The 55467-nt window shown below is 63.4% G+C and carries 55 protein-coding genes, 1 tRNA gene and 2 riboswitches (1 of these 58 only partly in view); of the genes, 37 read left to right on the top strand and 19 right to left on the bottom strand.

The features are described 5' to 3' along the window. Positions 1–46 carry the 3' portion of a cobalt-precorrin-6A reductase gene (locus NKJ57_RS25525; protein WP_032903654.1) on the top strand. 713 nt of this gene lie to the left of the window's left edge, so only the last 46 of its 759 coding nucleotides appear in the window; its start codon lies beyond the left edge, outside the window; its stop codon occupies positions 44–46. On the opposite strand, the gene NKJ57_RS25520 is transcribed toward NKJ57_RS25525, so the two are convergent. The 8 genes from NKJ57_RS25520 to NKJ57_RS25485 all read right to left on the bottom strand — a co-directional run bounded on the left by NKJ57_RS25520 (position 10) and on the right by NKJ57_RS25485 (position 10308). Next, positions 10–774 (bottom strand): precorrin-3B C(17)-methyltransferase, encoded by a 765-nt coding sequence (locus NKJ57_RS25520; RefSeq protein WP_023700382.1) that lies wholly within the window; start codon positions 772–774, stop codon positions 10–12. The genes NKJ57_RS25525 and NKJ57_RS25520 overlap by 37 nt on opposite strands. Next, on the bottom strand, positions 771–1544 hold the full coding sequence (locus NKJ57_RS25515) for a precorrin-2 C(20)-methyltransferase (RefSeq protein ID WP_352513043.1): 774 nt from the start codon (positions 1542–1544) through the stop codon (positions 771–773). The genes NKJ57_RS25520 and NKJ57_RS25515 overlap by 4 nt, the downstream gene beginning before the upstream one ends. Then, positions 1541–2173, bottom strand: coding sequence for a precorrin-8X methylmutase (locus tag NKJ57_RS25510; RefSeq protein ID WP_352513045.1), 633 nt, complete (start codon positions 2171–2173; stop codon positions 1541–1543). The genes NKJ57_RS25515 and NKJ57_RS25510 overlap by 4 nt, the downstream gene beginning before the upstream one ends. Positions 2174–2175: 2 nt before the next feature. After that, positions 2176–3654 (bottom strand): precorrin-3B synthase, encoded by a 1479-nt coding sequence (gene cobG / locus NKJ57_RS25505; RefSeq protein ID WP_352513047.1) that lies wholly within the window; start codon positions 3652–3654, stop codon positions 2176–2178. Continuing rightward, positions 3651–7331: a cobaltochelatase subunit CobN gene (cobN, locus tag NKJ57_RS25500; RefSeq protein WP_352513049.1), complete on the bottom strand. Its 3681-nt coding sequence runs from the start codon at positions 7329–7331 to the stop codon at positions 3651–3653. The genes cobG and cobN overlap by 4 nt, the downstream gene beginning before the upstream one ends. A gap of 18 nt (positions 7332–7349) precedes the next feature. After that, positions 7350–8402 carry a cobalamin biosynthesis protein CobW gene (cobW, locus tag NKJ57_RS25495; RefSeq protein ID WP_352513050.1) on the bottom strand — a complete coding sequence of 351 codons (1053 nt, stop codon included), beginning with the start codon at positions 8400–8402 and terminating at the stop codon, positions 7350–7352. Between the two features lie 2 nt (positions 8403–8404). Then, positions 8405–8833 carry a DUF1636 family protein gene (locus NKJ57_RS25490; protein ID WP_352513052.1) on the bottom strand — a complete coding sequence of 143 codons (429 nt, stop codon included), beginning with the start codon at positions 8831–8833 and terminating at the stop codon, positions 8405–8407. A 38-nt stretch (positions 8834–8871) separates the two neighbouring features. Beyond that, positions 8872–9076, bottom strand: a riboswitch (cobalamin riboswitch). Positions 9077–9105: 29 nt separating this feature from the next. Then, positions 9106–10308, bottom strand: coding sequence for a winged helix-turn-helix domain-containing protein (locus NKJ57_RS25485; protein ID WP_352513054.1), 1203 nt, complete (start codon positions 10306–10308; stop codon positions 9106–9108). Positions 10309–10635: 327 nt separating this feature from the next. On the opposite strand from NKJ57_RS25485, the gene NKJ57_RS25480 reads away from it, so the two are divergent. The 28 genes from NKJ57_RS25480 (at position 10636) to NKJ57_RS25345 (ending at position 37241) form a co-directional block, all read left to right on the top strand. Next, a complete protein-coding gene (locus NKJ57_RS25480) occupies positions 10636–11001 on the top strand; it encodes an NADH-quinone oxidoreductase subunit A (protein ID WP_023670825.1) in 366 nt (121 codons plus the stop codon). Further along, complete coding sequence (locus NKJ57_RS25475) at positions 10992–11573, top strand: NuoB/complex I 20 kDa subunit family protein (protein ID WP_023670824.1); 582 nt, start codon at positions 10992–10994, stop codon at positions 11571–11573. The genes NKJ57_RS25480 and NKJ57_RS25475 overlap by 10 nt, the downstream gene beginning before the upstream one ends. 4 nt (positions 11574–11577) lie before the next feature. Beyond that, positions 11578–12180: an NADH-quinone oxidoreductase subunit C gene (locus NKJ57_RS25470; protein ID WP_023670823.1), complete on the top strand. Its 603-nt coding sequence runs from the start codon at positions 11578–11580 to the stop codon at positions 12178–12180. 33 nt (positions 12181–12213) lie between these two features. Continuing rightward, entirely contained in the window at positions 12214–12591 is a 378-nt protein-coding gene (locus tag NKJ57_RS25465) for a four helix bundle protein (RefSeq protein ID WP_031193090.1), read from the top strand. Between the two features lie 66 nt (positions 12592–12657). After that, positions 12658–13848: an NADH-quinone oxidoreductase subunit D gene (locus NKJ57_RS25460; protein WP_352513056.1), complete on the top strand. Its 1191-nt coding sequence runs from the start codon at positions 12658–12660 to the stop codon at positions 13846–13848. Beyond that, a complete protein-coding gene (locus NKJ57_RS25455) occupies positions 13848–14360 on the top strand; it encodes a DUF7674 family protein (RefSeq protein ID WP_352513058.1) in 513 nt (170 codons plus the stop codon). The genes NKJ57_RS25460 and NKJ57_RS25455 overlap by 1 nt, the downstream gene beginning before the upstream one ends. Beyond that, complete coding sequence (locus tag NKJ57_RS25450; protein ID WP_352513060.1) at positions 14361–15692, top strand: NADH-quinone oxidoreductase subunit E; 1332 nt, start codon at positions 14361–14363, stop codon at positions 15690–15692. Next, positions 15692–15895: a hypothetical protein gene (locus tag NKJ57_RS25445; RefSeq protein WP_023822168.1), complete on the top strand. Its 204-nt coding sequence runs from the start codon at positions 15692–15694 to the stop codon at positions 15893–15895. The genes NKJ57_RS25450 and NKJ57_RS25445 overlap by 1 nt, the downstream gene beginning before the upstream one ends. A 3-nt stretch (positions 15896–15898) precedes the next feature. Beyond that, positions 15899–17203 carry an NADH-quinone oxidoreductase subunit NuoF gene (gene nuoF, locus NKJ57_RS25440; protein WP_023670819.1) on the top strand — a complete coding sequence of 435 codons (1305 nt, stop codon included), beginning with the start codon at positions 15899–15901 and terminating at the stop codon, positions 17201–17203. A 74-nt stretch (positions 17204–17277) separates the two neighbouring features. Then, entirely contained in the window at positions 17278–17970 is a 693-nt protein-coding gene (locus tag NKJ57_RS25435; protein WP_352513062.1) for a helix-hairpin-helix domain-containing protein, read from the top strand. A gap of 11 nt (positions 17971–17981) precedes the next feature. Then, positions 17982–18263 carry a pentapeptide repeat-containing protein gene (locus NKJ57_RS25430; protein WP_352513064.1) on the top strand — a complete coding sequence of 94 codons (282 nt, stop codon included), beginning with the start codon at positions 17982–17984 and terminating at the stop codon, positions 18261–18263. Next, positions 18263–20344, top strand: a complete 2082-nt coding sequence (nuoG, locus tag NKJ57_RS25425; RefSeq protein ID WP_352513065.1) for an NADH-quinone oxidoreductase subunit NuoG — start codon at positions 18263–18265, stop codon at positions 20342–20344. Before NKJ57_RS25430 ends, nuoG begins: the two co-directional genes overlap by 1 nt. 2 nt (positions 20345–20346) lie before the next feature. Further along, positions 20347–21390 carry an NADH-quinone oxidoreductase subunit NuoH gene (gene nuoH, locus NKJ57_RS25420; RefSeq protein WP_352513067.1) on the top strand — a complete coding sequence of 348 codons (1044 nt, stop codon included), beginning with the start codon at positions 20347–20349 and terminating at the stop codon, positions 21388–21390. Further along, positions 21390–21647 carry a hypothetical protein gene (locus tag NKJ57_RS25415; protein ID WP_023670814.1) on the top strand — a complete coding sequence of 86 codons (258 nt, stop codon included), beginning with the start codon at positions 21390–21392 and terminating at the stop codon, positions 21645–21647. Before nuoH ends, NKJ57_RS25415 begins: the two co-directional genes overlap by 1 nt. Beyond that, a complete protein-coding gene (gene nuoI / locus NKJ57_RS25410) occupies positions 21644–22135 on the top strand; it encodes an NADH-quinone oxidoreductase subunit NuoI (protein ID WP_023670813.1) in 492 nt (163 codons plus the stop codon). The genes NKJ57_RS25415 and nuoI overlap by 4 nt, the downstream gene beginning before the upstream one ends. Positions 22136–22258: 123 nt before the next feature. Continuing rightward, complete coding sequence (locus NKJ57_RS25405; protein ID WP_023690957.1) at positions 22259–22879, top strand: NADH-quinone oxidoreductase subunit J; 621 nt, start codon at positions 22259–22261, stop codon at positions 22877–22879. 1 nt (position 22880) lies between these two features. Beyond that, on the top strand, positions 22881–23189 hold the full coding sequence (nuoK, locus tag NKJ57_RS25400) for an NADH-quinone oxidoreductase subunit NuoK (protein WP_023670810.1): 309 nt from the start codon (positions 22881–22883) through the stop codon (positions 23187–23189). Positions 23190–23199: 10 nt separating this feature from the next. Further along, positions 23200–25173, top strand: coding sequence for an NADH-quinone oxidoreductase subunit L (gene nuoL / locus NKJ57_RS25395; RefSeq protein WP_352513070.1), 1974 nt, complete (start codon positions 23200–23202; stop codon positions 25171–25173). Then, positions 25173–26678 carry an NADH-quinone oxidoreductase subunit M gene (locus NKJ57_RS25390; RefSeq protein ID WP_352513071.1) on the top strand — a complete coding sequence of 502 codons (1506 nt, stop codon included), beginning with the start codon at positions 25173–25175 and terminating at the stop codon, positions 26676–26678. The genes nuoL and NKJ57_RS25390 overlap by 1 nt, the downstream gene beginning before the upstream one ends. An 18-nt stretch (positions 26679–26696) precedes the next feature. After that, positions 26697–28133, top strand: coding sequence for an NADH-quinone oxidoreductase subunit NuoN (gene nuoN / locus NKJ57_RS25385; protein WP_023830508.1), 1437 nt, complete (start codon positions 26697–26699; stop codon positions 28131–28133). Positions 28134–28137: 4 nt separating this feature from the next. Continuing rightward, the gene (locus NKJ57_RS25380) at positions 28138–28959 is read left to right on the top strand and encodes a biotin--[acetyl-CoA-carboxylase] ligase (protein ID WP_023709242.1); all 822 of its coding nucleotides are present in this window, start codon (positions 28138–28140) and stop codon (positions 28957–28959) included. Between the two features lie 33 nt (positions 28960–28992). Continuing rightward, the gene (locus NKJ57_RS25375) at positions 28993–30666 is read left to right on the top strand and encodes a ribonuclease J (protein ID WP_023690300.1); all 1674 of its coding nucleotides are present in this window, start codon (positions 28993–28995) and stop codon (positions 30664–30666) included. Between the two features lie 97 nt (positions 30667–30763). Beyond that, positions 30764–31168 (top strand): methylmalonyl-CoA epimerase, encoded by a 405-nt coding sequence (gene mce / locus NKJ57_RS25370; RefSeq protein ID WP_023698333.1) that lies wholly within the window; start codon positions 30764–30766, stop codon positions 31166–31168. After that, positions 31165–31449, top strand: a complete 285-nt coding sequence (locus NKJ57_RS25365) for a DUF1467 family protein (RefSeq protein ID WP_023670803.1) — start codon at positions 31165–31167, stop codon at positions 31447–31449. The genes mce and NKJ57_RS25365 overlap by 4 nt, the downstream gene beginning before the upstream one ends. A gap of 729 nt (positions 31450–32178) precedes the next feature. Then, positions 32179–33507, top strand: coding sequence for a proline--tRNA ligase (proS, locus tag NKJ57_RS25360; protein WP_352513073.1), 1329 nt, complete (start codon positions 32179–32181; stop codon positions 33505–33507). A 104-nt stretch (positions 33508–33611) separates the two neighbouring features. Beyond that, complete coding sequence (locus tag NKJ57_RS25355) at positions 33612–34850, top strand: lipoprotein-releasing ABC transporter permease subunit (protein WP_031194713.1); 1239 nt, start codon at positions 33612–33614, stop codon at positions 34848–34850. After that, entirely contained in the window at positions 34847–35530 is a 684-nt protein-coding gene (locus tag NKJ57_RS25350) for an ABC transporter ATP-binding protein (RefSeq protein WP_023685211.1), read from the top strand. The genes NKJ57_RS25355 and NKJ57_RS25350 overlap by 4 nt, the downstream gene beginning before the upstream one ends. 460 nt (positions 35531–35990) lie before the next feature. Continuing rightward, the gene (locus NKJ57_RS25345) at positions 35991–37241 is read left to right on the top strand and encodes a site-2 protease family protein (RefSeq protein ID WP_352513075.1); all 1251 of its coding nucleotides are present in this window, start codon (positions 35991–35993) and stop codon (positions 37239–37241) included. Positions 37242–37260: 19 nt separating this feature from the next. Here NKJ57_RS25345 and lipB read toward each other — a convergent pair whose 3' ends face one another. Next, positions 37261–38004: a lipoyl(octanoyl) transferase LipB gene (gene lipB, locus NKJ57_RS25340; RefSeq protein ID WP_023727687.1), complete on the bottom strand. Its 744-nt coding sequence runs from the start codon at positions 38002–38004 to the stop codon at positions 37261–37263. Positions 38005–38258: 254 nt separating this feature from the next. On the opposite strand from lipB, the gene NKJ57_RS25335 reads away from it, so the two are divergent. Then, a tRNA-Leu gene (locus NKJ57_RS25335) sits at positions 38259–38343 on the top strand. A 185-nt stretch (positions 38344–38528) separates the two neighbouring features. On the opposite strand, the gene NKJ57_RS25330 is transcribed toward NKJ57_RS25335, so the two are convergent. Further along, a complete protein-coding gene (locus NKJ57_RS25330; RefSeq protein WP_081726058.1) occupies positions 38529–38762 on the bottom strand; it encodes a GcrA family cell cycle regulator in 234 nt (77 codons plus the stop codon). Between the two features lie 235 nt (positions 38763–38997). After that, positions 38998–40077, bottom strand: a complete 1080-nt coding sequence (locus NKJ57_RS25325; protein ID WP_023685214.1) for a sensor histidine kinase — start codon at positions 40075–40077, stop codon at positions 38998–39000. A 399-nt stretch (positions 40078–40476) separates the two neighbouring features. On the opposite strand from NKJ57_RS25325, the gene NKJ57_RS25320 reads away from it, so the two are divergent. Next, complete coding sequence (locus NKJ57_RS25320) at positions 40477–41409, top strand: TauD/TfdA dioxygenase family protein (protein WP_023685215.1); 933 nt, start codon at positions 40477–40479, stop codon at positions 41407–41409. Positions 41410–41436: 27 nt separating this feature from the next. On the opposite strand, the gene sucD is transcribed toward NKJ57_RS25320, so the two are convergent. The 5 genes from sucD to NKJ57_RS25295 all read right to left on the bottom strand — a co-directional run bounded on the left by sucD (position 41437) and on the right by NKJ57_RS25295 (position 46655). Further along, positions 41437–42336 (bottom strand): succinate--CoA ligase subunit alpha, encoded by a 900-nt coding sequence (gene sucD, locus NKJ57_RS25315; RefSeq protein WP_023670795.1) that lies wholly within the window; start codon positions 42334–42336, stop codon positions 41437–41439. Positions 42337–42464: 128 nt separating this feature from the next. Beyond that, positions 42465–43649 (bottom strand): malate--CoA ligase subunit beta, encoded by a 1185-nt coding sequence (locus NKJ57_RS25310; protein ID WP_023712720.1) that lies wholly within the window; start codon positions 43647–43649, stop codon positions 42465–42467. A gap of 18 nt (positions 43650–43667) precedes the next feature. Continuing rightward, positions 43668–44642, bottom strand: coding sequence for an HpcH/HpaI aldolase/citrate lyase family protein (locus NKJ57_RS25305; RefSeq protein ID WP_023670793.1), 975 nt, complete (start codon positions 44640–44642; stop codon positions 43668–43670). A 10-nt stretch (positions 44643–44652) separates the two neighbouring features. Continuing rightward, positions 44653–45843, bottom strand: a complete 1191-nt coding sequence (locus tag NKJ57_RS25300; RefSeq protein ID WP_023731220.1) for an aminotransferase class V-fold PLP-dependent enzyme — start codon at positions 45841–45843, stop codon at positions 44653–44655. Between the two features lie 146 nt (positions 45844–45989). Then, the gene (locus NKJ57_RS25295; protein WP_023670791.1) at positions 45990–46655 is read right to left on the bottom strand and encodes a response regulator transcription factor; all 666 of its coding nucleotides are present in this window, start codon (positions 46653–46655) and stop codon (positions 45990–45992) included. A 266-nt stretch (positions 46656–46921) separates the two neighbouring features. Here NKJ57_RS25295 and mgtE point away from each other — a divergent pair, with 266 nt between their 5' ends. Both mgtE and NKJ57_RS25285 read left to right on the top strand, forming a co-directional pair. Further along, positions 46922–48340 carry a magnesium transporter gene (mgtE, locus tag NKJ57_RS25290; RefSeq protein WP_352513077.1) on the top strand — a complete coding sequence of 473 codons (1419 nt, stop codon included), beginning with the start codon at positions 46922–46924 and terminating at the stop codon, positions 48338–48340. A 159-nt stretch (positions 48341–48499) separates the two neighbouring features. After that, positions 48500–48886 carry a MerR family transcriptional regulator gene (locus NKJ57_RS25285; protein WP_023685221.1) on the top strand — a complete coding sequence of 129 codons (387 nt, stop codon included), beginning with the start codon at positions 48500–48502 and terminating at the stop codon, positions 48884–48886. Between the two features lie 173 nt (positions 48887–49059). Here the strand turns inward: NKJ57_RS25285 and NKJ57_RS25280 are convergent, their stop codons facing one another. Then, on the bottom strand, positions 49060–49566 hold the full coding sequence (locus NKJ57_RS25280; protein WP_352513079.1) for a methyltransferase family protein: 507 nt from the start codon (positions 49564–49566) through the stop codon (positions 49060–49062). Beyond that, positions 49563–50573, bottom strand: coding sequence for an acetyltransferase domain-containing protein (locus NKJ57_RS25275; RefSeq protein ID WP_352513080.1), 1011 nt, complete (start codon positions 50571–50573; stop codon positions 49563–49565). Before NKJ57_RS25275 ends, NKJ57_RS25280 begins: the two co-directional genes overlap by 4 nt. 233 nt (positions 50574–50806) lie before the next feature. On the opposite strand from NKJ57_RS25275, the gene NKJ57_RS25270 reads away from it, so the two are divergent. Continuing rightward, complete coding sequence (locus tag NKJ57_RS25270; protein WP_352513082.1) at positions 50807–52006, top strand: MFS transporter; 1200 nt, start codon at positions 50807–50809, stop codon at positions 52004–52006. A 7-nt stretch (positions 52007–52013) separates the two neighbouring features. On the opposite strand, the gene NKJ57_RS25265 is transcribed toward NKJ57_RS25270, so the two are convergent. Then, a complete protein-coding gene (locus NKJ57_RS25265; protein ID WP_352513083.1) occupies positions 52014–53189 on the bottom strand; it encodes an aromatic ring-hydroxylating oxygenase subunit alpha in 1176 nt (391 codons plus the stop codon). Positions 53190–53323: 134 nt separating this feature from the next. Between NKJ57_RS25265 and NKJ57_RS25260 the strand changes: the two genes are divergently transcribed. From NKJ57_RS25260 to NKJ57_RS25250, 3 genes are all read left to right on the top strand, one after another. Next, the gene (locus NKJ57_RS25260; RefSeq protein ID WP_352513084.1) at positions 53324–54016 is read left to right on the top strand and encodes a gamma-glutamylcyclotransferase; all 693 of its coding nucleotides are present in this window, start codon (positions 53324–53326) and stop codon (positions 54014–54016) included. Between the two features lie 67 nt (positions 54017–54083). Beyond that, a riboswitch (cobalamin riboswitch) is annotated at positions 54084–54279 on the top strand. A gap of 36 nt (positions 54280–54315) precedes the next feature. Beyond that, positions 54316–54495 carry a CbtB domain-containing protein gene (locus NKJ57_RS25255; protein ID WP_023670784.1) on the top strand — a complete coding sequence of 60 codons (180 nt, stop codon included), beginning with the start codon at positions 54316–54318 and terminating at the stop codon, positions 54493–54495. 15 nt (positions 54496–54510) lie between these two features. Beyond that, the gene (locus NKJ57_RS25250) at positions 54511–55314 is read left to right on the top strand and encodes a CbtA family protein (protein WP_352513086.1); all 804 of its coding nucleotides are present in this window, start codon (positions 54511–54513) and stop codon (positions 55312–55314) included. Positions 55315–55467 lie beyond the last annotated feature (153 nt).

Raw genomic sequence — 55467 nt, 5'->3', positions numbered from 1 at the left:
GATGATCGATCATGGTCTCGACCCCGTCGCGGAGCGCGGCGTGTAGACCAGCGCCGGTTTGTCGCCGCGCTTGATGATCCGTGTTTCCGGCGAACCGATGATGATGCAGGTCGCCATGTCGGCTTTTTGCGCGTCGACATCGGCCAACAAAAAGACCTCGATGCGCTCGTCCGGGCGGCCGGCGGCGCGGCCGAAGATGACCGGCGTGGTGCCGGGCAGGATGGCGGCCAGGCATTCGAAGGCACGGCCGAGCTGCCAAGGGCGCGCCTTGCTGATCGGGTTGTAGAGCGCGATGACGAAGCCGGCGCCGGCCGCCGCCAGGAGGCGCAGTTCGATCAAGTCCCACGGCTTCAGATTGTCGGACAGCGAGATGGCGCAGAAATCATGGCCGAGCGGCGCGCCGATGCGGGCGGCAACCGCCAGCATGGCGGTGACGCCGGGCACGACAGTGACATCGACGGTGCGCCATTCGGCCGGACCGGCCTCGATCGCCTCGCAGACGGCGGCCGCCATGGCGAACACGCCGGGATCGCCGCCGGAGACGACGGCGACGTCATGGCCGTCCGCCGCCTTTACCAGCGCGTCCTTGGAGCGGGCGAGTTCCTCGCGATTATCCGAGGCGACGCGGGTTTGATCCGGGCGAAGATCAAGCCGGTCGAGATACGGCTTGTAGCCATAGAAGAACTTTGCCTCGGCGACGGCGCGGCTGGCTTGCGGCGTCACCTGGTCGGCATTGCCGGGCCCAAGGCCGATGACGGTGAGCCGGCCGCTCACGGCGTGCCTCCCATAACGCCAGGCCGGCCGGACCAGCCGGCGACCAGCACGATGGCGAAATAGGGGGCCTTGTCGTCCGGCTTGTCGGCGAGCTTCAACGAAACGCTGCCGGCCATGGTGCCGCGCTCGACATAGACGGCGCGGGTCAGTTTGCCGGTGGCTTCCAGCGCCCGCCTGATCTTGGGCAGGTTGCGGCCGACCTTCATGATGACGGCGGCATCGGTGTCGGCGAGACGGCGTGTCAGTTCGAATTCGCTCATCGTGCCGGGCAAAACCGTCAGCACATCGTCGCCCTGGACGATAGGCACGCCGGTCTGCGACCAGCAGCCCGACATGGCGGTGACGCCGGGGATGACTTCGGTCGGGAAGCAGTGTGCCAGCCGGACATGCAGGTGCATGTAGGAGCCGTAGAACAGCGGGTCGCCTTCGGAGAGCACGGCGACCATGCGGCCGGCTTCGAGGTGTTCGGCGACCTTCTCGGCCGACTCCTCGTAGAAATCGGTGATCTGCGAACGGTAGTCGTCGTGATCCTTGTCGATCTCGGTGGTGACGGGATAGAGAAGCGGCAGTTCCAGCATGTCCGGCCGGAAACGCGCCTCGACGATGGCGCGCGCGTTGCTGTTGTTGCCGCGCTTGGCGAAATAGGCAACGACATCGGCCGCGGCCAGGACGCGCGCGGCTTTCAGCGTCAAGAGTTCGGGATCGCCGGGACCGGTGCCGACGCCGACGAGGCGGCCTTTTGCCAGATCTTCTTTGACAGCTGCGTTCACAGGCCGGGCCTCGCCAGCGAATTGAGGGCGGCTGCAGTCATGGCGCTGCCGCCAAGCCTGCCGCGCACGATGGCGTAGGGCACGCCATAGGAATTCTGCACCAGCGCATCCTTGGATTCGGCGGCCCCGACGAAGCCGACCGGCATGCCGATGATCGCCGCCGGCTTCGGCGCGCCGTCGCGCAATTTTTCCAGGAGATAGAACAGTGCCGTCGGCGCATTGCCTATGGCGACCACCGAACCGGCCATACGCTCGCCCCACAGATCGATCGCCGCCGCCGAGCGGGTGTTGCCGATCTCCTTGGCAATGTCGTGCGTGCGCGGGTCGCGCAAGGTGCAGATCACCTCATTGCCGGCCGGCAGCCTGGCGCGGGTGACGCCATGCGAGACCATTTCGGCATCGCAGAAGATCGGCGCGCCGGCCGCCAAGGCGCTGCGGGAGGCGGCGACGAAATCGCTGGAGAAAACAAAATGACTTGATGCTTCTACCTGGCCGCAGGCATGGATCATGCGGATGGCAACGTCCGCCTCGGCCTCGGAAAAGCGGGACAAATCGGCCTCGGCGCGGATGATGGCAAAAGAGCGCTCATAGATGGCGTTGCCGTCATGGATGTAGTCGTAGGCGGCCATGCTTATTCCTGTCGGTAGCTTTCGGCGATTGCCGCCGGCCCGAGCCTTGTCAGGCAGGCGGCGGCGGTTTCGCCCTGAAATCGTGCGCTGCGGACCATCGCCGCGACGCGACTGACGCAGCGTGCGGCGTCATAGCCCGGCCTGTAGCCCGCAGGAAGGGCCTTTGCCGTCGCGTTCACGACAAGTCCGGCTCCGATTTCGCCGCCGACGATTGTTAGCGCGGCAGAGCCGGGGTGAGCGCAGCCCTTGGCGCAGCCGGAAATGTGCAGTGTGAAGTCGAGGATATCAGCGTTTTCGGCGGCGATTGTCTCGGCGATGTCGCGCGTGGCGATGCGGCCGGAGGCACACGCAGGGGTGCCGGGGCAGGCGGCGATGCGGGTGCGCGGGTCGGCGGCGGTGGTGACGAAGCCGAGCGCGGTGGCGGTGGCTTGCAGGAGGTGGTTTGCGGACGATGGTTGGCCGAGGAAAAGCAAGGCGCGGCCGGGGGCGAGGCGGATTTCGGCGACGCCGAGGGACAGGGCGCTTTGGGCGAGGGCGATGAGTTTTTCGGCCGGCACGCTGCCATAGGGGAGGGCTATGCCGAGAGCGGTGGTGTCGTTGGATAAGGGGAAAAGACCGATAGGCCGGCGATCCTGCACACCCCCCTCCGTCCTGCCGGACATCTCCCCCTCAAGGGGGGAGATCGGCAGCTTCGACGCCGGCTTTTCCTTAACAACACCGGAGATTAGTGAAATCATCGGTGAAAGCGTAATCTCCCCCCTTGAGGGGGAGATGTCCGGCAGGACAGAGGGGGGCGCCTCGCGCAAACTTGTCAAACATAGCCAATCGGCAAGAGATGCCAATTGCCTCTCAGACAAATCCTTTGCATGGGCGTCGCGGCCCTTCTCTGCAACCATTCGAAGAGCAGCGACAGTGATATCGCGCGCTGCATCGTCCCCAACCGTCGCAAGCAGTCTCGCGCTTTGGCCGTCAACAGCGACAGATACAGTCCACAGAACGCTAGCGCCGTCCCGCACCGCCTTCAGCCTGACATCGGCCGTCACCCCATCCATCGTCAACTGCCCGCCGCCATCGACAACCACCGAAACCTTCGGCCCTAGCCTTGGCGTCAGCCCAGCTTCCTCGACCGCAGCCCTGACCCGCTCAGCCAAAGCTCGCGGATCGGCAATCTCCCGCGGATCGATGCCGGCCAGCGGCCCGGTCTCGACCGGCACGCCGGTGCGCACGGCGATGCCCAGCGCATCCACCTCCGCCGCCAGCAGCCCAGCACTTTCCGCTGTCAGGCCGCGTATCTGCAGGCTGCCTCGTGCGGTCACTTCCATGATGCCGTTGCCGTGCCGCAGGGCGGATTCGGCGAGTCGGATCAAAAGCTTGGGCGAAAGACCTCCAGCTACAGGATTAAGCCGCACCAGCAGGCCATCGCCGGTCTGCATCGGCGCCGAGAGAGCCGGACAGGCGCCGCGGCGCGAGAAGGCGTTCATACCGCGACCCCGAGCGCCTCGGCCTCGGCGATCAACGCCGCGAGATCGTCGTCGATCGAGTTGCGCAAGGGATGCCACAGCCCACGCCGGCGCGCCGACAGGAAGCGTTCGGCGATGACTTTGGCTGCGGCCGGGTTTTCGCGCAGGATGAAGGCGCGGACATCGGGAGCACCGACATAGGCATCATGCACGGCCTCGATCAGCGCGCCTGAAATGGCGTGCGTGGTTTCGGCAAAGCCGATGAGGCGATCGACCGTCTCGGCGAATTCCGATGCGCCGCGCGGGCCGTGCCGCATCTGGCCGGCGATGAAACGCGCATTGACGGCTCGCGCCCGCACAACCCGCGACACAGCCTCGCCGACCGAGCGCGGCTTCGGCTTTTGCGGGTCGGTGGTGTCGAGCACGATGACGTCGGCATTTCGGCCCAATGCCGCAAGGGCGGCCGAAAAGCCGCCGATGAAGGCGACATCGGCGGAGCCCTCGAGAATATCGCGGCCGGGATCGTCGCCGGTGTGGACGAGCAGATCGGCCTCGGCGATGCGGGTCTCGAAAGCGCCGGGGGAGGCAATGCCTTCGCCCTCGGCGCCGCCATAGGCATGCGATGTCGCATCGAGATAGGCGCGGCCGATTTCTTCGCGCGCGGCCCAGTCGCCACTCGACAACAGGTCCTCGACGCCGGCGCCATAGGTGCCGGGCGAGGTGCCGAAGATGCGCGGGCCGATCTTGCCATCGGCACGGGTTCTGGCGGCGAGCGGGTTTTCCGAATCGTCCTCGTCGCGCGCGGCAACGGCGTTGGCAGCGGCGTCGATCAGCGCGATCTGGGTCGGGAACATGTCGCGGAACAGGCCGGAAATCCGCCAGGTGACATCGATGCGCGGACGGCCGAGCGTGGCCGGCGGCAGCACCTCGATGCCGGTGATGCGGCCGGTGGCACTGTCCCATTGCGGCCGGCAGCCCATCAGCGCCAGGCCTTGCGCGATCTCCTCGCCCCCGGTGCGCAGCGAGGCCGAGCCCCAGAGGTCGATGACCAGAGAACGCGGCCAGTCGCCATGTGACTGCATATAGCCGCGCACGACCTCTTCCGCCGCCGATCGGCCCAGATCATAGGCGGTCGGCGTCGGCATGGTGCGCGGATCGGAGGTGAAGAGATTGCGGCCGGTGGGCAGCACGTCGGAGCGGCCACGCGCAGGCGCCCCGGCCGGGCCGGCCTTGACGTGGCGGCCGTCGAGCGCCGCCAGCAGCGCGGCCTTCTCGGCTTCGGCGCTTTGCCGGCGCATGGCGTCGGGTTCGTCGTCTGGCGCGCGGCCGTAAATATGCAGGCCGTCCTTGATGGCGAAATCCTTGAGGTCGCAGAGCCAGGCGTCGATGCGGCGCAGCGCCTCGTCGGGCGCATCGGTTCCGGCGACGCCGGCTTCGGAGGCGAAGCCGGTCTTTTGCGCCGTGTCGACGATCAGCTTGGCCAGACGATCGCGGCGGCGGCGGTCGAGGCCGTCGGCCTGGGCATATTCGTCGACGAGGCGTTCGAGCTTGTGCTGCCCTTCGTCTAGGCCGGCACCGGTCAGCGGCGGCGGCAGATGGCCAAGCGTGACGGCGGCGATACGCCGCTTCGCCTGCGCCGCTTCGCCGGGATTGGAGACGATGAAGGGGTAAATGACGGGCAACGAGCCGGTGACGATCTCGGGGAAGCAGTTTTGTGAGAGCGCTACCGTCTTGCCGGGCAGCCATTCCAGCGTGCCATGAGCGCCGACATGGATGAGAGCATGGATGCGGAGCGATTTGCGCAGCCACAGGCCGAAGGCGATGAGGTCGTGGCGGGGAGGGAGCGTCGGGTCGTGGTAATCGGCGCGGCGGTCGGCCGAGCGGCCACGGTCGGGGGCGAGAGCGACAGTGATGTTGCCGAAGGTGGCGGCGCGGAAGGGGAAGCCGCTCTTACCCTCCCCCTTGTGGGGAGGGTGGCCCGCAGGGCCGGGTGGGGGTGGTGCACCGCTACCCCCACCCCGTTTCGCGCCATCCGCTTCGCGAATGTCGCGAACCGACCCTCCCCACAAGGGGGAGGGTGAAGGGGCGCCCCATGCCGCCTCGACTGCAGCCAGTGCGTCAGCCGGCAAATCCTTTGAGAAGTCCAGATACTCCTCCAACCCCAGCCCATCGCCTCTCCGCTCCAACGCGTCCAGCAACTCACGCGGCGTTTGCGGAATCCCTTCAACCCGATAGCCCTGCTCCTTCAGGTCATGCAGCATGGCCAGCACGCTGGACGGCACATCCAGGCCCACTGCATAGCCAGTGCGGCCGGGCGCGCTCGGATAGTCCGGAATGAGGATCGCCAACTTACGCGTCGCGCGGGGCGTCTGCTGCAGCTTGATGAACGCCGCGACACGCTCCGCCACTTGCGCAACGCGATCCGGTTCCGGGCGGTTCGCTAAGGCGCGGTGGCCGAGCGCCGGGTCGGTCTCGCTCTCGCCCTTGAAGGAAATCGCGCCGGCCAGGATGCGGCCGTCGAGTTCGGGCAGCACGACATGCATGGCAAGGTCGGCCGGCGCCAGGCCGCGCTGGTTGTTGTCCCAGACGTCGCGGCGGGTGGTGGCGACGATGACCTGGAAGACCGGCACGCAGGCCCGGTCGAACAGGGTTTGGACGCCGGGTTCGGCGCCGGATGCGAAGGCGGTTGAAGTGATGATGGCGGCGGGGTTGAGCGAGGCGAGCGCGGTCTCGACGAAGGCCAGCGACGTCGGGTCCTTCAGGCTGGAGACGAAGATCGGGACCGGTCTCATGCCGCGCTGGCGGAGTGCATCAAAGAGGGCATCGATTGGCGCGACATCGGCGGCCAGCAGCATCGAGCGGTAGAAGAGGATGGGGATGATGGGAGAGTTGATGTTGTCTGCGCCGAGTTCCCGCCCACCCCCCTCTGTCCTGCCGGACATCTCCCCCGCAAGGGGGGAGATTGATCTGTCGTCAACGGTTTCGCCAATCTTAGATGACCCAGACAGCTTCCTGTTCAACGGGGCCGAAGAGGAGCCGGCTTTGGTGACGGCTGATCTCCCCCCTTGCGGGGGAGATGTCCGGCAGGACAGAGGGGGGTGTGAAGGAACGCCGACATTGGCCAAATCCAACTTGCCCACCACGCCGCGACCTGGCTCGTAGTAACCAGCTTTCGGCACGCTAACCGGGTCAGCCGAAGCCGCATCCCGTCCCGCCAGCCCCGCCAATCTTTGCATCAGCGCTGTCATATTCTCCGGCCCGCCCTCGCGGAAATAGCCCAGCAGGCCGTCCAGCTCCGCGCGGGGCAGCGTCGAGGCTTCGATCAGCCTGAGGTCCTCGTCATGGCTTTCACCAGGCAGCAGCGCCAGCTTGATGCCACGTTCGCGAGCAGTCACCGCGAGTTGGTCGCAGCCATAGCGCCACCAGTCATAGCCGCCGAGGATGCGCACCAAGATCACCTTGGCCTGGCGGGCGACGCTGTCGATCCAGAGGTCCACGGACATGGGATGGCGCAGGTCGCGCAGCGCCGCCAGCCGCATCCACGGCAGGCGGGCGGCATCGGCCTTCCACGCCGCCGCGAGGCCGGCGAGGTCGCTGTCGGTGAAGGACAGCGCCACGATATCCGCCGGCGTCTGCCCGAGATCGACGGGCTCGGCGAGATCGTCGAGCGAGGCGGATGTGGTGGTGAGTATATGCATTTCGGCTCGTGGTTTGGATCAGCCGGCGAGTATACGCTCGATCGCCGGGCGGTTCAGTCCTTTCAGGCCAATGACGACAAGACGCGAGCGGCGGTCGTCCTCAGCCGCCCAGGCGCGGTCATAGTAATGATTGACGCGCGGGCCGACGGCCTGCAGCAAAAGCCGCATCGGCTTGCCGCCGACATCGACGAAGCCTTTCACACGCAGCACATTCTGTTCCTCGGCAACCGTGGCGACGCGCTTGGCCAGTTCGTCCGGGTTGGTGATCGAGGGGATGTCGACGATGAAGGTGTCGAAATCGTCATGCTCGTGGTCGAAGGCGCCGTCATGGTGCGATTTGCGGTTCTCGATGTCGTCCTCGACGGCGAGGCCGAGGCCGAGCAGCACCGAGGGATCGAGCTTGCCATGTGCGGTCGGCACGATCTTCACGGCGCGGGCGGAATGTTCATTGATGATGGCGTTGGCGCGGGCCGAACCGGGGGCGTCCATTAGATCGCTCTTCGACAGGATGATCAAATCGGCGCAGGCGATCTGGTCCTCGAAGACTTCTTCGACCGGATCGTCGTGGTCGAGCGTCTCGTCCTGAGCGCGCTGTGCCTGCAAAGCGTCCATGTCGTTGGCGACGCGGCCTTCGGCCAGCGCCGGGCCGTCTACCACGGCGATGACACCGTCGACGGTTACCCGGCTCTTCACGCTCGGCCACTGGAACGCCTGGACCAGCGGCTTGGGCAGAGCCAGGCCCGAGGTCTCGATCAGGATGTGGTCAACCTTCGGCGTCAGCGCGAGAATCTTGTCGAGGGCGGGCACGAAATCGTCGGCGACTGTACAGCAGATGCAGCCATTGGCGAGTTCGACGATGTTTTCCTCGGGGCAGGTGTCGATGCCGCAGCCTTTCAGGATTTCGCCGTCGATGCCGATGTCGCCGAACTCGTTGACGATGATGGCGATGCGCTTGCCCCCGGCGTTTTCCAGGAGATGGCGGACCAGCGTCGTCTTGCCGGCGCCGAGAAAGCCGGTGACGACGGTGCAGGGAACACGGGAGAGATTGCCGGCCGGGTTTGAAGCGTTCATCGTCAGTCCTTCAGCGTATCGAGGGGTGGGATGCGGGCAACGAGGCCGCGCTTGAGGCTATCGGGCCGGCCGCGCCACGGGATGAGGCCGTCGGCCGAAGTCGCGAAGAGCTTTGCGCCGGTGACGAGGTCGGCGCCGCTGGTTGCGGTCAGATCGCCGAAGACATAGCTCCAGCAGCCGTCACGCAGGATGGCAGCGCTCAGCCGGCGCTTGCAATTGCCGAGACATTCGGCGGTGCGGACGCGGATGTTGTCATCGGCAGCCGCGAGGCGCGTGTCGTCGGCCAGCAGTTCGCCGGCGCGGGGGTGAGCGTCTGAGCCGGTTTCATCGCGGCATGAGGCGCAGACGATGACGGTCACGCCAGCCAACGCGTCGCTATCGGCAGACGAAACATCCGCTGTGCCAGCCGAAAAACTGCTGTTCTGGTCCAAAAACCGTGCTCCTTGCCCGGAAACCCGCCAGGCGATCGGATACTTTGTCTCAGACGGCAGGTCTCCTGGCTCGCGGGTCATCGCCTTGGTTAGCCGCCTTCCCGGTGTTACCCAGTGGCTTTCGGCCTTGGCTCTTCGCTTACAGTTGCGGGGACAGCCGCGGATTTGGGATTTTCGTCCCGTACCGCATTCCCTCTTGGCCCTTGCCGTTGCGGGCAGGGGACCGTCTGGAACGGATTTAGGCTGTTGCGGGGAGTTGTGTCAACGCACGGCTACGACATGGCGATGTCGGCCAAAGGCTTCCCCAAATTGCCGGCCGGCGTCACTTCGACGCGCTCAAGGCCAAGCCAGCCCTGCATCTGCTTCAATTCCTCGAACAACTCTGCAGCTGTCTCCGGCGGCGCGCCGGGTTCGGCGTAGGCGGCGTGGACGCGCAGCACGCCGGCGGGACGGTCGGCCTTGAGGTCGACGCGGGCGACGATCTTGTCGCCGAGCAGGAAAGGCAGCACGTAATAGCCATATTGCCGCTTGTCGGCCGGGGTGTAGATCTCGATGCGGTAGCGGAAATCGAAGAGACGCTCGGTGCGCGCGCGCTCGAAGACCACCGGATCGAAGGGGGCCAGCAAGGCGCGGGCCTCGATCTTTCGCGGCAGGCGGGCGTCCCTATAGAGGTAAGCCGGCTTGTCCCAGCCTTCGACGTTTACCGGCAGCAGTTCGCCCATCTCGACCAGTTCCTCCAGCCGGCCCTTCATGTCGGCCGGCGACAAGCGGAAATAATCGCGCAGGTCACCCGACGTCGCGATGCCGTGGGCGCGGGCGGAAATGCGCAGCAATTCGCGGTGCGCGTCCTCGGCCGCCGGCACCGGCAGGTCGAGGATCGCCTGCGGCAGCACGCGCTCGGGCAGGTCGTAGAAACGCTCGAAGCCACGGCGGTGCGCCGTGGTGATGCGTCCGGCCCAGAAGAGCCATTCGAAGGCGTGCTTGGCGTGGCTCCAGCCCCACCAGCCGCCCGAACCTTTCTGGCCCTCCAGTGCCGAAGCGGCAATCGGGCCGCGCTCGGCGACCGCGCGGTAGATCTCTTCGATATAGGCGGCGTGCTCGCGGCCCCATTTGGCGAGGCCCAGATACATTTCGTCGCCGCTTTCAGCGCGCTGCATGCGCCAGCGCATCAGCGGGTAGGTCTCGACCGGCAGGAACGAGGCCTCATGCGCCCAGTATTCGAACACCGTGCGTTTGCGGGTGATGGCCGCATTGTCGAGCAAAGCCAGCGGGTAGGGGCCAAGCCGCGAATAGAGCGGGATATAGTGGGCGCGCACCACCGCGCTGACGGAATCGATCTGCAGCAAGCCGGTGCGCGACAGCACGCGGGCGAGGTGGCGGCGATCGGGCGTGCCGCCCGGGCGCGGATCGAGAAATCCTTGCGCGGCGAGCGCGATGCGCCTGGCCGTCGGGAGTGAGATTTTGTCCTTCGTCAAAGTGTCTTGCCTCGAACCATTTTCCCGACTTTAGCCGGCGATTCCGGTGATGCTAGCAGGCAAATGGCGGGAGATGTGTCAGGAGACAAAACTGGAGTGAAAGATGAAGGAAATCAAACAGGAGGAGATCGGACCAGTTTTTCCCGGCCTGCCGTCCAGCACTGTCTTTTGAACAAGGTTTGACTTGCTTCGCTGAAAGCCGTGCGCTAACCCTCGCCGCGTTGCAGCAAAGGCACCTAAAACGGTTCAGCGGTTAAACTGTCGCGCTTCCGCATTAGGGTTGGTTGCTGTAATCAAAGTGGATTGGCCGCCAACGGAAAGCCGAGCATGAACGTACTCCTCAGTTCATACCTGCCCATCGTCCTCTTCATCGCCGTGGCCGCGGTTGTAGGCCTGGCGCTTATCATAGCGCCGTTTCTGGTGGCTTATCGCAATCCCGATCCGGAGAAGCTTTCCGCCTACGAGTGCGGGTTCAACTCGTTCGACGATGCCCGGATGAAATTCGACATCCGCTTCTACCTGGTGTCGATCCTGTTCATCATCTTCGATCTGGAAGTGGCCTTCCTGTTTCCGTGGGCGGTGTCGTTCTCGAAGATCGGCATGCTCGGTTTCTGGTCGATGATGGTGTTTTTGGCGGTGCTGACCATCGGCTTTGCCTATGAGTGGAAAAAAGGAGCGCTGGAATGGGATTGAACGACAGTTCCGGAACGCTCGTCGCGCCGAAGCCCAAAGGCCTGATCGACCCCAATACCGGACGTCCGGTCGGTTCCGACGATCCGTTCTTCCTCGAGATCAACAATGAACTGGCCGACAAGGGTTTTCTGGTCACCTCGACCGAGGCGCTGATCACCTGGGCACGCAGCGGCTCGCTGATGTTCATGACCTTCGGTCTCGCCTGCTGCGCCGTCGAGATGATCCACACCTCGATGCCGCGCTATGATTCTGAAAGGTTTGGCGTGGCTCCTCGCGCGTCGCCGCGCCAGTCCGACATCATGATCGTGGCGGGAACGCTGACCAACAAGATGGCCCCGGCTTTGCGCAAGGTCTACGACCAGATGCCGGAGCCGCGCTACGTCATCTCGATGGGCTCCTGCGCCAATGGCGGCGGCTATTATCACTATTCCTATTCGGTGGTGCGCGGCTGCGACCGCATCGTGCCGGTCGACATCTATGTGCCCGGCTGCCCGCCAAGCGCCGAAGCGCTGCTCTACGGCATTCTTCTCCTGCAGAAGAAGATCCGCCGCACCGGCACGATCGAACGGTAGACCCATGGCCGCATCCCTGAGCGAACTGTCGACCTATCTCGGCGAAAAGCTGCCGGGCCGCGTCACCGATGCAGTGCTTGCCTATGGCGAACTGACGATCTCGGTTGCTACAGACAATCTGATCGAGGTGACAAGCTTCCTGCGTGACGATTCGGGCTGCCAGTTCATTTCGATCATCGATATCTGCGGCGCCGACTACCCGTCGCGCGTCAAGCGTTTCGATGTCGTCTATCATCTGCTGTCGCCGAAGCAGAATTTGCGCATCCGCATCAAGGTGCAGGCCGACGAAGAGACGCTGGTGCCGTCGCTCACCGCTGTCTATCCCGGCGCCGACTGGTATGAGCGCGAAGCCTACGATCTCTATGGCGTGCTGTTCTCCGGCCATCCGGACCTGCGCCGCATCCTCACGGATTACGGTTTCGAGGGCCATCCCCTGCGCAAGGACTTCCCGCTGACAGGTTTCGTCGAGGTGCGCTACGACGACGAAGCCAAGCGCGTCATCTACGAGCCTGTGGAACTGAAGCAGGAATTCCGCAATTTCGATTTTCTTTCGCCATGGGAAGGGACGGATTACGTCCTGCCGGGCGATGAGAAGGCGAAACAGTGAGTAGGAAGTAGTGAGTAGTCAGTAGCAAAAGATTTGGAGCAACGGATCGAATCTTATCGCGACTTGAAGGTGTGGCAATCGGCGATGACGCTTGCTGAGGATTGCTACCGTTTCACCAAAGAGTTTCCGAGGGATGAGATTTACGGCATGACCTCTCAGATGCGCCGATCGGCGGTTTCGGTCGCAGCGAACGTCGCGGAGGGATACGGTCGGGAGAACAGAGGGTCGTTCGTTCAATTTTTGCGCATGGCGCAAGGCTCGTTGAAGGAACTGGAGACACACATACTGCTGGCATGTCGGGTTGGCCTGCTGCGAAAAGACAATGAGATTGAGCTGCTGCTGCGATGCGAAGAGATTGGAAAAATGATGAGATCTCTTATCCGAACGGTGCAGGCCAAGCAGGCGGAATGAAGCAGGCATTGAGATTGATGATCACTACTCACTACTCACTACTGACTCTTCGCCAGAGGCGCCAGAATGGCTGAAACCTCCGTCCGCAACTTTAACATCAACTTCGGACCGCAGCACCCTGCGGCGCACGGTGTTTTGCGTCTTGTGCTGGAGCTGGACGGCGAGGTCGTGGATCGCGTCGATCCGCATATCGGCCTACTCCATCGCGGCACCGAAAAGCTGATCGAGCACAAGACCTATCTGCAGGCGGTGCCCTATCTCGACCGGCTCGATTATTGCGCTCCGATGAACCAGGAGCATGCCTTCGCGCTCGCCACCGAGCGGTTGCTCGGCATCGAAGTGCCGAAGCGCGGCCAGTTGATCCGCGTGCTCTATTCCGAGCTCAGCCGCATCATGTCGCACATCCTCAATGTGACGACGCAGGCGCTGGATATCGGCGCGCTGACGCCGCCGCTGTGGGGTTTCGTCGAACGCGAAAAGCTGATGGTGTTTTATGAGCGCGCTTCCGGTTCGCGCATGCACGCGGCCTATTTCCGTCCGGGCGGTGTGCACCAGGATCTGCCGGCGAAGCTGGTCGAGGACATCGGCAAGTGGATCGACCCGTTCCTGAAGTCGCTTGACGACCTCGACAAGCTGCTTACCGGCAACCGCATCTTCAAGCAGCGCAATGCCGATATCGGTATCGTGTCGCTGGCCGACGCCTGGGCCTGGGGTTTTTCCGGCGTCATGGTGCGCGGCTCGGGTGCGGCCTGGGATTTGCGCAAGTCGCAGCCTTATGAATGCTATTCCGAGATGGATTTCGACATCCCGATCGGCAAGAACGGCGACTGCTACGACCGCTACCTAGTGCGCATGGAAGAGATGCGCCAGTCGGCAAAGATCATGCGCCAGTGCGTCGACCTCTTGCTTGGCAAGGAAAGCGTCGGGCCGGTGTCCAACCTTGACGGCAAGGTGGTGCCGCCCAAGCGGCAGGCGATGAAGCGCTCGATGGAAGCGCTGATCCATCACTTCAAGCTCTACACCGAGGGCTATCGCGTGCCGGCCGGCGAGGTCTATGCCGCCGTCGAGGCGCCGAAGGGCGAGTTCGGGGTCTATCTCGTCTCCGACGGCACCAACAAACCCTACCGCTGCAAGCTGCGCGCGCCCGGCTTCGCGCATCTGCAAGCCATGGATTTCCTCTGCCGCGGCCATATGCTGGCCGACGTCACCGCCGTGTTGGGTTCCCTCGATATCGTCTTCGGGGAGGTTGATCGGTGATGGCGGCAGCCAATCCTACAGTGCGCTCTCAGGTCGGTGTTCGAGGGAATGCGGACGCTGCCCTACCGCGGTGGCGCGAATTGGCAAAAGCCATGCTGCCGGTCGAGTTCGCCGAGGCTTCTTACAACTCGACTCAGCACTGTTCGATCTATGACTTCTTTTTTACCCTGCTACCCAAGGCGCGCCTTGCCCACCGCGAGAATGACGACGACAAGCTGGGTAGAATGCATGGGTTCGCCCAATGGGCTGCCGTTCACCCGAACAAACAGATTTGGAATGCGGCTGGTGTCGCTTTTTACGAGCACTTGTTCGACGATGACATCGACGCTGATGCGGTCATGGCATGGATCTCGCCTCAAGTAAGGCAAACCGTTCTGGGACTGTGGCAATACACGTTGCCCGCAGAGCGATTTGCGAGTGTTGCTCGATCTGCCGAACGCATTCCGTTTTCTCATCAGAAAGAATGTGAAACCGCAATAGCTCTCGTAGCAGAGCAGGGGCCCGATCGCTAAATGTCAGTCCGCCGTCTCGCAGATGCAAGCGTCCAGCCAGCCACCTTCGCCTTCAACCGGGCGAATGCGGCGGTCGCGAAGCAATGGATCAAGAAATATCCGAAGGGTCGCGAGCAGTCGGCGATCATTCCCTTGCTGATGATTGCGCAGGAGCAGGAAGGCTGGGTCACCAAGGCGGCGATCGAGACGATTTCGGATATGCTCGGCATGCCGCGCATTCGCGGGCTTGAGGTCGCGACCTTCTACACGCAGTACCAACTCAATCCGGTCGGCACGCGCGCGCATATACAGGTCTGCGGCACCACGCCCTGCATGCTGCGCGGCTCGGAAGCGCTGATGGATGTGTGCCGCTCGAAAATCCATCACGACCAGTTCCACACCAACGACAAGGGCACACTGTCGTGGGAGGAAGTCGAATGCCTCGGCGCCTGCGTCAACGCGCCGATGGTGATGGTCTTCAAGGACACGTTCGAGGATCTGACGCCTGAGCGGCTGGCCGAAATCATCGATCTTTATGATGCAGGCAAGGGGGCCTCGGTTCCCACGGGACCGCAAAACGGCAGAACCGGCTCGGAGCCGGCGCCTGGCCTGACGACGCTGAAGAGCGAAAAGGCGATCCTCAAAGCGACGCGCGACAAGGAAGCCAGGGCGGCGAGCAAGGCTGCCCACGCGGCGCCCGACGCGATCATTGCAGCGCCTGTTCCGGCGCCTGCCGCTCCTGCAGCGGCCGCCCCGGTCGCGCCATCCAACGCCGGCAAACCGAAAACCGATGCGCCGGAAACCAGCTCGGCGTTGAAGTCGCCCTCCAGGGCCAAGGTTGCACCGGCGGCGGAAAAAGCGGCGAGCGTCCCGGCGCCCCTGCATTCGGCCGCCAACGCCAACACCGCGGCGCCTGAAGTCGAGAAGGTCGCCAAGCAGCGTAATGGCCCGAAGACCACCGCCACGCCGGCAACTGCCTTCACCGCGCCGGAATTCAAGGCGCCAGCGGTCAAGGCCGCGGTGGCCCCGGCCGTCAAGGCGCCGGCAGCCAGGCCCGCAAAGCCGTCGCTCGAGGACAAGAACCGTCCGGCCGGAATCGACAGGCCGGCCGCGGTCGACGATCTCAAGCTGATCTCGGGCATCGGCCCGAAGATCGAGGGCATCCTTCATTCGCTTGGCATCTTCACCTTCACACAGGTCGCATCCTGGAATAAGGCCGAGCGCGACTGGGTGGATGGATATCTCGCTTTCCAGGGCCGCATCGAGCGCGACGACTGGGGCAAGCAGGCCAAGGCGCTCGCCAAGGGCGGCGTCGCCGAATACATCCGCGTCTTCGGCAAGGAGCCACGTTGATGGCTGAAGCGCAAAGCACCGGATCTTTGCTGACGCTGCGCAGCATTGTCATCGGCGTTATCTGCATCGCTGCTGCCAACATCCTTCTGGAGGGGCTCCGGCGCCTCGTCGAATTGCCGTTTTCGGATACCCTGGAATCGATGGCCGCGACCGGCATGGGCGTGCTGGTGTGGTTCTCGATCGTCTTGCGGGGAAAGAGGTAAGTCATGCTGGCCGACAAAGACCGCATCTTCAACAACATCTACGGCCTGTTCGATAAGTCGCTGGCCGGCGCCATGGCGCGCGGCGCTTGGGACAACACGCCCGGCATCATCGCCAAGGGGCGCGAGTGGATCGTCAACGAGATGAAGGCGTCAGGCCTGCGCGGCCGTGGCGGCGCCGGTTTCCCGACCGGGCTGAAATGGTCGTTCATGCCCAAGCAGAGCGATGGAAGGCCGAGTTATCTCGTTGTCAACGCCGACGAATCCGAGCCCGGCACGTGCAAGGACCGCGATATCCTGCGCAACGATCCGCACACGCTGGTCGAGGGCTCGTTCATCGCCGGCTTCGCCATGGGCGCGGTCGCCGCCTACATCTATGTGCGCGGCGAGTTCATCCGCGAGCGCGAGGCGCTGCAGCGCGCCATCGACGAGGCCTACGAGGCCAGGCTGATCGGCAAGAACAACACGTCCGGCTACGATTTCGACATCTACATGCATCACGGCGCCGGCGCCTATATATGTGGAGAGGAAACAGCACTTCTGGAAAGCCTCGAAGGCAAGAAGGGCCAGCCCCGGCTGAAGCCGCCATTCCCGGCCAATGTCGGCTTGTACGGTTGTCCGACAACCGTGAACAATGTCGAGTCGATTGCGGTGGCGCCGACAATTTTGCGCCGTGGCGCCGCCTGGTTCTCGTCCTTCGGCCGGCCCAACAATGTCGGCACCAAGCTGTTTTGCATCTCGGGCCACGTCAACAATCCGTGCACCGTCGAGGAGGCGATGTCGATCCCGTTCCGCGAGCTGATCGAGACGCATTGCGGTGGCATTCGCGGCGGCTGGGACAATCTCCTCGCGGTCATTCCGGGCGGCGCTTCGGTGCCGCTGGTGCCGGCCGAGCAGATCATCGATGCGCCGATGGATTTCGATGCTTTGCGCGACCTTAAATCCGGCCTCGGCACGGCGGCTGTCATCGTCATGGACAAGTCGACCGATATCGTGAAGGCGATCGCCAGGCTTTCCTATTTCTACAAGCATGAGAGCTGCGGCCAGTGCACGCCATGCCGCGAAGGCACCGGCTGGATGTGGCGGGTGATGGAGCGGCTGGTGCGCGGCGAGGCGCAGAAGCGCGAGATCGACATGCTGCTCGACGTCACCAAGCAGGTGGAGGGCCATACGATCTGTGCGCTGGGCGACGCCGCGGCATGGCCGATCCAGGGCCTGATGCGGCATTTCCGCGGCGAGGTGGAGCGGCGCATCGACGAGTTTTCCCGCAACGCGCACCGGGCCGAACCGGTGATGGTGGCGGCGGAGTAGATTTAAAATACGGGCGCAAGCCCGGGACCGAAATATAGGGGCGGGGAAGACGAAGAAACGACCAGGAGATGTCTATGGCGCCGTATTCGAACCCTTTGATGCCCAATTTGGACCAGCTTGAGAAGATGAACCAGGATTTGACCAGGATGATGCCGAAGGAGATGGCCAGCGCCGTCAACCTTCTCGCGCATCCTGTCGCGGGTGCCGCCGCGATGTCGGCGCTGGGCTTTGGCCTTGCCAACCATGCCTTTGGCGTGTGGCTAGGCGCCTTGTCGGGTGCTGCCGAGGCATCGCAGCGGATTTTCCAGCCGATCATCGACGATTTCGAACTGCGCAGCCAAGGGTTCGCCGAGACCGCCCCCGCCACCAAGGCGCGCGCGGCGACCAGAACCCTGATCGCCGAGGCGCAGACTTTTGCCCAGGATCTGACCGATATTGCCGCTCTCACCCTCGATGCCGAGTCGGAGAAGACCGAGGCCGTCGCCGAAGGCGCAACGATCGGATTGATGCCGGAGGATTTCAGACAGCCCAAGGCCGTGGCTCGTCCGGCCAAGCCGTCGGATCTCAAGGCGATCACCGGCGTTGGGCCGAAGCTGGAAAAGGTGCTGAACGGCCTCGGCATCTGGACCTTTGCCCAGATCGCCGCCTGGGCGCCAGAAGAGATCGCCTGGGTCGAGGACTACCTGTCGCTCACCGGCCGTATCGGCCGCGACGAGTGGACCCGCCAGGCCGCGGCGCTGACGCTGGCCGCCAAGGCGAAGAAGTAGGGGTGGCAGGCATGGAGATCCACGACAGGAGCGATGTTCTCGATGTGCGCAATGCCATCGTCAGCAACTCCAGATTTGACGATGTGAACTTGTCGAACACGCAGTTTCACAACGTCGACCTGTCGGCGGCCGTTGTGGAGGACGCGAACCTCTCGGACGCGTTTTTCAGCAATGTGAATATGAGCAATTTGAAGATAGAAAACGCTGAAGTCGCCGGCATGATGATCAATGGCATCAGGCTGAGCGATCTGTTTCAGGCATATGAGACGGCGCAGACCGCCGGGGGCAATTGATGGCAAAGCTCAAGGTCGACGGGAAAGAGATCACTGTACCCGACCACTACACGCTGCTGCAGGCGGCCGAGGACGCCGGCGCGGAAGTGCCGCGATTCTGCTTCCATGAGCGGCTGTCGATCGCCGGCAATTGCCGCATGTGCCTGATCGAGGTGAAGGGCGGGCCGCCCAAACCGCAGGCCTCCTGCGCCATGAATGTGCGCGACCTGCGTCCGGGTCCGAATGGCGAGGCGCCTGAAATCTTCACCAACACGCCGATGGTCAAGAAGGCCCGCGAAGGCGTGATGGAATTCCTTTTGATCAACCATCCGCTGGATTGCCCGATCTGCGACCAGGGCGGCGAATGCGACCTGCAGGACCAGGCGATGGCCTTCGGCGTCGATTCCTCGCGCTATCACGAGAACAAGCGCGCGGTCGAAGACAAGTATATCGGCCCATTGGTCAAGACGGTTATGAACCGCTGCATCCACTGCACGCGCTGCGTTCGCTTCACCACGGAAGTTGCGGGCATTTCCGAGCTTGGCCTGATCGGCCGCGGCGAGGATGCCGAGATCACCACCTATCTCGAAAGCGCCATGACCTCGGAGCTGCAGGGCAATGTCATCGACCTCTGCCCGGTCGGCGCGCTGACCTCCAAGCCTTTCGCCTTTCAGGCACGGCCGTGGGAGCTGACCAAGACAGAATCCATCGACGTCATGGACGCCGTCGGCTCGGCAATCCGCGTCGACAGCCGCGGCCGCGAGGTGATGCGCATCCTGCCGCGCGTCAATGAAGCGGTGAACGAGGAGTGGATTTCCGACAAGACCCGCTTCATATGGGACGGATTGCGCACGCAGCGCCTCGACCGCCCCTATGTCCGCAAGGACGGAAAGTTGGCGCCGGCCAGCTGGGCCGAAGCGTTCGTTGCGATCAGGGATGCGGTGTCGAATGCTGCGCCCGAGAAAATCGGCGCGATTGCGGGCGATCTTGCCGCCGTCGAGGAAATCTACGCGCTGAAGCAGCTTATGGCTGCGTTGGGCTCGAAGAACACCGATTGCCGCCAGGACGGCGCCGCACTCGATCCCGCGCTCGGCCGCGCCAGCTACATCTTCAACCCCACCATCGAGGGCATCGAGCAGGCCGACGCGGTGCTGATCATCGGCGCCAATCCGCGCTTCGAGGCCTCGGTGCTCAATGCCCGCATCCGCAAGCGCTGGCGGATCGGCAATCTGCCGGTCGGCGTCATCGGCGAGGTCGGCGACACGCGTTACGACTACGAACAGCTCGGCGCCGGTCCGGAGTCGCTGAAAGACCTGGCCGACGGCAATGGCAAGTTCTTCCAGGTGCTGAAGAAGGCGACGCATCCGCTGATCATCGTCGGCCAGGGCGCGCTGTCGCGTGCCGACGGCGCGGCGGTGCTCGGCCAGGCGGCGAAACTCGCCACCGCCGTCAACGCTGCCCGCGCCGACTGGAACGGCTTTGCCGTGCTGCACACTGCGGCCGCGCGCGTCGGCGGCCTGGATGTCGGCTTCGTGCCTGGCAAGGGCGGCAAGAACGTCGCCGGCATGCTGGGGGAGAGCGACGTTCTGTTCCTGCTCGGCGCCGACGAGATCGACATGTCCAAGACCGGCGGCGCCTTCGTCGTCTATGTCGGCACGCATGGCGACGCCGGCGCGCACCGCGCCAATGTCATCCTGCCGGGAGCCGCCTACACCGAAAAGTCCGGCACCTATGTCAACACCGAGGGACGCGTGCAGCAGACCAACCGCGCGGGCTTCGCGCCGGGTGACGCGCGCGAAGACTGGGCGATCCTGAGGGCATTGTCCGATGTGCTCGGCAAGAAACTGCCATTCGATTCGCTGCAGCAACTGCGCGCCAGGCTCTATGGCGAATATCCGCATCTCGCCCACATCGACCATGTTGTCTCAGGCAACCCCGACGACATCGCCAGGGTGGCGAAGCTCGGCGGGCGGCTGAACAAGGGCACTTTCACCTCGCCGGTCACGGATTTCTATTTGACCAACCCGATCGCGCGGGCCTCCGCCGTCATGGCGGAATGCTCGGCGCTGGCGAAAAACGGCTTCAGGCAGGCGGCAGAGTAGATATGGACACTTTCTTCTCCTTCTACGTGCTGCCGGCGCTGATCATCATTTTGAAGTCGGTCGTGCTGATCGTCGTTTTGCTGATCGGGGTCGCCTACCTGCTTTACGCCGACCGCAAGATCTGGGCGGCGGTGCAGCTGCGCCGCGGCCCGAACGTCGTCGGCCCCTGGGGCACGCTGCAGGCCTTCGCCGATCTGCTGAAATTCGTCTTCAAGGAACCGGTCATTCCGTCCGGCGCCAACAAGGGCGTGTTCCTGCTGGCGCCGCTGGTGTCGGCCGTGCTGGCGATCTCGGCCTGGGCGGTCATTCCCATCCATGCCGGCTGGGCAATCGCCAACGTCAATGTCGGCATCCTCTACGTCTTCGCCATCTCCTCGCTCGAGGTCTATGGCGTGATCATGGGCGGCTGGGCGTCCAACTCGAAATACCCGTTCCTCGGCGCGCTGCGCTCGGCGGCGCAGATGGTGTCCTACGAAGTCTCGATCGGCTTCGTCATCGTCACCGTGCTGCTCTGCGTCGGCTCGCTCAACCTGTCGGACATCGTGCTATCGCAGCAGGACGGTCTGGGCACCAAGCTTGGCCTGCCCAACAGCTTCCTCGACTGGCACTGGCTGGCGCTGTTCCCGATGTTCGTCATTTTCTTCATCTCGGCGCTGGCCGAGACCAACCGCCCGCCCTTCGACCTGGTGGAAGCCGAGTCTGAATTGGTCGCCGGCCATATGGTCGAATATTCGTCGACGCCGTTCCTGTTGTTCTTCCTCGGCGAATATGTCGCCGTGGTGATGATGTGCGCGCTGGCCACCATCCTGTTCCTCGGCGGCTGGCTGCCGCCCTTCGACTTCGCCCCCTTCACCTGGGTGCCCGGCGTGATCTGGTTCGTGCTCAAGATCTGCCTGATGTTCTTCATGTTCTCGATGGTGAAGGCCTTCGTGCCGCGCTACCGCTACGACCAGCTGATGCGGCTGGGCTGGAAAGTGTTCCTGCCGATCTCCCTGTTCATGGTCGTTGCCACCGCGGCCTTCCTCAAGATCACGGGGTTTGCGTGATGGGCGATTTCACCCTTGGTTTTTTGGGAGCAGTTGCCGGCGTAGTCGTGGCGTTGTTCGGCAATCTGGTCGTGCTTCCTTACGTCTTGCGGCAACAGGAACAAAGGTTGGCAGCAAACTATCGAGCCCCGGTGTTTAGCTGGGACAAGCAGAAATTGGCTGCTCTGACGACACTTGCTTACCGTTTCCTGATGCCTGTTTTGTTTGGGTTTGTCGGCGCCATCGCTGCAATACAGATTTTTGGGGGTGCCGAATGAGTGCGCTTGCTCAAGCCGCAAAATCGCTGCTGCTGCAGGATTTCGTCAGCGCCTTCTTCCTGTCGATGCGCCAGTTCTTCGCGCCGAAGGAGACGATCAACTATCCGCACGAAAAGGGGCCGATCAGCCCGCGCTTCCGGGGCGAGCATGCTTTGCGCCGTTACCCCAATGGCGAAGAGCGCTGCATCGCCTGCAAATTGTGCGAAGCGATCTGTCCGGCGCAGGCGATCACCATCGAGGCCGGCCCGCGCCGCAATGACGGCACGCGCCGCACCGTGCGCTACGACATCGACATGGTGAAGTGCATCTATTGCGGCTTCTGCCAGGAAGCCTGCCCGGTCGACGCTATCGTCGAGGGGCCGAATTTCGAGTTCGCGACGGAGACGCGCGAAGAGCTTTACTACGACAAGGACAGGCTGCTGGCGAATGGCGACCGCTGGGAGCGCGAACTGGCGCGCAACATCTCGCTGGACTCGCCCTACCGCTGACATTTGACGCATGGACGGGGCGAGGGGCCTCGTCTAAGGACAACGCAACTTGCCGGCCGGAGGCGGTCGCAGAAATCAAACAGGACGGATGTCCTGTTTGGACAGGAACCCGGGGGATCCCCAATGCTGAGTGGACTAGAGGCGGCCTTTTTCTACCTCTTCGCCTTTGTCGCGGTGGCGTCGGCCTTCATGGTCATTTCGTCGCGCAACCCCGTGCATTCCGTGCTGTTCCTGATCCTGACCTTCTTTAACGCCGCGGGCCTGTTCATGCTGACCGGCGCCGAGTTCCTGGCGATGATCCTGCTCGTCGTCTATGTCGGCGCGGTCATGGTGCTGTTCCTGTTCGTCGTCATGATGCTCGATGTCGACTTCGCCGAGATGAAGGAAGGCGCCCTGCAATATGCGCCGATCGGCGCGCTGGTCGGGCTGATCCTGGCGGCCGAGCTGATCGTGGTGCTCGGCGGCTACACCTTCGCGCCGCAACTGGCCTCGACGGTCTCCAAACCCATCCCGGATCTTGCCGCGCGGACGAACACCGCAGCACTCGGCGACATCCTCTATACGGACTACCTCTACTACTTCCAGATTTCGGGCCTCATCCTGCTGGTCGCCATGATCGGCGCCATCGTCCTGACGCTGCGCCACAAGGAAGGGGTCAAGCGGCAGTCGATCGCCGCCCAGGTCGGCCGCACGCCGGCGACAGGCATGGAAATCCGCAAGGTCAAGTCGGGCGAGGGGCTCTGAGATGGTCGTCGGCATCGCACATTACCTGACCGTATCGGCGATCCTGTTCACGCTGGGCGTGTTCGGCATCTTCCTGAACCGCAGGAACATCATCGTCATCCTGATGTCGATCGAGCTGATCCTTTTGGCGGTCAACATCAATTTCGTCGCCTTCTCGGCGGCATTGGGCGATCTCGTCGGCCAGGTGTTTGCCCTGTTCGTGCTGACGGTCGCGGCCGCCGAAGCGGCTATCGGTCTTGCCATTCTCGTCGTCTTCTTCCGCAACCGCGGCTCGATCGCGGTCGAAGACGTGAACCAGATGAAGGGTTGACGGGGCTAACATGTATCAAGCGATCGTCTTCCTTCCGCTGCTCGGCTTCCTGATTGTCGGCCTGTTCGGCAATTCACTCGGCGCCAAGGCATCGGAATATATCACCTCAGGCTTCCTGGTGATCTCGGCGGTGCTGTCCTGGGTCGCCTTCTTCTCCATCGGATTCCGCGAGGGCGAGGTGTTCACCGTGCCGATACTGCGCTGGATCCAATCCGGCGGCTTGGACGCGTCCTGGGCGCTCAGGATCGATACGCTGACGGTGGTCATGCTGGTGGTGGTCAACACGGTGTCGGCGCTGGTCCACATCTATTCGATCGGCTACATGCACCACGATCCGAACCGACCGCGCTTCTTCGCCTATCTGTCGCTGTTCACCTTCGCCATGCTGATGCTGGTGACGGCGGACAATCTGGTGCAGATGTTCTTCGGCTGGGAAGGGGTGGGTCTCGCGTCCTATTTGCTGATCGGCTTCTGGTACAAGAAACCCTCGGCCAATGCCGCGGCCATCAAGGCCTTCGTCGTCAACCGCGTCGGCGATTTCGGCTTTGCGCTCGGCATTTTCGGCGTCTTCGTTTTGTTCGGCTCGGTCAATCTCGGCACCATCTTCGCCAATGCCGCGACGTTCATTCCGGCTGAAGGCGCCCCACAAGGCGCCGCCGTGCTGACCTTCCTCGGCTATGCGCTGGACAAGCAGGCGGCCATGACGATCGTCTGCCTGCTGCTGTTCATGGGCGCGATGGGCAAGTCGGCGCAGGTGCCGCTGCACACCTGGCTGCCGGACGCGATGGAAGGCCCGACCCCGGTTTCCGCGCTGATCCATGCCGCCACCATGGTCACGGCCGGCGTGTTCATGCTGGCGCGGCTGTCGCCGCTGTTCGAACTGTCGCATTCGGCACTCACGGTGGTGACCTTCATCGGGGCCTTCACCGCCTTCTTCGCGGCGACCGTCGGCCTGGTTCAGAACGACATCAAGCGCGTCATCGCCTATTCGACCTGCTCGCAGCTCGGCTACATGTTCGTCGCGCTCGGCGTCGGCGCCTATGGCGCGGCGATCTTCCATCTGTTCACGCACGCCTTCTTCAAGGCGCTGCTGTTCCTGGGCTCCGGCTCGGTCATCCATGCCGTCTCCGACGAGCAGGACATGCGCAAGATGGGCGGCCTGCGGAAGCTCATTCCGAAGACCTACTGGATGATGGTGATCGGCACGCTGGCGCTGACCGGCGTCGGCATCCCGGTGACCGTCATCGGCACCGCCGGATTCTTCTCCAAGGATGCCATCATCGAGGCTGCCTTTGCCGGCCACAATTCGGTCGCCGGCCTCGCTTTTGTCCTGCTGGTCATCGCCGCCTGCTTCACCTCCTTCTACTCCTGGCGGCTGATCTTCATGACCTTCCACGGCGAGCCGCGGGCGAGCCACGACGTCATGCACCATGTCCATGAATCGCCGCCGGTGATGCTGGTGCCGCTGTTCATCCTGGCCGCGGGCGCGCTGTTTGCCGGCGTTATCTTCCATGGCGCCTTCATCGGCGAAGGCTATGCCGAATTCTGGAAGGCGTCGCTGTTCACGCTGCCGGACAACCACATCCTGCACGATATCCACGAATTGCCGCTGTGGGTCGAGCTGGCACCGTTCGTCGCCATGATCATCGGCTTTGCCGTCGCCTGGAAGTTCTACATCCGCTCGCCGGAACTGCCCCGGAGTGTCGCCGCCAACCATCGGCTGCTGTATGCCTTCCTGCTCAACAAATGGTACTTTGACGAGCTCTACGACGTCCTGTTCGTGCGGCCGGCAAAGGCGCTGGGCCGGTTCCTGTGGAAGACCGGCGACGGCACCATCATCGACGGGCTCGGTCCTGACGGCATTTCGGCGCGCGTCGTCGATGTCACCGACCGCGTCGTCAAGCTGCAGACCGGCTATCTCTATCACTATGCATTCGCCATGCTGATCGGCGTGGCCGCACTCGTCACCTGGATGATGCTCTGATGACCGCCTGGCCAATCCTCTCGCTGGTCACCTTCCTGCCGCTCGTAGGTGTGCTGCTGATCCTGTTCATCAGGGATGACAGCCCGAATGCGCGTCGCAACATCCGCGCCATCGCGTTCACGACGACAGCGGCCACCTTCATCATCTCGCTGTTCATCTGGACCGGCTTCGACAATTCGCAGGCCGGCTTCCAGTTCGTCGAGAAGTTTGCCTGGCTGGATTCCGGCATCTCCTACCATATGGGCGTCGACGGCATTTCGATGCTGTTCGTCATCCTGACGACGTTCCTGATGCCGCTCTGCATCCTGGCGTCGTGGGAAGCGATCGACAAGCGGGTCAAGGCCTACATGATTGCCTTCCTGCTCTTGGAAACGCTGATGATCGGCGTGTTCTGCGCGCTCGACATCGTGCTGTTCTACGTCTTCTTCGAGGCCGGCCTGATCCCGATGTTCATCATCATCGGCGTCTGGGGCGGCAAGCGCCGCGTCTATGCCTCGTTCAAGTTCTTCCTCTACACGCTGGCCGGCTCGGTGCTGATGTTGCTCGCCATCATGGCGATGTTCTTCCAGGCGGGCACCACCGACATCCCGACGCTGCTGACCCACAACTTCCCGGCCCACATGCAGACATGGCTATTTCTAGCCTTCTTCGCCTCCTTCGCGGTGAAGATGCCGATGTGGCCGGTGCACACCTGGCTGCCCGATGCGCACGTCGAAGCGCCGACGGCGGGCTCGGTGATCCTGGCGGGCATACTGTTGAAAATGGGCGGGTACGGCTTCCTGCGCTTCTCCCTGCCGATGTTCCCGCTGGCGTCGGAAATGTTCGCACCGCTGGTGTTCACGCTGTCGGTCGTCGCCATCATCTACACCTCGCTGGTGGCGCTGATGCAGGAGGACATGAAGAAGCTGATCGCCTATTCCTCCGTCGCCCATATGGGCTTCGTCACCATGGGCATCTTCGCCATGAACCAGGAAGGCGTGCAGGGCGCGATCTTCCAGATGCTGAGCCACGGCCTCGTCTCGGGCGCACTGTTCCTGTGCGTCGGCGTCATTTACGACCGCATGCACACACGCGAGATCCACGCCTATGGCGGCTTGGTCAACAACATGCCGAAATACGCAACCGTGTTCCTGATCTTCACCATGGCCAATGTCGGCTTGCCCGGCACGTCAGGCTTCGTCGGCGAGTTCCTGACCATGCTCGGCGTGTTCCGGGTCAACACCTGGGTGGCTTTCTTCGCCGCCACCGGCGTCATCCTGTCGGCGGCCTACGCGCTCTGGCTCTACCGCCGGGTGATCTTCGGCGCGCTGACCAAGGAAAGCCTGAAGGGCCTGCTCGATCTGTCGACGCGCGAGAAGGCAATCATCTACCCGCTGGTCGTGCTGGTCATCTTCTTCGGCGTTTATCCCGCTCCCGTCTTCGATGCCACGGCCCAGTCGGTCAAGGCGCTCGTCACCAATGTCACCGCATCCATCGGCGCCGCGCAGACCGCGGCGGCGAACTGACCAGAGGTTTTGCGAACCATGACGCCGGACCTTTACTCCAGCCTTTCGCTCTCGACGCCGGAGCTGATCCTCGCCATCGGCGCCCTGGCGCTGTTGATGGTCGGCGCCTATTCGCGCGCCAACACTGCCATTCTGGTGACCGGCCTTGCCGTCGCCGTGCTGGTGATCGCAGGCCTATGGCTGATCTTTCCCACGGGGCAGGGGAGCGCCTACGGCAACGCCTTCATCCAGGATCCGTTCTCCCGCTTCATGAAGGTGCTGTCGCTGATCGGTTCGGCGGTGACGCTGGTGATGTCGATGCGCTTCGCCAGGCAGGAGCATTTCGACAAGTTCGAATACCCGGTGCTGATCCTGCTCTGCACGCTTGGTATGATGCTGATGATCTCGGCCAACGGCATGATCGGGCTCTATCTCGGCCTCGAGCTGCAGTCGCTGGCGATTTACGTGCTGGCGGCGATCAATCGCGACAATCTGCGTTCGACCGAGGCCGGTTTGAAGTATTTTGTGCTCGGCGCGCTATCGTCGGGCATGCTGCTTTACGGAATCAGCCTCATTTACGGCTACACCGGCAATGTAGGCTTCCAGGAAATTTCCTCCGCGCTTGGCAGCGGCGAGCGCCAGTTGGGTCTCGTCGTCGGCCTGGTCTTCGTTTTGGCCGGCCTTGCCTTCAAGATTTCGGCGGTGCCGTTCCACATGTGGACGCCCGATGTTTACGAGGGCGCGCCGACGCCGGTCACCGCCTTCCTGGCGGCCGCTCCCAAAATGGCGGCAATGGCGCTGATCGTGCGCGTCACCATGGGCGCCTTCAAGCCGATCGCTTCCGACTGGCAGCAGATCATCGTCTTCATCTCGATCGCCTCGATGGCGCTCGGCTCCTTTGCCGCGATCGGCCAGACCAACATCAAGCGGCTGATGGCGTACTCCTCGATCGGCCATATGGGGTATGCGCTGGTCGGCCTTGCCGCCAACAGCCAGGCCGGCGTGCGCGGCGTCGCCATCTACATGCTGATCTATCTCGTCATGACGCTCGGCACCTTCGCCTTCATCCTCGCCATGCGGCGCAAGGAAGGCAATGTCGAGCAGATCAGCGATCTCGCCGGTCTGTCGTCGACCAATCCGATCATGGCGACGATCCTGACCATCCTGATGTTCTCGCTGGCCGGCATCCCGCCGCTCGCCGGCTTCTGGGGGAAATGGTACGTGTTCCTCGCCGCCATCAACGCCAATCTCTATGCGCTGGCGATCATCGGCGTGCTGGCCTCTGTGGTGGGCGCTTTCTACTATCTGCGGATCATCAAGATCATGTGGTTCGACGAACCGGCCGGCGGCTTCGTGCCGATGGCGGTTGAGCTGCGCCTCGTGCTTGGTGTCTCCGGCGCTTTCGTGCTGTTCTATGTGCTGATCGGCGGGCCGATCGCGACCTACGCCGAAGCCGCCGCCAAGACATTTTTCTGAACGGATGGCATTTCGGCTGGCTCCGACCTCTGAGACGGAAGGGTTCCGGCTCGAGGCCCATGACAGCGTGGGTTCCACCAACACGCTGGCGCTGGACCATGCAAGGGCAGGCGATCCCGGCAAATTGTGGGTCGTTTCCAAGAAGCAGGAAAGCGGCCGTGGCCGCCGCGGCAGGGCCTGGGTATCGCCCGAGGGCAATCTGGCGGCGACATTGCTGGTCATCACCGGCGGTGAGTTGCGTCTGGCGGCGACGCTGGGCTTCGTCGCCGGCCTGTCGCTGGCCGATGCGCTCGACGCCGTGGTGCCGAAGGGCAGGATCGCTATCGGCCTCGACGGCGCCAGCCAGGGGCAGAATCGCTTCGAGCTGAAATGGCCGAACGATGTGCTGGCCTCCGGCGCCAAGCTGGCCGGCATCCTGCTGGAATCGGCCATTCTCGATGGCGGCCGTTTCGCGGTGGCGGTGGGCATCGGCGTCAATGTGGTGGCGCATCCGCCGGATTTGCCGTATCCGGCGACATCGCTTCAGGCGCTGGGCGCGACATGCGACGCCGAAACGCTGTTCTTGGCGCTGTCCGATGCCTGGACCGACAATGCCCGGCTGTGGGATGACGGACGCGGGCTCGACGCCATCCGGCGTCGCTGGCTATCGCGCGCGGCGGGGCTTGGCGGCGAGGTTGCTGTCAGGATTGACGGGAATGTGGTGCGCGGTACCTTCGAAACCATTGACGCGGACTGCCGTTTCGTGATCCGCGATGATGAGGGGTCGGTCGTGACGGTAGCCGCCGGCGACGTGCATTTCGGCGCCGTCGCGTCGGCAAAGATTTAGGGGCTGGCCGCAAGGGCCGGGAAGGGAAAATTGATGGCGAAAGCGCAAAACGCCGAACTCGTCTTCGTGCCGCTCGGCGGCGTCGGCGAGATCGGCATGAACTTCGCCCTTTACGGCTATGGGCCGCCTAGCGCGCGCGAGTGGATCGTCGTCGATGTCGGCGTGACTTTTCCCGATGCGGCGCATCCTGGCGTCGACCTGATCCTGCCCGATACGCGCTTCATCGAGGAGAACCTCGCCGGCCTGCGCGGCATCATCATCACCCACGCGCATGAAGACCATTACGGGGCGCTGCTCGACATCTGGCCGAAGCTGAAGGCGCCGGTGTGGATGACACCGTTCAGCGCCGGACTGCTGGACGCCAAGCGCCAGGGCGAGCAGGGCGCGCCGAAGAAAATTCCGGTGACGATCTACCGGGCAGGCGAAACATTCACTGTCGGCCCGTTCTCGATCGAGGCCATTCCGGTGGCGCACTCGATCCCCGAGCCGATGTCGCTGGCGATCACCTCGCCGGCCGGCACCGTCATCCATACCGGCGACTGGAAGATCGATCCGGAACCGACGATCGGTCCGAAAACCGACGAGGCGCGGTTTCGCGCCTATGGCGACAAGGGCGTTCTGGCGCTGGTCTGCGATTCCACCAATGCGCTGCGCGAAGGCGAATCGCCGTCGGAAGTGGCGGTGGGCGAAGGCCTCAGGGGCGTCATCCAGAGCGCTGTCGGCCGTGTCGCCGTCACCACCTTCTCTTCCAATGTCGGGCGCATCGTCTCGATCGCCAAGGCGGCGCGCGATGCCGGCCGCCAGTGCCTGGTGCTCGGCCGCTCGCTGAAGCGGGTCATCGATGTCGCCGGCGAGCTCGGCTACATGGACGGGCTGCCGGAGTTCATCGCCGAAGAGGATTTCGGCTTCATCCCGCGCGAGAACCTCGTCATCATCTGCACCGGCAGCCAGGGCGAGGCGCTGGCGGCACTGGCAAAACTTTCGCGCGACGAGATGAAATCGGTGTCGCTGACGGCCGGCGACACGGTGGTGTTTTCCTCACGCACCATTCCCGGCAACGAGAAGGCGATCCTCGAGATCAAGAACCGCCTCATCGACCTCGGCATCAAGATCATCGAGGATGGCGACGCGCTTGTGCATGTCTCCGGCCATCCCCGCCGCAGCGAATTGCGCAGGATGTATGAATGGGTGCGGCCGCAGATCGGCGTTCCCGTGCATGGCGAAGCCGCGCATCTGGTGGCGCAGGGGTCGCTGATGTCGACGTCGGGCATCGGCCAGGTGGCGCAAGTGCGCGACGGCGACATGCTGCGGCTGGCGCCGGGTCCGGCCACGATCATCGACCAGGTGCCGTTCGGCCGCATCTACAAGGACGGCAGGCTGATCGGCACCGACCAGGCGATGGGCATACGCGACCGGCGCAAGCTATCCTTTGCCGGCCATGTCGCGGTCAATGTCGTGCTCGACGACAAATATGAGCTCGCCGGCGATCCCGATCTGGTCGCCATCGGCGTCGCCGAGGCCGATGCCCGTGGCGAAAACATGGAAGATCTGATGCTCGACGCGGCCGTCGGCGCGGTCGACTCGATCCCTCGCCAGCGCCGCAAGGACCTCGATCTGGTGCAGGAAGCGGTGCGCCGCGCCGTGCGCGGCGCCGCCAACGAGGCCTGGGGCAAGAAGCCGCTGGTGACGGTGTTTGTGACGAGGTGAGGGAATAGGCAGTAGGCGGTAGGCAGTGGAGAAAAATGCAGATGTATCACTACTGCCTACTGCCCATTCCCTACTCTCTTAACTTGTGGAGCACTTCATGCTCGGACGCCTGAACCATATAGCGCTTGCCGTGCCGGACCTGGCCGCGGCGATTGCGGCCTATCGCGATACGCTTGGCGCGAAGGTCACCGCGCCGCAAGCGCTGCCCGAGCATGGCGTTACCGTGGTGTTCGTCGATGTCGGCAACACCAAGATCGAACTCCTGGAGCCGCTGGGCGAGGGGTCGCCGATCGCGGCCTTTCTGGACAAGAACCCCTCGGGTGGCATGCATCATGTCTGCTACGAGGTCGACGACATCCTTGCCGCGCGCGATCACCTCAAAGCGAGCGGCGCCCGCGTGCTGGGCGACGGCAATCCCAAAACCGGCGCCCACGGCAAGCCGGTGCTGTTCCTGCATCCCAAGGATTTCTTCGGCACGCTGGTCGAACTGGAGCAGGCATGAGCTGGATTTCGTTTGCCGCGCTGTTCTTCATCACCTGGTGGCTGATGCTGTTCATCGTGCTGCCGTTCAGCGTCAAGACGCAGGATGACGACCAGGACGTGACGCTGGGCACGGTTGCGAGTGCGCCGCGCGGGCCGCATATGCTGCGCGCCGTGATCCGCACCACCATCGTCACGGCTGTCGTCATGGGGGTTTTCTACAGCCTGACGCACGGGCTGGGCTACAGCCTCGACGAAGTCCCGCACATCATCCCCGAAGCCAGCCAGGCACCGGCTAACTAACCACTTTCCCGCCGGCAGATCGGCTGGGATGTTTGTGTCTGTTTCGGAGCGCCAAACTCAGATTTTGTCTCGCCAGCCTGCGATGCACAATCGGCGGCCAGGCATGGCCCACCCGCATTAGAATCACGACTGGGCATCAGGCTGACGCAAGCTCACGTGATTTGGGAACAGGTTGATCTAACCAGATGATCGGGCAAAAAAAATGCAAGGCACAAGGCCTTGCAATTTAAACGCGTTCCGATCTGTTTTCCGGTTTCCGGCGGCAGCGGGTAACCGCGCCTAGATCGCATCCTCCCAAGACTTTGACCGCGTAGGAGAGCAGATTTTTCTCCACCCTCTCGGTTATCGGGGCACACTAGCCTAACCCTGATGAAATTGTCACGCAGAATTTTGCCCGCAATCGGGCAATCTGTGCTGCAGTGCACAATAGTGCGGCAGGCTTTGCTTGCGAAACGAACAACACCGGGGCTGCCGCCTTAATCTGGTCAGGTGTGCCGCGTCGCCCGGACGCGCAAAGCGTGTGTGAGCACTTCGGAGTCAGGTCATCATTTTGTATCAAAAGCATTATCGTTTTCGGTGCGAAGGTCTTTGGAAGAAGAATCGATTTTTGCGATTTCCGGCCGATGCGGCCGGTCGGGTTTCCATTCCGTCACGAAATAGCTATGAAGCCGGGGCAAGCAAGCCAGCCGCGCCGATTCCGGCGCAGCCTCCTCTCTCACGGACCTGTCCATGCGTTTGTCGCAGTTTTTCCTGCCCATCCTGAAAGAAAATCCGCGCGAGGCCGAGATCGTCTCGCACCGGCTGATGCTGCGTGCCGGCATGATCCGCCAGCAGGGGCAGGGCAGCTTTTCCTGGCTGCCGCTAGGCAAGCTGGTGCTCGACAAGGTCTGCCGCATCATCCGCGAGGAGCAGAACCGCGCCGGCGCTCTGGAAATCCTGATGCCGACCATCCAGTCGGCCGATCTGTGGCGCGAAAGCGGCCGCTATGACGATTACGGCAAGGAGATGTTGCGCATCAAGGACCGGCAGGACCGCGACATGCTCTACGGTCCGACCAATGAGGAAGTGGTCACCGAGATCGTGCGCGCCTACGTCAAGTCGTACAAGGATTTGCCGCTCAACCTCTACCACATCCAGTGGAAGTTCCGCGACGAGGTGCGGCCGCGCTTCGGCGTCATGCGCTCCCGCGAGTTCCTGATGAAGGATGCCTATTCCTTCGACCTCGATTTCGAGGGCGCCAAGGCCGCCTACAACCGCATGTTCGTGTCCTATCTCAGGACGTTCACGCGCATGGGGCTGCAGGCCATTCCGATGCGAGCCGACACCGGGCCGATCGGCGGCGATCTCAGCCATGAATTCATCATCCTGGCCGACACCGGCGAGAGCCAGGTCTATTGCGACCGCGAATATCTGTCGCTGCAGGTGCCCGGCGAGAAAACCGACTTCGGCAATGACGGCGAGATCGCCGACATCGTCAAGACGTGGACGATGCCTTACGCCGCCACCGACGAGATGCATGACGAGGCGGCCTGGGACAAGCTTGGCGAGGCCGACCGGGTCTCGGCACGCGGCATCGAGGTCGGCCACATCTTCCATTTCGGCGACAAATATTCCAAGCCCATGGGCGCCAAGGTGACCGGGCCCGACGGCAAGGATCATTTCGTTTCCGGCGGCTCCTACGGTATCGGTCCGTCGCGGCTGGTGGCGGCGATCATCGAAGCCAGCCATGACGACAGCGGCATCATCTGGCCGGAAGCGGTGACGCCGTTCGACATCGGCCTGATCAACATGAAGGCCGGCGACGCCGAGTGCGACCGCGTTTGCGGCGAGCTCTACGCCGCCTTCACCAGCGCCGGCAAGGATGTGCTTTACGACGACACCGACCAGCGGCCGGGCGGCAAGTTCGCCACCGCCGACCTGATCGGCCTGCCCTGGCAGGTGATCGTCGGGCCGCGCGGCGTGGCCGCCGGCGAGATCGAGATCAAGAACCGCCGGACCGGCGAGCGCGAGACGCTGCCGGTCGCGGAGGCCAGGAAACGCTTCGGTGCAACCGCATGAGCGAAGCCGCGGCAGCGAAGTCTTCGGTAGCCCAGTCTCCGGTTGGCAAGTCTCCGGTCGCCAAGTCTCCGGTCACCAAGTCTCCGGTCGCCGGCCCGTTCTCCATGTTCGAACGCATGGTCGCCTGGCGTTATTTGCGGTCGCGCCGCAAGGAGACGGTGATCTCGGTCATCGCCTCGATCTCCTTCCTCGGCATCATGCTAGGCGTCGCCACGCTGATCGTCGTCATGGCTGTCATGAACGGGTTTCGAGCCGAACTTCTGACCCGCATCCTCGGCGTCAACGGCCATCTGATCGTGCAGCCGCTGGATTCGCCGCTTGAGGACTATGCGCAGGTCGCAGCCCGCATCAACGGCGTGGCCGGCGTCAAATACGCGATACCGCTGATCGACGGCCAGGTCCTGGCGCAAGGCAATGTCGGCGGCGGCATGGGCGCGCTGGTGCGCGGTATCAGGGCCGAAGACCTCGGCAAGATCGCCATCGTCGCCCAAAACGTCAAGCAAGGCACGCTTGACGGCTTCGACTCCGGCGAGGGCGTCGCCATCGGCAAGCGCATGGCGGAGAATCTCGGCCTTGTGCTCGGCGACACCATCACGCTGATCTCGCCGGATGGCGATGTGACGCCGATGGGCACGACGCCGCGGCTGAAGGGCTACAAGGTGGCGGCGATCTTCGAGGTCGGCATGTCGGAATATGACAGCTCCATCGTCTACATGCCGTTTTCCGAAGCGCAGCTCTATTTCAACATGGACGGCAGGGCGCAGACGATCGAGATCTATGTCGACAATCCCGATAATGTCGACGCGCTGAAACCGCTGGTGGATGCGGCGGCGCAACGGCCGATCGACATGGTCGACTGGCGCCAGCGCAACGAGACGTTCTTTTCAGCACTGCAGGTCGAGCGCAACGTCATGTTCATGATCCTGACGCTGATCGTGCTGGTGGCGGCGCTCAACATCATCTCCGGCCTGATCATGCTGGTGAAGGACAAGGGCCACGATATCGCCATCCTGCGCACAATGGGCGCCTCGCGCGGCGCCATCCTGCGCATCTTCCTGATGACGGGTGCTGCGATCGGCGTCACCGGCACGCTGGCCGGCGTGCTGCTCGGGGTGCTCATCTGCACCAACATCGAATCCATCCGCCAGTTCTTCTCCTGGATGACCGGCAAGGTGCTGTTCAACCCGGAGCTCTATTTCCTCAGCCAGCTGCCGGCAAAGATGGACCCGCGCGAGACCACCTACGTCATCCTGATGGCGCTCGGCCTGTCCTTCCTGGCAACAGTGTTTCCGGCATGGCGCGCCGCACGGCTCGATCCGGTCGAGGCCTTGAGATACGAATGAAGTCCGAGATCATTATCGAGCTGAAGAGCGTCGAGCGGCACTATGTCCAGGGGCCGCGCAAGCTCACCATTTTGAACGGCGCCGACTTTTCGCTGAAGCGCGGCGAGATGGTGGCGCTGGTGGCGCCGTCGGGCACCGGCAAGTCGACGCTGCTCCATACGGCGGGCCTGCTCGAGCGCCCCGACGCCGGTGACGTCATTCTGGCCGGCCGCGCCTGCGGACGGCTCTCCGACGACGAACGCACGGCAATCCGCCGCAACGATGTCGGCTTCGTCTATCAGTTCCATCATCTGCTGCCGGAGTTTTCGGCACTGGAAAACATCATGATGCCGCAGCTGATCAAAGGGCTTTCGCGCAAGGAGGCGTCGGAGCGCGCAGCACAGCTGCTCGACTATATGCAGATCGGCAAGCGCGCGTCGCACCGTCCGTCGGAGCTGTCCGGCGGCGAGCAGCAGCGCGTCGCCATTGCCCGCGCGGTCGCCAATGCGCCCTTGCTGCTGCTCGCCGACGAGCCGACCGGCAATCTCGACCCGGTCACCGCCTCCTATGTCTTCGAGGCGCTTGGCGCGCTGGTCAAGCAGTCCGGCCTTGCCGCGCTGATCGCGACCCACAATCACGAACTCGCCTCGCGCATGGACCGCCGGGTGACGTTGGCGGATGGCAAGGTCGTTCCGTTGTAGGCCCCAACTTCGTCATCCTAGGGTCTGCGCCGCGTCGCTGCGCTCCTTGCTCCGCCCTAGGATCACGAAGTGATTGGTGCGTGTCCCGATCGCAAAGGCATGCGATGCGCCCTGCGTCAGCACTGCCGTCACCCCGTCAACCTTTCCTTAACCCTGCCCAAACCGGCTGTCAGGATTCGTCGGCCTGCCGCTTTCCGCTCATTGACTTTCGAACAAAGTTAGAACAAAATGCGAACATATCAACAACAGGAGAGAGTTATGAGCGATCTTGTTCAGGACGTCGTTTCGTTGGTGTGCATGAGTGCGTTTCTGGTTTCCATGGCTGTCTGGATCGGCGCCATGTGATGCAACTGCGGTTCGCCGCACTGTTTTAGGCGGGCAGGAAGGCGCTGTGCCGTTAAGCCTTTCTTGCCGCCATGACGCTAGGCTGCCCCGCCAAGACAGGGAGCAAAAACCTCAGGTGTCGCCGATCGTGACGGCCCTTCTGGTGGCCGGTAATCTCGGACTGATTTTCCTTCTGATGACTGCGCCGCTCGGTTTGCGCACGGTGAGGCTCAGCCGCGTGGTCGCAATGGACCGGCAGCGCCTCTGGCAGGCGCTGTGGCCGCTCGGCAGCGATGCCGGCTGGTCCGGCGAGATACTGAAGGCCCAGCCGCTGGACGGGCAGGGCACGGCCCGCATCCTGCTGTCCTGGGAGGGCCGGGACGGCCAGCCGATCGAGCGAAGGTCGCGCTTCGAGGACGTCGTCGAAGGCAGTCGTTTTTCGATGCGGGTCATCGAGGATACCGCGCTCGACGCGTCGTTCTGGAAGGATTTTTATGAGACCACCGAACTCACCTCGGAAGGTGCCGGCACGCGCGTCACGCTCAGCCAGACCGATCGCTATCGCGGCGTCGCCTTCCTGGTGTTCCGCTACTTCGCCATGCGCCGCGAGCTGGGCAAGCTGGAGATCTGGGCGAGGACCGGACAATATCGCAAGGGCGGTTGGTTCGAGCATCCGCTGAGCCAGGTCGGTTTCGCCGTTCTTTCGGCTTTCATCCTGTGGCCGTTCTTCGGGCTCAATCTCGGCGGCCTGGCGCTGGCCGCGATCCTGACCTCGGTGGTCGCCCTGCATGAGCTCGGCCACATGGCGGCCTTTCGGCTGACCGGTCATCGCAAGGCGCGGATGATCTTTATCCCGCTGCTCGGCGGCCTCGCCATTGGTGGCCGGCCTTATGACAGCCGCTTCGAGGTCGCCTTCGTGGCGCTGATGGGCGCCGGCTTTTCCGCGTTCCTGGTTCCGCTGCTGATCGCCGCCAGCGGGCTCGCGTCCGGCGAGGGACATCGGCTTGCCGCGGCCCTTCTGGCGACGCTTGCGGGCTTTGCCGCATTGTTCAACATCGCCAATCTGGTGCCGGTTTGGAAATTCGACGGCGGCCAGGTACTGCGCCAGATCTGCCCGGGGCCGGTCGCCCTGGCGCTCGCCTCGTTTTCCCTGCTCTCGGCCTTGCTGTGGCTTGGCTGGCTGGCCGGCTTTTCCCAAACCTTTCTGCTGGTGGCGGGCGCCGTCTTTGCCATCCTCAGCCTGATGACAGTGGGTAGCGGGGTAAAACCGCGCCACGAATTGAAGCCGATCCGCATCTTCGACCGTTTCGCCATGGCCGGCGCGCTGCTGGCCGTCTTCGCCATTCACGGTTTCGGGCTGTTGTGGGCCTCGGCGCGGTTGCTTTGAGCGTTGGTCGAGGCGAGACTCAGCCGGCCTTGCGAGCCGGTTCTGCAGAAGTTGACTCCGCTGCCCCGAAAACATCCTCGAAGGCGGATTTCAGCGCCAGGTCGAAATCGGCCATGGTCACGGGCAGGCCGAGGTCGACGAGGCTGGTGACGCCGTGATCCGGCACGCCGCATGGCACGATGCCGCTGAAATGGCTGAGATCCGGCTCGACATTGACGGCAATGCCATGAAAGCTCACCCAGCGCCGCAGCCGGATGCCGATGGCCGCGATCTTGTCTTCAGCCGGCGAGCCGTCGGGCAGGGACGGGCGCTCGGGCCGCACCACCCAGACTCCGACGCGGTCCTCGCGGCGTTCGCCGCGTACATTGAAGGCGGCAAGCGTGCCGATGATCCACTGCTCGAGCGCGGCGACGAAGGCGCGCACATCCTCGCGGCGGCGCTTCAGGTCAAGCATGACATAGGCAACCCGCTGCCCCGGCCCGTGATAGGTGTATTCGCCGCCGCGCCCCGCGGCAAACACCGGGAAACGGTCGGGGTCGATCAAATCCTCGATGCGGGCGCTGGTGCCGGCGGTGTAAAGCGGCGGATGCTCGACCAGCCAGACCATCTCGGCGGCCGCACCCGTGCGGATCGCCTCGGCGCGCGCTTCCATCAGGGCCAGCGCATCGGTGTAGCCGGCCAGGCCAGGCTCGATGCGCCATTCGACCGGCGCTGACCCGGGCAAGGGCAGGAACGACGTGGCGATCTGGCTGCGTTCGGTCATGGCTTTTCGTTTTTCGCTTAATGCACGCCGCTTGGCAAAACCGCCTTGCGCTCTGGGGCGGAATGCATTCGCCCTTCATATGGCGGTATCCGGCTGAAACGTCCAGTTCGCCGTCCTTTGCGCGTACCACAGGACGCGCGGCGCTGTAGAGACCGATATGCCAATTCGCGGCGATTATTGCGCGCGGCGCCCTTGTTTCGCCGGAAACGATTTGCTACACGCCGCGAGCCGGTTCGTTCCGGCTCCTACCACGGGCGGTCGTGGCGGAATTGGTAGACGCGCAGCGTTGAGGTCGCTGTGGGGCAACCCGTGGAAGTTCGAGTCTTCTCGACCGCACCAGTTATTTTTCGGCCATTTAATCGTTGCGACTTCAGGCTGTCGAGGCCGAATCATCGCTTTGGCGATTGAACCGGCCGCTGCAGAGTTGCAACAGGAGTTTGCAGAAACCGCAACGCGAACACGTTAGCTCGCGCTGCCAGCCTCCTGCACCGGGTGGCGGGGCAGGGGACGGCTTTCTGGGCGACCTAAGCGGCGCGTCGTTGCGGGAAATGGAGACCCGGACGGGCTCGACGAGGGTCAACGGCCGTCACGACGGTGTGGTGGTGATCGCAATAGACGCGATCCGGCGACGTCGGCCCGGCACAAAACCGGTAACCACCGGGTACCGACCGGTCTTCGCTCACCGGGAAGCGGCACTGGTGCAGGCCTAGCTGAATGAGGGGGACGTCTCTCGACGCTGGTCTGATATTTTCACGCATGATGGTTTTCAGTTTCCTGGTTCATAGCCATTGCCGGCTGACGGCCGCGATGCGACCGGTCGGAGCGAGCTTCTCTCGTTTTGGAGGGCTGTGGACCACATATGGTGCTGATAGCACCGTCAAAGAAGCCCGGCGCCCCGCTTCTGCAGCCAAATCGTTTGCGACTTAAGGCCACACCCGCGAGCGCCCGAAGCACCTGTCCGGCCGGGATTTGCCGGCGCGCCGTTGCATAGCCTCAGTCCGTCGCCGCCGATCGCTTGAAGACGATGGTGACCCTGGTTCCCTCGCCGGCACTCGACTTGACGTCGAATTGCGCCTTGGCATTTTCGGTCAGCGACCGCGCGATCAAGGAGCCGAGCTTGCCGGGCCTGGGCCAGGTCTCACCCGTCGGCAGACCGATCCCATCATCGGCGACAGTCACCCGGCAACCATCGCCGCTGACGACGCTGTGCAGCGTGATCGTGCCGCCATCGCGCCCGACGAATGCATGTTTGAGAGCGTTGGTCAGCAACTCATTGACGACCAGGCCTGTCGGCATGGCAACGTTGATGGATACCGGATAGGTATCCACCTTAAGGTCGAGGCGGATACCTTCGACTGCGTGCGACGCCATGACGGCGGACGCGATCTGGCTAAGGTACACGCCAAGATCCACCTCATCCTTCTGCTGGTCAGCCGACAATGTCTGGTAGAGGATTGCCAATGCGTCTACCCGGCCGGCAAGCCTTTCGAAACGCTTCTGGTCCGGTTCGGTGGCGTTGCGGGTTTCCATCCGGATCAAAGCGGTGATCATCTGCAGATTGTTTTTCACCCGATGCTGCAGTTCGCGCAACAGGGTGTCCTTCTCCCGGATGAGCTCCTCCGCGGGTCGCGCGTCCTCGGTCTCACCGTGTGCCGTGACGTCGACAAGCGCCACCAGCCGGAAGCAGAGCTTGCCGTTGTCGTCCTCGATAACGTTGGAATAAACGTCGACGATTGCCGGCTTGTCCTCGCCGCGCTCGAGGCGAAACGTGCCGACGAAATCGGTGTCTTCAACGACAGCCTCGGCGAGCGGCCTGTCCTTCTGCCGATGAAGCCCCCTGCCGGAAAGGGCCGCCCAGTTTTCCCGCGCAAGCTTCGGCGCCTTGAGGTCCGAGAGCTTCTCGAATTCGGGATTGGCGTAGACGACACGTTCCTTCGCGATCAATTCCGAGACGGCGATCGCGATCGGCATCTGGTCGAGAAATTTCTTGAACTGGTCGCTTTCCAGCGCGGTGGCGAGGTCAGGCGTATCGAGCAATTGCTCGACAGCGTCAGCCTTATCGGAGTCTGTCATCTCGGCGCCTGCGTGATGCGTGGAAGCCATCAATATCAGGCATGCAATTCACCCGCCATCTCCAATATCGAAGGGGATACGACAGCGTCACTACTGGTGCGGGCCGCGTCGCGCAGCGCTCCACCGCCTGCCGCTCACGAACGAATTGGACAGAAGGCATTTTTCTCAGGGCCGCCGAACTTTGAAAAGAAATGTCTATGGAATTTGTAGAATTACGCTTTGAATGGGATCTCGGTACTGCTCGCAAGCCTTGGCGGCCTTCGCCTCCTGAGTTGAGATCAGTGCTCTCGTTGCCAAGCAAGTCGGCTCCCGATGAGGGAGTTGCTCCGCCGATCGCTATGCGGCCGGCAGACGGCGGAGCATTGCCACCAGCCCGCGGCTTTAGAGGAAGAGGTTCCCATGACCAGACTTACCCCCGTAGAGCAGATCATCCCGGATGCCGATATTGTCCCGCTTACCGGACGCGTCGGCGCAGAGATCAGGAACATTCGGCTCTCCGGCGACCTGCCGCAGCAGACGGTCGCGGCGATCAACCAGATCCTGTTGCGGCACAAGGTGGTGTTCTTCCGCGACCAGGCGCATCTCGACGATGCCGAGCAGGAGCGCTTTGCCCAGCGTCTCGGCGACCTCGTCCCGCATCCGACCCAAGGTCCCGTCAAGGGAACGGCGTCCATTCTCGAACTCGATTCCAGCCGTGGCGGCGGTCGCGCCGACCAATGGCATACCGATGTCACCTTCGTCGACGCCTATCCGAAATTCTCCGTTCTTCGCGGCGTCGTCATACCGCCGGCCGGCGGCGACACCATCTGGTCGAACACCGCGGCCGCCTATCAGGACCTGCCCGAGCCGTTGAAGCTGCTGGCCGACAATCTCTGGGCGGTGCACAGCAACGCCTACGATTACGCCGCGGTGCGGCCGCGTGCGAGCGCCGCGGAAAAGAAGCACTTCGAGGAAATCTTCACCTCGACGATCTACGAGACCGAGCATCCCGTTGTCCGCGTCCATCCCGAAACAGGCGAGCGCTCGCTGCTGCTCGGCAATTTCGTGCAACGGCTGATCGGTCTTTCCAAAAGCGATTCGGCGAAGCTCTACGAGGTGTTCCAGTCCTATGTCACGGCGCCGGAGAACACCGTGCGCTGGCGCTGGAAGGCCGGCGATGTGGCGATCTGGGACAACCGCGCGACGCAGCACTACGCCGTCAACGATTACGGCGACCAGCACCGGGTGGTCCGTCGCGCCACGGTCGACGGCGACATTCCGGTCAGCGTCGACGGCCGCCGCAGCGCCACCCGCACCAAGGTCGCGAAGCCGGCAGCCGACAAGGCGGCATGAGGCGCGGTCGAACGCGAAGGCCGCTGTTCAGGCGGCCTTCTTCATACGTGACAGCGTATCGGCGACCACCTCACCAAACGAGGACGGCGTCGGCACGATGATCACACCGGCCTCCTTCAGGATTTCGACCTTTTCCTGCGCCGACTCGCCGAAGGCCGAGATGATGGCGCCGGCGTGGCCCATGCGGCGGCCTTTGGGGGCGGAGAGGCCGGCGATGTAGGCGATCAGGGGCTTGCGCATATTATCGCGCGCCCAGATCGCGGCTTCGGCTTCCTGCGGTCCGCCGATCTCGCCGATCATCACCACCGCGTCGGTGTCGTCATCCTGTTCGAACAGTTTCAGCATGTCCTTGAAGGACGAGCCGTTGATCGGGTCGCCGCCAATGCCGACGCTGGTCGAGACGCCGATGCCGAGCGACTTCATCTGCGACGCCGCCTCGTAGCCCAGGGTTCCCGAGCGGCCGACAATGCCGACGCGGCCAGGCAGATAGATGCTGCCGGGCATGATGCCCATCAGCGCCTGTCCGGGCGTGATGACGCCGGCGCAGTTCGGCCCGATCAGCCGCATGCGGTCCTCGTAGCGGTAGCGCAGCATGTAGCGCTTGACCTGCATCATGTCCTGCGACGGGATGCCGTCGGTGATGCAGACGCAGAGTTTTATGCCGGCGTCGGCCGCTTCCATGATCGAATCGGCGGCAAAAGGCGGCGGCACGAAGACGATGCTGGCCTCCGCGCGGGTCTCGCGCACCGCGCCCTTGACCGTGTTGAAGACGGGCAGGCCAAGATGCTTCTGGCCGCCTTTGCCGGGCGTAACGCCGCCGACCAGCTTGGTGCCGTAGCGCTTCATGTCCTCGGCATGGAAGCTGCCGATCTTGCCGGTGAACCCCTGGACGATGACGCGGGTGCTGCGGTTGAGCAGGATTGCCATTTTCTCGACCTCCCTAGAGCATGATGCCGAAAAGTGTGAAGCGGTTTTCGGACGACATCATGCTCCATCTGTTTGATTTTAGAGACGGATTCAGATTTCAGGTCGATTCGACCTGAAATCATCCGGCTCTAGGCTGCTTTTTTCTTGGTGGCCGCGCGCCAGGCAGCGACGGCTTTTTCGGCGGCTTCGGCCAGCGTGTCGGCAACGATTACCGCCTCGCCGGAATCGGCCAGGATGCGGCGGCCTTCCTCGGCCTTGGTGCCGGAGAGACGGACCACCAGCGGCACGTTGACGCCGACCTCGCGTATCGCCTTGATGATGCCTTCGGCGACCCAGTCGCAGCGGTTGATGCCGGCGAAGATGTTGACCAGGATGGTCTCGACATTCTTGTCGCCGAGCACGGCGCGGAAGGATTTCGCCACCCGCTCCGGCGAGGCGCCGCCACCGATGTCGAGGAAGTTGGCCGGTTCGCCGCCGGCGATCTTGATCATGTCCATGGTCGCCATGGCGAGCCCTGCGCCATTGATGATGCAGCCGATGTTGCCGTCGAGGCCGACATAGGAGAGGCCACGGTCGCTGGCAAAAGTTTCGCGCGGATCTTCCTGGCTTTTGTCGCGCAGCTCGGAGATTTCCGGCCGGCGGAACAACGCGTTCTCGTCGAACGACATTTTGGCGTCGAGCGCGATCAGATTGCCGTCGCGGGTCACCACCAGCGGATTGATCTCCAGCATCGAGGCGTCGTAGTCGCGGAACACCTGATAGCAGGCGAAGATGGTTTCGGTCGCCTTGCCGATCAGATTGTGGTCGAGGCCGAGCCCGAAGGCGATCTCGCGCGCCTGGAAACGCTGCATGCCGACGCCGGGATCGACCGATGTGCGCAGGATGGAGTTCGGTGCCTTCTCGACGATGTCCTCGATCTCCATGCCGCCGGCAGCGGACGCCACGATCATGACGCGCTCTTCCTTGCGGTCGAGCACGAAGCCGACATAGAGCTCCTGCGCGATATCGACGGCTTCCTCGAGATACAGGCGCGAAATCAGCTTGCCGCGCGGGTCGGTCTGCTGTGTCACCAGCTTGCGGCCGAGCATGCCCTCGGCCGCGCTGGAAATCTCCTCGTCATTGGCGCACAGTTTGATGCCGCCGGCCTTGCCGCGGGCGCCGGAATGCACCTGCGCCTTCAGCACCCATTTGGCGCCGCCGATCTCGCGGGCCCTGTAGGTCGCCTGCTCGGGGCTGTAGGCCAGCCCGCCGCGCGGCACATGCACGCCGTGGCGTGCCAGCAGTTCCTTGGCCTGATATTCGTGGATGTCCATTTTGTCCTCCCTGAACAGTCAATGCGTGGCGACGCGCGGCTCGCTAGAGAATTGGCTGGCCCGTTCGATTGCCTCGTTGACCACCAGAACATTGCGCGCCATGCGTTCCGACGCTGCGTCGATCATCTTGCCGTCGAGTGCGGCCGCTCCCTTGCCCTGCGCCTCCGCCTCCTTCAGCACTTCGAGGATGCGCCGGGCGCGGGTGACCTCTTTTTCCGGTGGAGAGAAGACGTCGTTGGCAAGCGCGATCTGCGAGGGGTGGATCGCCCACTTGCCTTCGATGCCCAGCGCCGCCGCGCGCCTGGCGCCAGCGATGTAGCCCTCCGGATCGGAGAAGTCGCCGAACGGCCCGTCAATGGCGCGCAAGCCATAGGCGCGGCAGGCGACGGTCATGCGCGACAGAGCGAAATGCCACTGATCGCCGGGATAGTCGGGGTTGAGGCCGCCAATGTTGACCGTGCGCGCCTTGCAGCTTGCCGCATAGTCGGCGACGCCGAAATGCATGGCTTCCAGCCGGCCGGGTGTCGCGGCAATCGCCTCGACATTGGCCATGCCGAGCGCGGTCTCGATCAGCGCTTCGAGGCCGACGCGGGTCCTGAAACCCTTTGCCATCTCGATCTGGTTGACCATGGCCTCGACCATGTAGAGGTCGGCCGGCACGCCGACCTTCGGCACCAAAATGGTGTCCAGCCGGTCACCGGCCTGCTCCATGACGTCAACCACGTCGCGGTACATGTAGTGCGTGTCGAGGCCGTTGATGCGCACCGAGACGGTCTTGCCCTTGGCGCGCCAGTCGATGTCGTTGAGCGCCTGGATGATGTTCTTGCGGGCGCGTTCCTTGTCGGGCGGGGCGACCGCATCCTCGATGTCGAGGAAGATGAAGTCGGCGGCGCTGTTGGCCGCCTTGTCGATCATTTCCGGGCTGGAGCCTGGAACCGCCAGCTCGCTGCGCTGCAGCCGTAATTTCTTGAGGTGGTTGATGGTGTGGCTCATTGTCGGCTCCTCAGGCGGCTTCGGCGACCGGCACGGCGGCCGAGGCGCGGAAGTGCTGGATGGCGGCGCCGACGCCGGAGCCGGGCGCCAGCCGTACGCCGCAGTCGAGCAGCGCCATTTCGGCGGCCGAGAGCGAGGCCAGCACCATCACCTCGTTCAGCCAGCCGAGATGGCCGATGCGGAAGACCTTGCCGATCACCTTGTTGAGGCCGCCGCCGAGCGCGGTCTGGTATTTCTGGTAGGCGCGCTTGACCACATCGCCGCTGTCGACGCCGTCCGGCACCAGGATGGCGCTGACGGTGTCGGAGTGCCATTTAGGCGTCTTGGCGCAGAGCTTCAGGCCCCAGGCGTCGACCGCCTTGCGCACGCCTTCGGCGAGGCGATGGTGACGGGCGAAGATGTTTTCTAGCCCTTCCTCGGCGATCAGGTCGAGCGAGGCGCGCAGGCCGCGCAGCAGCTGAGTAGCCGGCGTATAAGGGAAATAGCCGGCGTCGTTGGCGCGGATCATATCTTCGAAGGAGAAGAAACAGCGGCGGTGGGTGGCGCTCCGCGAGGCCACCAGCGCCTTCTTGCTGACGGAGAGGAAACCGAGGCCGGCGGGCAGCATGAAACCCTTCTGCGAGCCGCTGACCGCGCAATCGACGCCCCATTCCTCCTGGCGAAAGTCGATCGAGCCGATCGACGAGACGCCGTCGACGAAGAGCAAAGCAGGGTGGTTGGCGTCATCGAGCGCGGCGCGGCAGCCGGCGACGTCGCTGGTCACGCCGGTCGCGGTCTCGTTTTGGGTGCAGAAGACTGCCTTGATGCGGTGCGCCTTGTCGGCCCTGAGCCGCTCGGCATAGAGCTCGAGCGGCACGCCGGTTCCCCATTCGCAGTCGATGACATCGACCTCGAAGCCGAGCCGTTCGGCCATGTCGACCCACAGATGCGAGAACTGGCCGAAGCGCGACATCAGCACGCGGTCACCGGGGCTGAGCACATTGGTCATCGCCGCTTCCCAGGCGCCGGTGCCGGAGGAGGGATAGATGAAGACGCGGCCGGTCTCGTTCTTGAACACCGTCTTGATGTCTTCGAACAGCGGTAGCGTGAGATCGGGGAAGGATGCTGCACGCATGTCCTCCATCGGCAGGTTCATCGCCTGGCGGACCTGTTCGGGAATGTTGGTCGGTCCGGGAATGAAAAGATGGGTGAAACCGGCCATGTCGCGAACTCCTCCTGATCCAGCAAAGCGGTGATGGGGAGTTTCGTTTCGACGGCTAATGGCAACAACACCTCAAGAGGTAACATCTTGCCGCGCGCGGGTGGGGGTTGCCTACCCGGGTGACCTACCCGCGGCTCATCGCTTTCCTACCCGAACGGCTGCTTCTGGGTACGCCGCTCGCGCGCATAGAGCGCGACGGCCATCGCCCGGTTGCGGACGTCGAGCTTGTCGTAGAGATTCTTGAGGTGATACTTCACCGTGTTCTCGGAAATCCCCGTACGCGTCGCGATCTGCAAATTGGTCCAGCCGTCGGACAGCACGGCCAGCAGTTCGCGCTCGCGCACGGTGAGCAGCGACAAGGGCGTGTCGTTGACCTTATTGATGTCGATGTAGGGGATGCAGATGCGTCCATGCGCGACGGCCAGGATGGTCTCGAAGATGATCGCTGGATCGTCGAACTGGAAGCAGTAGCCCTGGGCGCCGAGGCGCACGCACTGCTTCAGGATGCCGATGTCGTGGTCGTTGGAAAACACCGCGATGCGCACGCCGAGCTTGCGGCTGTGAACCTCGGCCAGCACATCGGCGCCGTCCATGTCGGCAAGCTTCCACCCGATGATTGCGACGTCGAATTCGCCTTCCGCTGCCAACTCAAGAAAATGCCTGCCGCTTTGCACGCAGGCCAGGAGCTCGAAGCGCCCGTCGCAGTCCAGCATGTCGCGCAGCGCCGATATCACGAGCGGATTGCGTTCGGCCACGACCACGCGCACGCGCCGTTCCTCGATTGCTTTCTGCGTCTGCGACCTGATCTTCAAGGGCTTCCGGCTGTTCTGGTTGTCGCCTGGGCGGGTCCGGCCTTTGCCTGAACCTGCATCATGACAATTCTGCCCCAACCGTGCTGGGGTGCTCTTTCCCCAGCGACATGCGCTGTCGCGCCGCCTGAATCCTGGGCGGCGTCATATCCTGATGAAATCGCTCTCGCCCATATGCAGGGCGGGGCGCATTTCGTTTGATATTACCGTGCGTTGCGCGCTAGACCTGACAGGCACCTTTTCCGAAATTCCCATGGCGGGAGCCGCTGGTGGAACGCCAGGACGACCACACGACCGGCGCCAAAGCCGCTGACGATGCCCACGCCGACATCTATGGCGAGGACGGCGCCGTTCTGTCATCATTCCTCGCCCAGATCGGGGCGGCGATCGCCGATCGCGATACGCTGACGCTGAAGCGCGAAGTCGACGACCTGCACCAGTCGGAACTTGGCGATCTGCTCGAGGCCCTGCACCCCGAACAGCGTCGCGCCCTTGTCGAACTGCTCGGCGCCGACTTCGACTTCTCGTCGCTGACCGAGGTCGACGAGGCGATCCGCCGCGATATCGTCGACAATATGCCCAATGAGCAAATTGCCCAGGGCATGCAGGACCTCGATTCCGACGACGCGGTCTACATTCTCGAAGATCTTGAAAAGGAAGACCAGGACGAGATCCTGTCGCAGCTGCCGTTCACCGAGCGGATCAGGCTGCGCCGCTCGCTCGACTACCCGGAAGAGACCGCCGGCCGCCGCATGCAGACCGAGTTCGTCGCCGTGCCGCCGTTCTGGACCATAGGCCAGACCATCGACTACATGCGCGAAGACAAGAACCTGCCCGAGCGCTTCAGCCAGATCTTCGTCATCGATCCAAGCTTCAAGTTGCTCGGCGCCATCGACCTCGACCAGATCCTGCGCACCAAGCGCACGACCAAGGTCGGAGACGTGATGCACGAGACGAGGCACGCCATTCCGGCCACGATGGACCAGGAAGAGGCCGCGCGCGAATTCGAACAATACGATCTTCTGTCCGCCGCCGTCGTCGACGAGAATGAGCGGCTGGTCGGCGTGCTGACCATCGACGACGTCGTCGACGTCATCCAGCAGGAGGCCGAGGAAGATCTGTTGCGCATGGGCGGCGTCGGCGACGAAGAGCTGTCCGACAGCATTTTGTCGACCTCGCGCTCGCGCGTGCCCTGGCTGCTCGTCAATCTTCTGACCGCGTTCCTGGCAGCTTCGGTGATCGGCCTGTTCGACCGCACGATCGAGCATATCGTGGCGCTGGCCGTGCTGATGCCGATCGTGGCCGGCATGGGCGGCAATGCGGGCTCGCAGACCATGACCGTCACCGTGCGGGCGCTGGCGACCAAGGACCTCGACATCTACAATGCCGGCCGCATCATCCGCCGCGAAATGGGCGTGGGTTCCATCAACGGCATCATCTTCGCCGTGCTGATCGGCATCGTGGCGGCAGCCTGGTTCCGCGATCCCAATCTGGGCGGCATCATCGCGGCTGCGATGATCATCAACATGTTCGTGGCAGCCCTTGCCGGCATCCTGATCCCGCTGCTGCTCGACCGGTTCAAGATCGATCCGGCCGTGGCGTCGGCGGTCTTCGTCACCACGGTCACCGATGTCGTCGGCTTTTTCGCCTTTCTGGGGCTGGCTACCTGGTGGTTCGCTATACCTTGAAGAAACTAGGCGTGCGGTCTCAATTGACTTTTACGTAAATGCCGTGCGAGGCTTGCGCGGGGTTCCATGCCGAGTCCGGTCTGGAACGGGGTTGATCGGAACGCGTTGGAAATGCTGGGCGACCGGCCGTTTTCGGATGTTCCGACATTTGGAGCGAGAATGCGGGAATATTATTCGATCACGGAACTGACCCGCGAATTCGACGTGTCGACGCGGACGCTGCGCTTTTACGAAGACGAGGGGCTGGTGCAACCGGTGCGGCGTGGCCGTACAAGGCTGTTTCGCCCGTCGGACCGGCATCTGATCCGTCAGATCATGCGCGGAAAACGGCTCGGCTTCTCGATCAACGAGATCCGCGAAATCATCCAGATGTACAAGGAGCCGCCCGGTGAGGTCGGTCAACTCAACCTGATGATCAAGCGCATCGAGGAAAAGCGCGAGGATTTGCGCCAGAAGCGGCGCGACCTGGAAGAGACGCTGGCGGAGCTCGACCAGGCGGAGGAGTCTTGTGTGGAGCGGTTGGTGGAGCTGGGTGTGAATACCTGAGCGGGCTCATCGCGCGTTGAGCGGCGATCGCCAACGTTTGGGGTTAGCCGAAAACGCTCACCCTGTCGTCATCCCTAGGGTCTCCGCGACGGAGCTTCGCTCCTGCTTCGCCCTAGGATGACGAAGTTGCCAAGGCTTCCGCTAATCGCTGCGGTCTGCAGACCACCCCCGCCTCAAATCCAGCGCCTGACCCGCTTCGCATAGTCGCGGTACTTCTTGCCGAATTTGGCGAACAGCACCTTCTCCTCGCTCTCGATGGCGACCTTCTGCGTTGCAAATGCCGCGATCAAAGCCAGCGGCAGGAACCATACGATCCCCGAGACGAAGGCAACGCCGATCAAAAGCAGCGTGTTGGCCAGATACATCGGGTTGCGCGTGACGCCGAACGGGCCAGACGTCACCAGATGCTCCGGCACGCCATTGGGGTTCATCGTCGTTTTGGCCCGGATCATGGTGCGGATAGCGGTGAACCAGAGGGCTGCAACGGCAAACAGCACCACAAAGCCGGCGGCAAACAAAAGGTCGCCCAAGAGGTCGCCGATCCAGGGCAGCGGATAGAACAGGCCGAGCACGATGCTGATGGCGATGGCGGCGATGTAGATCACCGGCGGCCACGGGATCAGCCGTGGTCTCGATAGATCGGGTTTTGCCAGCCCGGGTTTTGTGAGCTTGTCGGTCATTGTTGCCCTCCCTGCGTCATCGGGCTCTCCTCCGTCCTGGCGGTGCAGATGCCGGCGAGTTCACCGAGATGCGCTTTGAACTCCGGGGTCTGGTCGCCATTGTAGAGCCGGTCGAATGCCGCTTCGCTTTGCAGCGTGTCCAGCATGCACACACAATAGCTGGTGCAGAACTCCGTGTCGCGCTGCTGTTCGCAAGATACCTGGCATTCCTTGAGGAAGACCACTTCCCTTGTTTCGACGGGCGCCGGCGCAATCTGCGAGAACAGCCAGACGCAGCCGAACAGCAGCGGCTGGTGGATCAGGTAGAAAGCCAGGCTGTGGCGGCCGATGAAGGTGAGCGGCCTGGTCCAGCTTCCTGATCCCAGCGTGGCCAGCCGCGCCAGCAGGCCGGTGGTGGACGCAAACTTTCCCGCGGCGATGCCGAGAAGTACGGCGCCGAACCAGGGAAACAGCGGCACGTAATCGTTGGAGCGCGGGTTGATCGCCGACAGGCCGACCCACCACAGCGCCGGATGATCGAAGGCTTCGGATCGGAGATAGAGGGGGACTGCGATCACCAAAGCTGCCACGAAAAGCGTCAGCAAGGACGGCAGCCGCAAGAACAAAAGGCCGAGCAGGCTGGCCAGCGCGATCTCCTGCAGGATGCCGAAGAAGATGAAGCTGTCCGGCGTGATGAAGTACGTGACCGCCGATATAGCGGCGGCCGCGACGGCGACCATGGCAAAGCGTTTCCAGAAGCCGGTCCAGCGGATCTGCCTGCCATGCGCGAGAAACAGGCTGACGCCGACCAGGAACAGGAAGGTCGAGGCGATGCAGCGCGCATAGATCTTCCACCAGCCGACGGCGGTGAGGCCGGGATCGGTGTAGTGGAAATTTTCGAGATCCCAGGTGAAGTGGTAGCTCGCCATGGCGATCAGCGCGATGCCGCGTACGACATCGATGGCGACGATGCGCTTCGGTTGATCTCGCTTCAGTTGATCTCCAGGGGGTGCGGTATGGATGCTCATGGTCTCGCGATCTGATTCAGCCCCAAAGACGACTATCACGGTTGCACCGGACAAAAGAAGGCCGCCCTCTACGCTCCGGGTCGCGCCGTGCGGCTGCATCGGGCGGCGCTTTAGGCCAGAGCCGGAAAGCCTTTGGCCGAATTCGCTTTTTGCCGGGAAGGGGTCGGTTTCCTGTTACCGGCGGAGGAAGCGCCAGCGCAGATTTGACGCCGCGAGTCTGATTTGGGGATCAAATGTCCACCCATGTGCGCCATCCGATCTGGCTTCCGGCCCTGCGTCCGGCGGATGCCCGCACCTTTGCCTCGCTCTATGCGGTCGAATCCTTCGCCCGCGCCACGATATCGAGCGTCATCCCGATCCAGGCCTATGAGATTCTGCACAACGAGCAGATCGTCTCGATCCTATACACCATCGTGGCGCTGCTCGGCCTGTCGGTGACCTTGTTCATGCCGATGCTGATCCGCAGGTTTGCCCGGCGCTGGGTCTATACCGCCGGCGCCTGCCTGCTGGCGATGGGCTCGCTGTTCTTCGTCACCCACACGCTTGCCGGGCAACTGGCAGGCATGCTGTGCCGCGTCATGGGGGCGAGCGCGCTGTCGATCACGCTCAACCTCTACATCATGGATCACATCCGCAAGACCGATTTCATGCAGGCCGAATCGCTGCGCATGGCGTGGTCGATGCTTGCCTGGACCGGCGGGCCGACACTCGGCATCTTCCTCTACACACGCTACGGCATCTATGCCGCGCATGGCGCGGTGGCGGTGTTTGCGTTGGCCTTGCTGGCGCTGTTCTGGACCTACAGGCTGGGCGACAACCAGTCGATCCGGCCTGGCAAGACGCGGCCGGCCAATCCGCTGGCCAATATCGGCCGCTTCGTAGCACAACCCAGGCTCAGGCTGGCCTGGCTGATCGCCTTCGGCCGCTCCTGCTTCTGGACGACGTTCTTCGTCTACGGGCCGCTGTTCATGGTGATTACCGGCGAGGGCAAGCTTGCCGGCGGCCTGCTGGTTTCGGCCGGCAATGCGCTGTTGTTCATGGCGATCTTCTGGGGCAAAGCGGGAAAACGCTTCGGCGGCCGGCGCACCATGACCTTCGCCTATTTCGCGATGTCGGCGACGCTGCTTGCGGCGGGCGCGGTCGGCACTACCGCGCCGCTGCTTACGGGCTTTTTCCTGCTCTGCGGCGCCTTCTTCACCATCGCGCTCGATGCACTGGGCTCGACCGCCTTCATGCGCTCGGTGCGGTCCTATGAGCGGGCGCAGATGGCCGCGGTCTACCGCACCTATCTCGACTTTTCCGAGCTGACGCCGCCGCTGGTCTATTCGGTGGTGCTGGCGTTTTTCGGCCTCGGCTCGGTGTTCGTGACGCTGGGCATCCTGGCCGCGGTTTGCGGCTTTATCACCTGGCGCTATCTGCCGAAGTCGCTTTAGTCGCCGATCAGGCGGTTGCCTCAAGCGCTGCATGCCGCTCGCGCACCCAGTTGTGGAAGCGGTGCAGATCGTACTCCTCCGGCATTAGCACGCCGGCCCGGTGCCGCATCGAGCGCAGGCCTTTCTGATTGATCTCGCAGATCGCGGCATCCTCCTCCAGCACCTGGGTGCCGAAGGCGACGACATTGTCGGTGTCGGTCTCAGCCAGCGCCTCGGGCGCGAACAGCCATTCGGCGGTGAGTTCGGTCTGTTCGGGACCGAGCGGCATCAGTCGCACCGTCCTGACATAATCGACATGGCCGACGATGAACATCGAGGGCAGGCTGGTGGCATAGGTCTGTCCGGCCGCACGCTCGGCTGGCGTCAGGCCCGGGAAGACCGGGCCATGGGCGTGTCCGTCGCGCGACCAGGTCTCGGCGCCGGCGCGCAGGCCACCCGAAAACTCCGGTGCGTCATTGTCGGCATGGCGGACCCAGTCGGGGTCGTCGTGCCGGCTCATCAGGCCGCGGCCGTATATCGGCACCAGCCGAGACAGGTCCTTGTGGACGCCTGGGCAATGCAGGCACTCGTTGAAGTTCTCCCAGAAGATTTTCCAGTTGCAGTTCATCACCTTGCGCAGGACATGGCCTGATACCAGCGTTTCCAGCGGCCAGTTGGCGAGGTCGCCGGATGCGGGATCGAAGGAGGTCTCGGCGGAGCCGGCCGTCGCCTGCTGAAGGTTCACAAAGACAAAGCCGCGCCACACCGACAGCGCCACCCGGTAGAGCGGATGATCTGCCTTGTCGAAACCATCTGGCAGCGATTTCGAGGGAACGCGCACGAGATCGCCGCGCAGCGAGTAGGACCAGGCATGGTAGGGGCAAGTGATGAGCCGCGCTTTCAGCCGGCCCTCGCTTTCCTGGCAAAGCTGCGAGCCGCGATGCCGGCAGGTGTTGTGGAAGGCGCGCAACTCGCCGGTGTCGTCGCGCAGCACGACGATTTCCTGCGTGCCGACGCGGAATGTCCTGAATGCCAAAGGCTGGGCAAGATCGGCCTCGCGGCAGACGAGCAGCCAGCTTTTGTACCAGATGGCCTCGAGATCGCGCTGGTAAGCCTCGCTATCCCAATAGGCCGATGACGGTAGCGTCGGTTCGGCCCGGCTCAGGCCGTTATAGGGGTCGCGCTCGCTCGGGTTGGGATGCATGGCTGGCTTCCTATGAAGCGTCAGCCGACACCCCGGCAAATCGTTTGTCAATCAGAGTGCCGCATTGCCGGTTGCAGGCGCGGCGCATAATCATGTCGTGGACATGGGACATTCGGAATTGGGGGGATTCGGACGTGGCCGCACGACAGATGTCGCTTACGCCGGAGCTGGTCGCGCGCTGCTGGCGCGAGATCAGGGACCCCGGGCCGGATCCGGACGCGATGCATCTCGATGAAGCCGACTATGACGCGCTGCTGGATGAATTGCAGGTCGAACTCCCGGACAGCGAACCGCTATGGCTGTTCGGCTATGGATCGCTGATCTGGAAACCGGAAATAGATTATGTCGAGGACCGCGTTGCCTTGGCGCGCGGCTGGCATCGGTCCTTTTGCATGAACATGACGCGCTGGCGCGGCACCAAGGACAGCCCCGGCCTGATGATGGCGCTGGACCGTGGCGGACAATGCAAGGGCGTCGCCTTTCGGCTGACCGACAATAACCGGCGCGAGCAGTTGGGCCGGCTTTTCCGGCGCGAAGTCACGCTGAAGCCGACAAGCTACCGGCCGCGCATGCTGAAGCTTGAAAGCGAGGCCGGACCGCTCAGGGCATTGGCCTTCGTCATCAACCGCAACGGCCTGACCTATTCCGGCCCGCTCGACGAGGGCAAGGTCGTCGAAAGGCTGGCCACGTCCTGCGGGCACTGGGGGTCGGGCGCCGACTATCTCTACAACACGGTGAAAAACCTTGAAGAGCGCGGCATTCACGATCGCCATCTGTGGCGGCTGCAGCGGCTGGTTGCCGAGCGGATCACCGCGTTGAACCCGTAACGCCGCATGGCGCATTCGCGCTGTTGGCCGGCGGAATTTGGTTTGCCGGATGCGGCCGTTTCAGCCTATAGTCATGCATGTCGTCGGTTCCGTTAGGGACCAAGAGGGAATGCGGTGAGGGCTGACTTGTTGCCCAATGCCGTGGCTGCCCCCGCAACTGTGTGCGGTAGTCCTCTCCAAGCCACTGGGGATTTTTTCTTCGGGAAGGTGGGGAAGGGCGCTGATCCGCGAGCCAGGAGACCTGCCGGCGACAGGGAACTGACTTCGATGCCCTCGGGTGGAGGGCGAAAGGACAAGATATGAATACCGCTTCCGTCTCCCTCGGCGCTTCCGTCTCCTCGCAGTCGCGCTTCATGCAGCTCGTGCTTAGCGCGTTTCTGGGCATTTTCGTCGTCGGCGTTGTCGGTTTCTCGCACATCGATGCGGTCCACAATGCGGCGCACGACTATCGCCATTCGATGGCGTTTCCCTGCCACTGACGAGGATCTGACATCATGAACCTGTTTCGCAACGTCGTGTTCATCGCGGCGATCGCAGGGCTCGTGGCCGGTGTCGCTCTCGCCTGCATGCAGGCCTACGCCACCGTGCCGCTGATCCTCAAGGCGGAGGTCTACGAAAAGGCTGGTGGCGGCCACGAGCATCAGCATGCCGCGGTGCCCGCCGCCAACGCTGCGGACACCAATGCCATGAGCACCGCCGCGCCGGCGGAAAATGCGGTGAGCAGCGCAGCACCGGCTGAAGCAGCCGCGCCGGCGGAGGACGAAGGCTGGGCACCGGCCGACGGCTTCGAGCGTTTCGCCTTCAGTGTCGTCGCCAATATCGTCACCGGCATCGGCTTCGCGCTGGTCCTGGTGGCGGTTTCCGAATTCGCCGGCGGCATCGGCAGCTGGCGCCAGGGCGTGTTCTGGGGTCTGGCGGGCTTTGCCGTGTTCACGCTGGCGCCGGGGCTCGGCCTGCCGCCGGAACTGCCGGCAATGCCGGCGGCCGATCTCATACAGCGCCAGATCTGGTGGTGGGCAACGGTGATGGCAACCGCGATCGGTCTTGCCCTTATCACCTTCCGCACGTCGGCGCCCCTGACCGTGCTCGCCGTCGTCCTGATCGTCGCCCCGCATATTGTCGGCGCGCCGCAGCCTGACAGTTTCGTAACGCCGATCCCGGAGGGCCTGCATCATCAGTTCGTGGTGGCGGTGACGCTGACCAATCTGGTGTTCTGGCTGGTGCTCGGCGCAGTTGTCGGCATAGTGCGCGCGCGCTTCACCGGCACCGCGACCAGCCTGCGCGACAGCTTTGCCTGATCGCAGTTTGACCTTCATCATCGGCGGTGGGGGGGGGGGGGCGGGGCGGCCGCGGCGCGCAAATAGACACCGCCGGGGGCCCGCCACCGCCACCAAAAAAACCCCGCCCCCCGCACCACAACCACTGAAAAAAAAAAAAAAAGCCGACGCAAA

This window comes from Mesorhizobium sp. M0077 (assembly GCF_040322955.1).
In the GTDB taxonomy this organism is placed as follows: domain Bacteria; phylum Pseudomonadota; class Alphaproteobacteria; order Rhizobiales; family Rhizobiaceae; genus Mesorhizobium.
Note: the sequence above shows the minus strand (reverse complement) of the source record. Positions and strands in the feature narration are given on the sequence as shown.

What these genes read in the sequence shown, in the direction of transcription:
- NKJ57_RS25510 (WP_352513045.1), bottom strand. Translation starts at nt 2,173, where the DNA reads ATGGCCGCCTACGACTACATCCATGACGGCAACGCCATCTATGAGCGC.
- cobG (WP_352513047.1), bottom strand. Translation starts at nt 3,654, where the DNA reads ATGAACGCCTTCTCGCGCCGCGGCGCCTGTCCGGCTCTCTCGGCGCCG.
- cobN (WP_352513049.1), bottom strand. Translation starts at nt 7,331, where the DNA reads ATGCATATACTCACCACCACATCCGCCTCGCTCGACGATCTCGCCGAG.
- cobW (WP_352513050.1), bottom strand. Translation starts at nt 8,402, where the DNA reads ATGAACGCTTCAAACCCGGCCGGCAATCTCTCCCGTGTTCCCTGCACC.
- NKJ57_RS25480 (WP_023670825.1), top strand. Translation starts at nt 10,636, where the DNA reads ATGAACGTACTCCTCAGTTCATACCTGCCCATCGTCCTCTTCATCGCC.
- NKJ57_RS25475 (WP_023670824.1), top strand. Translation starts at nt 10,992, where the DNA reads ATGGGATTGAACGACAGTTCCGGAACGCTCGTCGCGCCGAAGCCCAAA.
- NKJ57_RS25470 (WP_023670823.1), top strand. Translation starts at nt 11,578, where the DNA reads ATGGCCGCATCCCTGAGCGAACTGTCGACCTATCTCGGCGAAAAGCTG.
- NKJ57_RS25460 (WP_352513056.1), top strand. Translation starts at nt 12,658, where the DNA reads ATGGCTGAAACCTCCGTCCGCAACTTTAACATCAACTTCGGACCGCAG.
- NKJ57_RS25455 (WP_352513058.1), top strand. Translation starts at nt 13,848, where the DNA reads ATGGCGGCAGCCAATCCTACAGTGCGCTCTCAGGTCGGTGTTCGAGGG.
- NKJ57_RS25450 (WP_352513060.1), top strand. Translation starts at nt 14,361, where the DNA reads ATGTCAGTCCGCCGTCTCGCAGATGCAAGCGTCCAGCCAGCCACCTTC.
- NKJ57_RS25445 (WP_023822168.1), top strand. Translation starts at nt 15,692, where the DNA reads ATGGCTGAAGCGCAAAGCACCGGATCTTTGCTGACGCTGCGCAGCATT.
- nuoF (WP_023670819.1), top strand. Translation starts at nt 15,899, where the DNA reads ATGCTGGCCGACAAAGACCGCATCTTCAACAACATCTACGGCCTGTTC.
- NKJ57_RS25435 (WP_352513062.1), top strand. Translation starts at nt 17,278, where the DNA reads ATGGCGCCGTATTCGAACCCTTTGATGCCCAATTTGGACCAGCTTGAG.
- NKJ57_RS25430 (WP_352513064.1), top strand. Translation starts at nt 17,982, where the DNA reads ATGGAGATCCACGACAGGAGCGATGTTCTCGATGTGCGCAATGCCATC.
- nuoG (WP_352513065.1), top strand. Translation starts at nt 18,263, where the DNA reads ATGGCAAAGCTCAAGGTCGACGGGAAAGAGATCACTGTACCCGACCAC.
- nuoH (WP_352513067.1), top strand. Translation starts at nt 20,347, where the DNA reads ATGGACACTTTCTTCTCCTTCTACGTGCTGCCGGCGCTGATCATCATT.
- NKJ57_RS25415 (WP_023670814.1), top strand. Translation starts at nt 21,390, where the DNA reads ATGGGCGATTTCACCCTTGGTTTTTTGGGAGCAGTTGCCGGCGTAGTC.
- nuoI (WP_023670813.1), top strand. Translation starts at nt 21,644, where the DNA reads ATGAGTGCGCTTGCTCAAGCCGCAAAATCGCTGCTGCTGCAGGATTTC.
- NKJ57_RS25405 (WP_023690957.1), top strand. Translation starts at nt 22,259, where the DNA reads ATGCTGAGTGGACTAGAGGCGGCCTTTTTCTACCTCTTCGCCTTTGTC.
- nuoK (WP_023670810.1), top strand. Translation starts at nt 22,881, where the DNA reads ATGGTCGTCGGCATCGCACATTACCTGACCGTATCGGCGATCCTGTTC.
- nuoL (WP_352513070.1), top strand. Translation starts at nt 23,200, where the DNA reads ATGTATCAAGCGATCGTCTTCCTTCCGCTGCTCGGCTTCCTGATTGTC.
- NKJ57_RS25390 (WP_352513071.1), top strand. Translation starts at nt 25,173, where the DNA reads ATGACCGCCTGGCCAATCCTCTCGCTGGTCACCTTCCTGCCGCTCGTA.
- nuoN (WP_023830508.1), top strand. Translation starts at nt 26,697, where the DNA reads ATGACGCCGGACCTTTACTCCAGCCTTTCGCTCTCGACGCCGGAGCTG.
- NKJ57_RS25380 (WP_023709242.1), top strand. Translation starts at nt 28,138, where the DNA reads ATGGCATTTCGGCTGGCTCCGACCTCTGAGACGGAAGGGTTCCGGCTC.
- NKJ57_RS25375 (WP_023690300.1), top strand. Translation starts at nt 28,993, where the DNA reads ATGGCGAAAGCGCAAAACGCCGAACTCGTCTTCGTGCCGCTCGGCGGC.
- mce (WP_023698333.1), top strand. Translation starts at nt 30,764, where the DNA reads ATGCTCGGACGCCTGAACCATATAGCGCTTGCCGTGCCGGACCTGGCC.
- NKJ57_RS25365 (WP_023670803.1), top strand. Translation starts at nt 31,165, where the DNA reads ATGAGCTGGATTTCGTTTGCCGCGCTGTTCTTCATCACCTGGTGGCTG.
- proS (WP_352513073.1), top strand. Translation starts at nt 32,179, where the DNA reads ATGCGTTTGTCGCAGTTTTTCCTGCCCATCCTGAAAGAAAATCCGCGC.
- NKJ57_RS25355 (WP_031194713.1), top strand. Translation starts at nt 33,612, where the DNA reads ATGTTCGAACGCATGGTCGCCTGGCGTTATTTGCGGTCGCGCCGCAAG.
- NKJ57_RS25350 (WP_023685211.1), top strand. Translation starts at nt 34,847, where the DNA reads ATGAAGTCCGAGATCATTATCGAGCTGAAGAGCGTCGAGCGGCACTAT.
- lipB (WP_023727687.1), bottom strand. Translation starts at nt 38,004, where the DNA reads ATGACCGAACGCAGCCAGATCGCCACGTCGTTCCTGCCCTTGCCCGGG.
- NKJ57_RS25330 (WP_081726058.1), bottom strand. Translation starts at nt 38,762, where the DNA reads ATGCGTGAAAATATCAGACCAGCGTCGAGAGACGTCCCCCTCATTCAG.
- NKJ57_RS25325 (WP_023685214.1), bottom strand. Translation starts at nt 40,077, where the DNA reads ATGACAGACTCCGATAAGGCTGACGCTGTCGAGCAATTGCTCGATACG.
- NKJ57_RS25320 (WP_023685215.1), top strand. Translation starts at nt 40,477, where the DNA reads ATGACCAGACTTACCCCCGTAGAGCAGATCATCCCGGATGCCGATATT.
- sucD (WP_023670795.1), bottom strand. Translation starts at nt 42,336, where the DNA reads ATGGCAATCCTGCTCAACCGCAGCACCCGCGTCATCGTCCAGGGGTTC.
- NKJ57_RS25310 (WP_023712720.1), bottom strand. Translation starts at nt 43,649, where the DNA reads ATGGACATCCACGAATATCAGGCCAAGGAACTGCTGGCACGCCACGGC.
- NKJ57_RS25305 (WP_023670793.1), bottom strand. Translation starts at nt 44,642, where the DNA reads ATGAGCCACACCATCAACCACCTCAAGAAATTACGGCTGCAGCGCAGC.
- NKJ57_RS25300 (WP_023731220.1), bottom strand. Translation starts at nt 45,843, where the DNA reads ATGGCCGGTTTCACCCATCTTTTCATTCCCGGACCGACCAACATTCCC.
- NKJ57_RS25285 (WP_023685221.1), top strand. Translation starts at nt 48,500, where the DNA reads ATGCGGGAATATTATTCGATCACGGAACTGACCCGCGAATTCGACGTG.
- NKJ57_RS25280 (WP_352513079.1), bottom strand. Translation starts at nt 49,566, where the DNA reads ATGACCGACAAGCTCACAAAACCCGGGCTGGCAAAACCCGATCTATCG.
- NKJ57_RS25275 (WP_352513080.1), bottom strand. Translation starts at nt 50,573, where the DNA reads ATGAGCATCCATACCGCACCCCCTGGAGATCAACTGAAGCGAGATCAA.
- NKJ57_RS25270 (WP_352513082.1), top strand. Translation starts at nt 50,807, where the DNA reads ATGTCCACCCATGTGCGCCATCCGATCTGGCTTCCGGCCCTGCGTCCG.
- NKJ57_RS25265 (WP_352513083.1), bottom strand. Translation starts at nt 53,189, where the DNA reads ATGCATCCCAACCCGAGCGAGCGCGACCCCTATAACGGCCTGAGCCGG.
- NKJ57_RS25255 (WP_023670784.1), top strand. Translation starts at nt 54,316, where the DNA reads ATGAATACCGCTTCCGTCTCCCTCGGCGCTTCCGTCTCCTCGCAGTCG.
- NKJ57_RS25250 (WP_352513086.1), top strand. Translation starts at nt 54,511, where the DNA reads ATGAACCTGTTTCGCAACGTCGTGTTCATCGCGGCGATCGCAGGGCTC.